We start from the raw sequence: 43,381 nt of genomic DNA, 5'->3' as shown, positions 1-43,381 counted from the left end.
TTAAGATCCGTTTTACCGAAGCATTCACCTGCGCCATTGAAATCTGCTTCTTCGCCAACGCGCGTTTCAATTGTGGAATGCCCTGCTTGTAGTCCGAACTGATCAGCATGTCGTTGCCCGCCTGTACCGCTAACACGTCACGGGAGGCGTGGTGCCGGTTAACGTAGTTGGTCACGGCCCCCATTTGTAGGCTATCGGAGACGATGACGCCCTTGAAGCCCAACGTGTTGCGCAGTAGGTTAATGTCCTTCTTTGATAACGAGGCCGGCTTGGTTGGATCAACCTGCTTGAGGATGATGTGCGTGACCATTACCGAGTCAACGCCAGCTTTGATTCCCGCTTTAAATGGGAGGAAGTCCTGACTTTCAAACTGCTTGAGTGAGCGGTTCACCACCGCCGTTCCGGTATGCGTATCCGCCGCGGCCCCGTAGCCGGGGAAATGCTTCAGAGTAGCGGCCACGTTACACCGTTGCATTGCCGGTACCACTTCCCCAATGTACTTCGCAGTTGCGCTGTAGCCTTGGCCAAATGTCCGAGGGTAAATGAAACTTCCCTTGCTGGCGGAAACATCCGCTACCGGCGCGAAGTCCCAGTTGATGCCTAGTGAGTGGAGTTGCTTGGCTTGGTATTTATAAATCGACACGACCTTCTTCATACCGCCGTGACGGTACGCTTCTTGCGGTGAGTAGTAGTGGCTGTGGCCGGAGATTCTGGTGTTACTGCTCAACCGGGAAACCGTGCCACCCTCTTGATCGGTCGAAATCAGCAATGGCGTCTTGGCGACGTTTTGATACCCCTTCAACCGGTTCTTAAAGCTGGCCTTGGTGCCAACAAAGTTATTGCCCATCAAAATGATGCCGCCCAGATGGTAGTTTTTGATGTCCCGTTTCGTCGCCGCGCTGTCGTTCGAGACACCCGCCACAAACAACTGCCCCAGCTTTTCGTTGGTCGTCATGTGCTTGAGTCGGTAATCGATACGCTTGGTTGACGCCGTCTTAGCATGTGCCTTGATGCTTTGCGTTGTTATGGTCAAAGTCGCCAGTACCAGCAGCCCTAACGATGCTGACCAGATTGCGTGTTGGATTGGATGTCTCATATTAGTCGCTCCTCTACGTTAAAATTACTTATGATTATATATCTTTTACAACATTGGTTAAACGTGGATAACGGGGAAAGCCGGCTAAAATCAATTCGCTATCCCCCGTCGTAATTAACTTCGTTAACCGTTCCTAATCATTACCGCTTAAGACGTTCGCTAACTTTTTACGTAGCCCACTGCGCCACTTATACACTGCCTGCCGAGAAACACCCCACCGTTCAGCAATTTCCGTTGGTGTCATGCGGTCACGAACGCTACCAATCAAGAAGCGTTGCTCATTGGCATTACAGAGCTGGAGCCACTCTATGAGAAGCGCCTCGTCCACGACTTCATTATGGAGAGCATCGACGTGGGTTCCTGCCTCGTTCGTTTCATCCGCCACCGCATGTTTATCCTGCAGTCGCTTCGCCTTTAATCGCTGATTCAACAGTTGGCGATACAGCGCCTTATGGGCGTACGCTAAGAACTGTTTCGGTTCAGTCAGTGGATCTTGTGGGTATTTGCGGAAAATCGTCACGAACACGAGGCGGCCTTCCTGCACTAGGTCATCGTAATCTGGGTGGAGCTTAGACACGCCTAGCTTGCTAATGGCACTGTAGATCAGCTTTTCGTGGTCGCCGGTCATTAGGAACTCGAATGCGGTTTGGGTCGTTTGGTCTGTCATTTTGATGAACCCCTTTTCGTTAAAGTGATTCATAGCGCTATGAATAGCCTTACTGTACCAAGTCCCCGCAGAGAACCAAAATGCCGTTGTAAGCGGTTTAATCTAAACTGGTTATCATTTAACCGATTGCACAAAAAAAAGCCAGCTACTAGTCAAATCTGGCCATTACTGGGATAATGGTCGTCTCACTAGGGCTAGCCGACTTTTCAGTTAGTTGTTAGACCTCATCCGGATCCACCATTTCGTCAAGTTGAAAAAAGTTGCCTTGGTAGAGTTCGTTGGTGATTCGTGGACCGTATCGCCGAATGTCATCTTCGGAAAGTACCTTCCTGAGTACCAGATTCGTTTGAATCCCTGCCACACCTTTTTTATGATACGCCTCAACGTCAAACTTCATCTCTCGCAGATGCGTTGGCACGATGTCATTGTGGGTTTTCGCAAGGGACTCCGCAATTTTGTCACACTTATCCTTCCGATTCTTAATCGCCGTTCGCGTATGTGGTAAGCGCAACGGGATGAAATCTTTGTGCGTTGCAATCGTGTAGTCGCCCCGAAAGTCCCACGGCTCCTCATGATGGTGCCAACGAAACCACGAATAGTTATTGCCGCGTCGTTGATCGACCGGCATCAACCAAAAATCACCACAGATAAACGGAATATGCCGGGTAACGTTCGCGTCTTTAGCGTGCGCTTTGATATCGTAACGGTAATCGATCTTAAACTCCCGCCGTAGTCGGCCCATAAGCTGATTGGGCGTTGGCTTTAACTTAAAAAAGTGGTGCTGATCGGTCAACACAATGGTTTTATACGAGCTCCCCTTATGCTTTACGTTAATAACCAACTCAACACCGCGCCATCTACCAACTTCGGCGGGGTCTGCTGTCCGTATAACGTCATCCGGGTGAATGTCGGTAATATCGAGATACCCTTGTCGCCGAACCTTTGCCGCATATGCTGGGGTTAAATCTAATAGTTCAGGATAATCATTCTGACTCATCTCGTCCTCCAAACTGAATGCCAAGTTACAAGTGTCGTGGTCAAGCCTCCTTTCCCCTAAATTCTAGTTAGCGTACCACATCTCGCTCACATATTCACTAAGTCGCATAAAAGTCGGTGCAGTCACCCTAGGATCGTCCCGTAGCGCGACAGAAAAAAGAACACTCCGTCTAATTTGGACGAGGTGTTCTTTTTAATTTTGTATCTGATTTGTTAACATTTCAGTGATAAGTTGCGATTTCCGCAACCTCGATTGCGCTTTCTAGTCTGTTACCTTAGTCAATTTACTCGTCAACAACCGCCCCAACCGATGCATCCCATCATCGATCTCCGCCGGCGTTAACCCGGTGAAGTTCAACCGCATACCATTGGTGTGGTTCTTGTAGGCGTAGAAGTTCTTCGATGGCACGTAAGCGATGTGCAGGTTTGGCGTGGCTTCGTTGTAGAGTAAGTCGGTGGTGTTAATGAAGTCTGGCACGGTCACCCAGGTGAAGAAGCCACCTTCTGGTTCCGTAGCGGTCACGCCCGCTGGCATCTCCCGCTTAATGGCGGCGACCATGGCCTGTTGGCGCACGCGGTACTCTTGGTTCAGCGCCTTGATATGGTCGTCCAGACTGTTATTAGCCAAGAACTCGTTGACCGCGGAGGCCGTTAAGTTCGGCACTTCTAGGTCAGCGGCTTCCTTCAGCTTCAACAACTGCTTGATGATCATCGGTGACGCCACCAACCAGCCCAACCGCAACGTCGGCATCATCACCTTCGAGAAACTGGAAAGGAAGATGACCCGGTCTTCGGTGTCAAAATGCTTGATGGTTGGTAACGATTCGCCCACGTAGCGTAAATCGCGGTACGGCGTGTCCTCCAGAATCAGGAAGTCGTACTGGTTCGCCAGTTCCACTAACCGTTTACGCTTCGCCACGGACATCGTGACGCCGCCCGGGTTGTGGAAGTCGGCAACCGTATAGAGGAATTTAATTTCTGGATGGGCCTTCAACGTGTCTTCTAACTGGGTGGTGTTCAAGCCATCCGCTTCTAATTCAACTTCGTAGTAGGTTGGTTCGTACATATCGAACGCTGAGAGGGCGCCCACGTAGGTTGGGGCTTCCACCACCATCGCATCGCCGGGGTTTAACAACAACTTGGCCACGAGATCAATCGCCTGTTGTCCGCCAGCCGTCAGCATGATGTTGTCCACGGTCGCCGACTCAATTTGCATCCGGGTCCGCGCGCGTTCTGCTAGACGTTCCCGTAGCTCGGTGGGGCCTTGCACGGTGTGGTACTGGAACGTGTGCGGTCCCTCCTTCGCCATTGCCGCCAGATAGGCCTGCTTCATCGCTTCGGTTGGGAACAGATTCTCCGCCGGGGCGCCAGCAGTAAACTTGATTGCGTCATCAAAAGCCAATTGGGGAAACAAGCCATCTAACCGGGATGGCACGTCAGGTTGAACTCGGGTTGCAAAAAGTCGATTATCCATGGGCGTTACCTCTTTCTACTTATTGGTTTTATGATATACTTTTGGTTAACTTTAGTATACGTCAACTTTTTCACTTTAGAGTGAACAACGCTCATGTAAGCATGATGAAAAATGCAGTCGATGGCGCGTTATTTAGAACACTTATTTAACGGGCTGAAATGATTGTACTGACTGGTTTTCATCGCAGTTTTCATGGTTAAAACTAAAATTTTATTTCTTATTAAATTAGTCATTGGAGATGTTACTTTGATTCCATTTGCTTATCAGGTCTTCAGTACCGTGATTCAGGAAGGTACGTTTCAAAAGGCGGCCCTTAAATTAAACGTGACGCCTAGCGCTGTGAGCCACTCGATCACTCAGTTGGAGAACGAGTTGGGCTTCCCGGTCTTTATTCGCTCGCGTTCTGGGGCCGAATTGACCCCAAACGGTCACGTCATTCTTCCTATTATTCAGGAGATTTTAAACAGCGAAGCGCGGCTGGAACAAGAAGCCGCCAATATTAACGGGTTGAGTGCTGGGTCGATTCGGATCGGCGCCTTCTCATCGGTGTGCATCAACTGGTTGCCGCCAATCATTCAGTCGTTTAAGAAGCTGTATCCCAACATCAGTATTTCCGTAGCACAAAACGGGTTTAACGACATCGTGCAGTCCGTGAAGAACGGGACGTTGGATATCGGGTTCGTGGTGCTGCCGGTGAATGAGAATCTGATTGTTGATACGCTGATTCAAGATGAAATTTACTGCGTGGCGCCTAAGGGCTTCATTCCGGCGAACCAGACGTCCGTTACCATCGAGGATATGGCAAACCAGGACTTCATCCTGCAACCGGGAGATTACGACCGTGATACCAAGGCCGCACTGGACTACTACGGCATTCAGCCGAACTTGATTCATTTCTCGATTGATGACCAGTCGATTGTCGCGATGGTGGAAGCTGGCTTGGGACTAGGTATTTTACCCGAGTTGGCCCTGCAGAAAGTTACCGGTGACGTTGCGGTTTACCCATTTGAACACCCCTTCTACCGGTCCATCGGCTTAGCCACCTCAGCCGTGCAAGCCAAGGCGCCGTCAACGCAGCGCATGTTGGCACAAATCCGCCACTACATCCAAACCATGTATCCGGAAGCCCTGTTGGTGCGCAACTAACCGACATGGTTTTGTAACGTTACGGGTTTGGTTGCAATGCTATAATTGAAAGCAATCAATAACCGAGCTTAAGGAGTTTAACATGGACTGGATTATCTTTAGATACTTAATTGTGGTCGCCGTCGCATTCCTAATCGTTACCGGCGTCTTCATCTATAAAAAAGCAGCCAAGTGGGAAATTGGCGTGTTTGCGCTGTGCTCGCTGGCAGCGTTTGGGATTGCTGGATTGCAGGTTGGGTTGAGGATTGTGGAGAAGTTTTTGTAGAGCGCGGAGCAAGGCGGTTAGAGACCGGAGCATAAGCTGCTTCTGCCAGAAACCCCGGTTTTTGGGGTTTGTGGTAGAAGTTGCTTATGTGCAGGTCTCTGCCTTGCGCAGCGCATTTCGGCGCGGTAGCCAGAACGTGCTGGCAGATGCAAGCTTCACTAGATAGTTGACCTGCGGAACAGCGAAGCCCCAGTGGCGCCGAAACCTATGTAATCGCAATGCTCGTCGCCTCAACCACTCTATAAATAATAAAAAAAGTACCCCCGAACGACCGCCAACCAGCAGCCATTCAGGGGTATTTTTCACTTGAGCCTAAGCCAACTCCTCATCCTCCATCCGCACCACAATCTCCAGCGCGTCCCGATACATGTTGTAATCCTCCAAACTGATCACCGCATACTTGCCATTCCCAGCCTCAGTCAAAAACACGGGCTGATTACTGCCAACCCGATTTAATAAATCATCAGGATCCGCCAACTCACTAACCGGCCGAATAATAACTTCCTGCGATTCAAACAAATGCCGGTAAGTTCGCAGATTCACATCAACCAACAACGCCAACTGCCCAGGATCAGCTTGTGGCACAAAATACTCCGACTCAGGCAACGGCCGCTGACTGATCAGGTTCTCCAACGCCGCCATTCCAATGAAATCTCGGGCACGTTCAAGCGCATCCGCAATGGTTCCGCCTCGTGCGTAACCGTCATAGGCTGGCACGTAGACTAGGTAAGGTAGGTCGTCATTGCGACCATCACGAGTGACGGTGATACCGTAGATGAGTTTTTCTGATTGTAGGTTTTGCATAGTAGCTTCCTCGCTTTGCTTTTTAGTTTTACGGGGATAACTACGTTGTGATATTGAGGAAGTTTTTTATTTTGGAATTGGGAGTGTTTGGTGAATGTGTAGTACTGAGTATGTGATTACTTTCTACGACAAACGTTGCGTACTGCTTCACCTTTTTTGGAATCGTTGACCGTGAATCATTTTCCATGATAGAATACCTATGTAAGCGGATGGCTTGCTAAACCATCCTCGCAGTGCCGTTAAAGACGGCTGGTAGTCGTTTAGATCAAAAAAGACCGTTTAAACTCGACCAAAAGTTTTAGGGACGGTCTTTTTTGATGTCTTCTTTTAGGTGCTGCCATGCTAGATATATCACGTCCACAACCATAATCACCTGAACCAGGATCCGTCCAAGCCACAACAGCGCAGTCGCTACGGCGCAGGCAAACAAAATCGCACCAATTACGAACAACTTCAAGATAGTTCCTTTCGTCAGGCTTCGTGGTGTTACAACGATTTTCCATTGTTACCATCCCCTTTGGATTAGTACTACCAACCGTTATTAACTTTCTGCTGGATTAATTATATCAAATATCCAGATAATGGTCTGTACCATTATACGAATTCTAATAATTAACAACTTAACTGCTATATAGCAAAAGCCACCGAAATTCGCGTAAATTTCGGCGGCTTTTTGAATTTATGTTTCTAGATTTTTGTCATTAAATCGTTACGCTTACTTACTATGATCCATAATCAATAGTTGCTTGTTACCCGTGATATAGCGACCATTATTAAGTTGGAACCGCGTTGTGCGTCCCTGTTTCACAATTCGTTTCACTTTTAATTTGGTGCCCTTCTTGTAGCTGCGAACTTGTTGTGACTTGGACAGTTTGGCGTTCTTATAGCTGTTCACCTTGTTGCCGATTACCCGGACTTGTTTTACTTTACTGCTCCGGAAGTGGCTGTCCGCAACGTATTTTGTGCTAGCCGTAATGTAGCCACCCTTAACCTTGTAGCGCTTCTTGCCGTTATTGTCATATGAAACGCCCTGAATTCGGAAGCTAGCCGCCTTCGCCCGACTTTGTTTCTTGTATGATTTGGTTGGGTTCGTCAGTGAAACGTTTGAGTGTAACCGCATTGCCCGTTTGGCGTAGACCGTGTGCGGGCGGTTTACGTCTGGGTCAGGGGAGATGGCGATTGGGGATTCGTTGTTGCCGGTGCCAGGGAGATTTGTATCTGGGGTGTTAGTTTCTGGTGTAGTGTCAGGAGTTGTGGAAGTATTACTATCACCGGTGTTGTTACCACCGCCCCCGATTGATGGCATAGGATCAATCTTAAGTTGCATACTAGCAAGCGAATACCCTCCTCGAGAATACTCACTATCGATATCCATGCCTAACCCTACCGTTAATGATTCATTTGTCTCTTTTACATTTGAGATTTCTAACTGTTCTTCACCGCCTATTTTAAGAGATGGCAATAACTCACTAAGCGGTACCGCGCCTTGACCATCTGCAGTCTTAGCTAGGTCGAGTTTTTGACCTGCGAATGCACCGATATACGGAGCTACATGGCCTGTAGAGAATTCTACTCTTCCACTTAATTCAATTTTACGAATTGCATTGTTTGCAAATGCGGCTTCTGATATTTCAAGCACCTTGGGAAGTGTCACTTCCGTTAATTCATTACCGTTAAATGCGGACGCATATACATCTTCAACATTAGGTAAGTTAATTGTTTTAATGTTATTTCTAGAAAATGCAGCCTCCCCAATATACGTAACTTCTGGTAAATCAACCTCAGTTAACTTGTTTTGACCAAATGCACCGTTATCAATCCAGTCCGCATTCGGTAAATACAATCTACCGGAGATGGCATTTCCAGTAAATGCTCCTTCACCAATATAGTTAATATTTCCCGGCGTTTTAAAAGTTAATTTAGCAATCCCGGATATATTATTTATTCCAGGAACCATATTTGCATAATTTTTATTAAAAGCAAAGCTACCAACGCCTCTAATAGTCTTTCCTCTAAGTTTTGCTGGAATAACAAGTTCTCCACCATCAAAAAGTTTAACGAGTTTGGGAATATCATTAAGAGTAGGTGCCGTAATAATTCCCTCATCATTCACAAAAACATCGTCATCTTCCAGCGTCACTTGATTCGACACATCCCGCTGCGCCGATTCTGTCTGCGCATGCGCCGTATACGCCGGTGTCACCGCCGAATGCACACTCCCAAGTAACATCCCTGAAGCTAATAAAAGACTCGCAATTTTAACTGATTTCATTATTGGTTCCTCCTGTTGGGGGCTTTAGTGAGGTCAGCTCGTTTGTTTCTGATATCAGGATAACAATGATGCTATCGGTTTTGCCAGCAATCCACTATGACTTCACGGAAGTTTCCGATTGTGCGCATAGTTTCTTCGTATTTTGCCGATTAATCGCGAAATTTTTATCTTTAATTAGTTGATACTTAAAAAGAGGAGACCGCTTTCGCAGTCTCCTCTCACTCGCTTATGTTGGCATATTTGTCACTCTTATATAGCCAATCATTGGTGCCGCAACCTAACGCCTTTCTCTTGGTATAAGATAAACCGGCACCATCGATGCCCTCACGTTCTCAATATACCTCGGCGTTCGCTGTCGTACGATTGGTGCCTTAAAACTTTCCAACGGTACAATATCCACGTTCTTTTTTAATACTCGTTCTAAGTCGATCTTGAAACCCGACATCTTCAACAATCCGTGTACAAGTGACCCCTCACGTTGATAAACCAAATCAATATCACTGCTCTCAGTGGCCTCTCCACGGGCGTAAGAACCGTACAAATACAATGCAGAAATTTGATACTTTTCAGCAATTGGTTTGATGAGTTGTGAGATTTCTTCGATTGGATAGATCATGTAATTCTCCTTTAGCCTCATTATTTCCGAAGATCATCATGTATCTTCGCGTTTTTCTCATTGCTTCAAATCGTTCTCTGCATCTCTAAGATTTTGTTCATTCAAAGCTAACGTCTTGATTTGCGTTAATAATGCTTCTTTGGAATAGTGCATAATGATCGTTTCAAGTTCAGTTAAGTCACCCGTCTGACGAGCATGTTCTAGTGCGTCCATATAGGTGTTTCTAGAAACTTTATCTGGCTGAATATTAATCACCGGATACCCCGCTTCAGTTAACGCGAGGTTCATTAACAATCGAGCCGTTCGACCATTACCATCGGCAAACGGATGAATCGAAACAAACTTCTGATGCAGATCAGCAGCGTAAATAACTGGATGAAGTTGATTATGTGCCGTATTAGACCAATCAATAAGTTCCGCCATTTGCGGCCGAATATCAAATGGATCAACGTACGGGTGATTTTTTAACCCATTGGGCCAGACGTTGATCGCTCGATATTCACCCGCTGTTCCTAAATCAGCTGCCGTTTTAGTGGTAACAAATCGGTTTAGATTACGAATTATCTGCTGTGTCAGCGGTTGTTTATGTGCAGCTAAATCTTGCATATAATTATAAGCGACGTTTAAATCAAGCGTTTCAAGCACATCTTTAATCGGTTTACCATGCACAGTCAGTCCGGTCTCTAAAATTGAAGTTGTTTCGTATTCATTTAACGTGTTACCCTCAATCGCATTTGAAGACCACACGTGTTCGTAACGAATATTAGCTTCCAATTGTCTGACCTGAATTTTTGACAATGGCCGGTACTCATTCATTTGTTTTTTTAGCCGGGTCAGTTCGTCAAGATTGCTTTTTTCAATTGGCATGGTCAGACCTACTTTCTCAGAGTTATTGTATTTCACTGTTTTATAGTATCACGCTTTGACCTTGAACAACGTTAAATACATCCATTCAAATCAAACAAAAAAATCACTACCTCCAAATGAGATAGTGACCTATGTGAATACTGCTTCGGAAAGCTCAATCCGACGCTGAGCCTTCACAAGTTCGTCATGACCGAGAATAGTGCCACCTATTCGGTAATGATGCTGAGCAACCGGCTTCCGAGTCGACACACTGCCGACCCCGGTTGTCTGAATGGTTGTCATGTCATTCTCCAATCTTGACGCCCTATGCTTGATGAATAAGGCTTGATGAATATAGTGATTTAAAAAGAGTGGGGCAACTCACTGCTCCGCTCCAATTGTTTGGGGACTACTATCGGGATCTCTTACAGGGGAAGGGTCCCGACACGCAATGAAAATTCGCATTACAACGATTCATCGTTATAACTGTAATCATTTTAACCCAAAATTAGAATTAAAGCTATTAATGTTGTTGTTTTTTTGGAAGAGCGTTAAAACGCGCGCCTAGACCCCAGAATATAAGCAACCCTATCATAAATTCCCGGGTCTGGAATTTGTGATAGGGTTGCTTATATGGCCGGGGTCTGCGCTTTTTAACGCGTTTAGGCTATATAACAGTATAGAACCCGTAACCTCTTCCTCGATGTCGAGTTAAGAATCTAGTTCAATCCTTGCCAATAGAACTAGTCACACCACGTATACCAAGATAAACTCAGCCGTTAACCCAGCATTAAGCAACTTCCTCAGACCCAAAAGGCTCACGTAAAATACCTACATAATCAAGTCTGATATCTAGCATCCAAAATAGGCTGCAATAACTAGCTCGATATCTAGTAACCCACCTAAACCACCCGCACATCCACCGAAGTCGCCACCCGCCGAAACCCTCGGTTCACCTGAACAGTATAGGTCCCACCATGCTGCGCATCACACCCACGCACCAGCAGGGTCTCCCCCACCGCACCTTGAATCGGTTCATCTTCAAACAGCCACTGATACCCCACATCCTGCGCAGTTTTGCCAACTACGGATAAGCGCAAAGTACTCCCAGCAGCGACTTGATGCAACGGCTGAGACGCCACGATGTTCGGTAACTGTGGCGCAATTTGAAGCGTTGTTTCGGCAGTAATCTTCAACGTCCCCTGTTCACCGGGGCGCATCACCATGCATTTGATCGTCATGCCGTCCAATGACAGTGGCACGTCCATGAGGTGCAGTTTATTCTGCGGTTGCAACGCCAGCGCCCGGTCGTCTAAGTACCAGCGAAACAGGTCTTCGGGGTGGCTTGGTGTCACTTCGGCGGTAATGACTGCGGTCTGGTTCTCTTGCGCGGTATCGCCACCCACCAGTTCCACGTTTTCAATGGGCAAAATCGCCAACTGGGTGGTCAATTGGTCAATGATCAGCGGTGAAGTAATCACAAATTCACGAGGCGTCACCGCTGTTGGTCGGGTCGTCTGCTTCTTTTTCATGCTGATCACTCCTTCGTCTGGGGTTACCTTAATTGTAACAAGTTCGGCCAATGTTGCGGGCGGGTTCACAGTTTCTTCAAGGAAGTTTCAAACCTGACCAAAAAAGCCGCCACCATCCGTTCAGACAGTAACGACCACGATTATTCGAATTCAGTTTCAATAAAATCCGCAGCAATCGGCAACACGTGCGGGCGGCCAAAGTAATACCCCTGGACGGCATTTGGTTTATACAGTTGAATCAACCGCGTGTCTTGAGGACCTTCAAAGCCTTCGATCGTAAAATGCTTCCCATGTTCCTTCGCCAACGTCCGCCAGAAATCGACCTGCGTCTTGATTTCCGCCATTGGTTCACTATCCCGAACGTTTTGCAGGGCGAATTTATACTCCGTTACATAGGGATCCAGCGCATCAACCAGATTGGTTTGGTTCTCGCCGGTTCCCACGTCGTCTAAGATGACCGGGATACCCGCATCGTAATAAGCTTTCGCAGCCTTCTTCAAGCCCGCCATGCTGAGCGGTTTATCACCGTTGCCCAAACGTTCCGTCAATTCAACACTGATTGATACTTCCGATTGTTTTTCAATTCCAGAGAGTACCTGACAATACGCTTCATCCACGAACTGTTCTTGATCTAAGTTGAACGACACATCCAGCGGCCCACTAGGCATTGCGGCCACCGTTTTGCGCAAGAGCGTTGTCACTTGATCCACACCGAAAACGCTAAAATCCTTCGGCACGACCCAGTTACCAGTTGTTTCATCGTGTTGACGAATAAAGAGCTCGAAACCGCTCATCGTACACGTTTCCATTGAAAAACGGGGCTGTCCCCAAAAACGAATCATCTAATCACTCCCAGAACCATTATCGTTGGTTATGTATTTTATACTACTGGCTTGTTGCGGATACTATTGTGTCGATTTTAACACAATTTTGGTGGCGGTAACAATTTTCGGGTGGATTGGTATAGTTTGGGGGTGTTTGTGGGGGGGAAGGCTTGGGATTGATGTGTTTTTAGATTTAGTTTTGAATGAGTGCTTTGGGCGATGTGCAATGTTGCTACTTTGATTTCGACTAAGTGCTTCCGGCGATGCTCATTGCTGTTACTTTGGTTTCGGCGCCGCTTGACCTTCACTGTTCCGCAGGTCAACTACCTAGTGAAGTTTGCCTTCGTTACTTCGTTCTGGCTTCCGCGCCGAAACGTGTGAAAAAAAGCAGAGCGTTGCATATAAGGGCGTCCCCCTATTACTGGCCAAAAACCGGCCAATAATAGGGGGACGCCCTTATACTCCACGCTCTAAACGCTTTTTTTCACACTCTATAACTTTGCAATCAACTTCAAACTCTCCGCCACACCGCTCTCATCGTCCTTATCCGCAAGTTTTTGCTGGATATTTTCCTCCACGATCAAGCTCATGACCCGCTTCACGCTGGACTCCACCGCTGATAGTTGGGTGATGACGTCCGCGCAATCGCGCCCGTCCTTCATCATCGTTTGGATACCGCGCAGCTGGCCCTCGGCCCGGCGCAGGCGGTTAATTAACTTGGGGTCACATGTCATGACTTCGACCTCCTCTAATGGCTCATTTTTCACTTTTTTAAGTGTACACTAATTTCGGTAAATACAGTATACCGGCATAGGTATGATACCACAAATCGGTAATCTCGCCTAATGTAAGCGTTCATCTTTTAGGTTGCATTTAGATACCGCCTAGGGGTATACTCTAAACAACTTAGAAAAGGACGTGAGCATATGTCAAAACGTGTTGTTATTATTGGCGGTGTCGCCGGTGGCGCATCCGTCGCTACCCGGTTACGCCGGTTAGACGAATCAGCCGAAATCGTGATCTACGAGGCCGGTCCCTATATCTCCTTCGCCAACTGTGGGTTGCCCTACTACGTTGGTGGCAAAATCTCAGAACGCGACAACCTCTTAGTCGAATCCGTCGACGACATGCAACAAGATTTCAACATTGACGTTCACGTCAACAGTACCGTGACAGCCATCGATGCTGATCAGCAACAACTTACCATTCAAGGACCAACTGGTTCAGTAACTGACCACTATGATGAATTGGTACTTTCAATCGGCGCAACCCCGGTAGTCCCAAAGCTCCCCGGTTTAGCAGATGCCAACAACGTCTTCACCGTCCGCACCGTACCCGATGTTGACCAAATCACCGCCTACATCGACGACCACCACGCCAAGCGCGCAACGGTCGTTGGTGGTGGGTTTATCGGGATTGAAATGGTGGAAAACTTACGTCGCCGGGGCTTAGACGTCACCCTCGTTGAAGCCGCTAATCAAGTGATGCCTAACTTTGATACCGAAATGGCGCAAGAACTTCACGAACACCTTCAACTCAACGAGGTTCGCCTCCTGCTTAACACCAAATTGACCGGTTTCAGTGACCACGGCCAACAAGTGTTAGTCGACCATGGCGACCCAATTGCCAGCGATCTGGTGATTCTTGCCATTGGGGTTAAACCAAACTCACAACTAGCTAAAAAAGCCGGCATCGAAACCGACCAACGCGGTTTCATCAACGTCAACGAGCACTTCGAAACTAACTTAGCTCACATCTACGCACTGGGTGACGTCATCAACGTCACCGATGCTATTACCGGTCAAAAGCGTGCGATCCCACTCGCTGGTCCAGCTAACCGCCAAGGTCGCTACTTAGCTGACCAACTGAGCGGTATTTCGCGGGAAAACCCTGCCGTACTCGGCACCTCAGTTGCGAAGATTTTTGCGCTGACTGCCGCTAGCACCGGCGCCAATGAACGGTCGTTAAAGGCGGCTGGAATCGACTATCAAGCGCTGCATTTACACCCGCAATCATCCGCCAGCTACTATCCCGGTGCGGCGCCACTTAGCTTGAAGGTGCTCTACGCACCAGACGGCCGCATCTTAGGCGCTCAGGCAATTGGAACGGACAAGGTTACGAAGCGCATCGACATCATCGCCACGGCCATTCGCTTCCACGCCAAGGTCAACGAACTGGCTGACGTAGAAGTCGCCTACGCACCGCCATACGCCTCTGCCAAAGACCCGGTTAACTTTGCCGGCTACATTGCGGACGACTTGCAACACGGCCTCGTCAAAACGATTCAGTGGCATCAAGTCGATGACCTCCTCGCTAGTGGCGCGACCTTCTTGGATGTCCGCAACCCCGACGAATTATTGGCCAATCCCAAATTACCGGGTGCCATCAACATTCCGCGAAACCAGATTCGGGACCGGTTAGGCGAACTGCCAACTGACAAACCAATCTACGTGTACTGCGCGGTTGGCCTGCGGGGGTATAACGTGAGCCGAATCCTCACCCAAAACGGCCTTGATGCCTACAACTTAGACGGTGGGCTGAAAACTTACCGAACGTCGCAGTATGACCCCAGCGATCAGCAACCAATCTTAGTTGAAGAAGTCACCGAACCAATCGCTGACACACCAACGCCAGCGACCCCTTCAGCAAATGCAGATACGCCTCACGTTGATCTCGACGCCTGTGGTCTCCAATGCCCCGGCCCAATCGTGAAGGTCAAGAATCAAATGGCCGATATGCCTGCAGGAAGTACGGTCACGGTCACCGCGTCAGACTTCGGTTTCCACAAGGATATCGTGGCGTGGGCCCAAGCAACCGGCAATCAGGTTATGACTAACGAGATTCAGGGCAACCAAGTTGTCGCTACTCTGCAAAAAGGTGCAGCAGCCCCAGCGGCTCAGGCGGCCGGTAATACGATTACGACCACCAAGGAAGGTACGACCATCGTGGTATTTGACGGTGACTTCGACAAAGCCATCGCCAGTCTGATCATCGCGCAAGGGGCGGCCGCAATGGGCCAACCGGTCACGATGTTCTTCACCTTCTGGGGACTGAGCGTCATCAAGAAGCCGGGCGTGAAGGTTCACAAGACGGGCCTAGCTAAGGCGTTTGATATCGCATTGCCAAAGGGCGCCAAGAAACTGCCACTTTCAAAGATGAACGTCTTCGGCGCTGGCCGGGCCATGATGAAGCAACTCATGCACAGCAACAACGTCGACCAACTGGAAACAATGCTCCAAAAGGCGCAGGACGCCGGCGTAAAGATGGTCGCCTGCACGATGAGCATGGGCTTGATGGGCATTGAAGAGGAAGAGTTGATCGACGGCGTTGAGTTCGGCGGCGTGGCAACTTATCTTGGGGATGCTCGGCAGCGGGGGACTAATTTGTTTATCTAGAGCGTGGAACGAAACGTTTTGGGAGCGGCGTGTAAGCCGACTTCAGTGAAAGCGCCTGGGCTTTGGGCGGTTTTACTGAAGTTGGCTTACACATAGCTCCCAGTTTCGTGGAACGCATTTCGGCGCGGTAGCCAGAACGCCCCAACGCAGACAAGCCTCCCCATCGAAATTGACCTGCGGAAACTCCAGCTCCAATGGCGCCGAAAACAACATAACAGCAAAAACACGTCGCCCCAACCACTCACCAAATAAATGCACTACAAAAACAGCGGCGTTGCCAAGCAAAAGCGAAGGCAACCAGCCACCAAAGCAAAAAAAACGCCCGCCAACCACCTCTACCGAGATGCCTTGACGGGCGTTTTCTTTCCCCAAACCTTCTTCAAAACCGCTCAACCAAAATCTTTCTCCCCACCCACCCCAAACTCTGCTAAACTAAACCTAACAAGTCTAAACCTCGAAAGGAAGCGATCCCATGACCAGTTTGGAACGGCGGTCACGAATCCAAGCAATACTCTCTGAAAGCGATCATCCGATTAGTGCAAGTACCCTAGCGAAGCAGTTTGGCGTTAGTCGTCAAACCATTGTGGGCGATGTGTCGCTATTAAGAGCATCCGGCGACCCAATCATCGCCACGTTACGTGGTTACGAATACGATAAGGGCAACGGCAACGAAGCCATCCTCGTCTGCCGGCATTTTCCAAGCGACACCGCTAAGGAAATGAAACTAATCGTCGACAACGGTGGCGTCATCAAGGACGTCATCGTGGATCACCCGCTATACGGTCACCTCAAGGGCGAGCTCCAAATCAGCACGGTAGGCGACATCAACCTCTTCATGGGTAAGCTCAAACAGCAAGAAGGCCACCTACTTTCCGAATTGACCGGCGGCGTGCATATGCATACGATTGGCTATGAGACGCCGGCGCAATTGAAGGCGATTCGGAAGGCGTTGAAGGGCGCTGGCTTTTTGTATGAGTAGCGCAGAGCGCGGAACGAAACGCTTTGGGAGCGGCGTGTAAGCCGACTTTAGTGAAAGCGCCTGGGCTTTGGGCGGTTTTACTAAAGTTGGCTTACACATAGCTCCCAGTTTCGTGGAGCGCGTTTCGGCGCAGAAGCCAGAACGCCCCAACGCCGACAAACTTCACCAACGAGGTTGAGCCGCAGAAATACCAGCCCTGGCGGCGCCGAAAACTAAGTAACAGCAACGCACGTCGCCACAACCACTCATCAACATTAAACCAAAAAAACAGGTACGACCAAAAAACGGCCGTACCTGTTTCACATTACTTAGTATTCTAAAACCTAATCAAGCTTACTCTCGCTCTGCGGCCATAATCCAGCCGCCAAAATCACCAATTCCAAACTCTTCATATGCACGGCAACCACTAACATCATGGCTACCAATAACCGTTGTTGCATGTGCCTCGCCCCCTTGACCGTTCAGTGCCATCGACGAAAATGAACGGGGGCAGACCGGGTTACGCGACGAAGACGGTGCGGTGGCTGGTCGTCACGTACTCGGCGCCGACCGGTTCATTGTAGATTTCTACCCCATTGCGACTAAATAATTTCAATTCGATGATTTCGGTCATTGCTCGCTCAACCGTCTGTTGATCCAAATTTGGCGCAGCTTTGACCAAACCAAAACTGTGAACCTTATCATCAGTACCTTTGAAGCGTAGTTGTAACGTTGTCTTTGTTGTATCCATCATGTCCTCCTATGGCCTTAAACGGCTGCCTTGATCTTGATCACGTCATCGGTGGTTGTCAGTACCGCGGCTTCAAACGTCAGCCCGGTCAACGTTGCGATGATTTGGCCCATGCCTTGAACCATCTGATCCGTTGGGCGTTGAACGATGTTACTGAAGCTTTGGCGAACGATAACACCATCCGCATTTTTCATTAATAGGGTCAGGGTCGTTTTCTTCCAAATGTTGTTCATGTGTGAGTCTCCTCTTAAGGTATTTTGTAAGGTTGGCCAACTGCTTACACGTCTACAAACAAAATAGCGACCAAAAGTGTCAACCAATCTCGAAAAATTCTTTTGGATTGGTTAACATTCCGTTGTGGGAGTGTACTTTTGACGCTAAATTCGATATGATGATAGGTAGATTGTTTTATCGGGCATCCTGGGCACCGCGTTCATGGCGCAACCTGGTGATGTTAAACTAGTCGAACCCGTTTCCGCTAACGCATCGTTGGCTCGAAACGCTACTTCAAGGAGGCTTTTCCATGCAACGCGTTGTCTATCCAGCAATTTTTGATCCAACAGCGGTCATCAACCATATTCAAGTCACAGTTCCAGACGTCCCAAGCGTCAAGGTATTAGGCACCAACAATGCCGACGCCGTCTCAAAGGCGTCAGACGCCATCGGCAAGGCACTGGCTAAAACGACTGAGGTCCCAGTACCAAGCGCCCCATTCGAATTAACGGTTGAAGCCGGCCAATCAATTAACTTTATTGTGTTGGATTTGGATGAATATCGGGAGAGTGCTAACTAACTCGGTTAGATCCCAGAATATAAGCTGAAAAAGTCATGAATTCCCGAATCTGGAATTCATGGCTTTTTTAGCTTATATGGCCGGGATCTGAGTTAGTTAGCACGTTTAGGCTAGATAACAGTTGTGCTGTTGCGTCACCATTACCATAATCCCAAGTCAAGAAGTCCCTTCAATCCTTACAACACCAAACCTGCCCTAACGCTAACCTAACTATCTTTCCCCTTACCCCAACAATACCCACCACCCAACTCCCACCCCATTTAAGCTATAATAGAATCAATCTATTCTATCCAAAAAGGGGGAACCGCCACCATGCCCGCTATCTTCAACATCCAAAACCTAAGCTACCACCCAGACAACAAACCAATCCTCACCGACATCAACTTAACCATCCCAACCGGTGCCAACCTCACCATCGTTGGCCCATCCGGCTCCGGAAAAAGTACCCTATTGCGCTTACTAGCCACTTTACTCACACCAACAGCCGGCAAGATTCTGTTTCAAGGCCAACCCCAATCCAGTTACCCGAAGCAAACCTACCGTCAACAAGTCTCCTACTGCTTCCAACAACCCACCCTCTTCGGCGACACCGTTCAGGATAACCTTAGCTTTCCATTCGAAATCCGCAACCAAGCATTTGACGAAAAACAGGCGCAACAAGCGTTAGCCAACGTTGACCTTGCACCGGAAATGCTGACGCAGCCCATCACCGAACTCTCCGGTGGTGAAAAACAACGCGTGGCGCTAATCCGCAACCTGATGTTTACGCCGGAAGTCCTGCTGTTGGACGAAGTTACCGCCGGCCTCGATGCCGATACCAAAGCCGTCGTTCACCGGTTGATCAACCAATACCGAGATCAAGGCGTGACCGTCATTGCCGTCACTCACGACGAAACAGAGATTACGGCCGCTGAGCAACTGATCACCATCAAAGCTGGCCGATTGGAGGACGCTCATGAATAATTTAATTGTTAGCCCCACCGCGCTAGGTTTCGCAATCGTGCTCGTCATCATCGCGCTAGCCATTAACTTAAAGGAAAAAATCGGCCTCGAACGCGACATGGTCATCGGCGTGATTCGCGCCGTTATCCAGCTGACTGTCGTTGGTTACGTATTGACCTACATCATCCGGGTCGACCGTGTGTGGCTCACCGCCCTCATGGTGGCCATCATCATCTTCAACGCCGCGCAAAATGCCAAGAAGCGCGCCAACGGGATTCCCCATGCCTTTCCCATCAGCTTACTGGCCATCGGCACCGCAACGCTGCTGACCATCGTGCTCCTCGTGTTGGCTGGGGCGGTTAAATTCACGCCGAGCCAAATCGTCCCAATTTCCGGGATGATCAGCAGTAACGTCATGGTCGCCATTGGGCTGGCCTACCGCAGCATGAACACCAGCTTCCACGACCAGCGGCAAGGCGTCTTGGAGCGACTGGCCCTTGGCGCTAACTTAAAGCAGGCCTCGTCCCACATTGTCCGCATGGCGATTCGTACCGGGATGTCGCCAACCATCGACTCCGCTAAAACGGTGGGCATCGTCAGTCTCCCCGGCATGATGTCCGGCTTGATTTTCGCCGGCGTTGACCCCACCAAGGCCATCATGTACCAGATCATGGTGACGTTTATGTTGCTGGCGTCGACGAGTATCGGGAGCGTCATCGCGTGTTATTTGACGTACACCCAGTTTTATAATTCGGATATGCAATTGCGCGTATAAGTAAAACGGCGCCGATAACCAACTTTTTCGTTGGTCATCGGCGCCGTTTTTGACTGCCCATCATTCACCTAATTACTATTCTTTATTTAAACGGTAACGCCAAACCATCATTCCAATTAGCACCATCAGCAACAGCCACCCCAGGACTGCTACCCAATGATTTCTGAGGAACTCACCAGTTTGTGGCAAAATACCTTTGCTGCTACCGCTCGTGTAAGCCTGTGGTGTCACCGAACCTGATGTGCCTGTGCCACCAGTGCCGGTATGCGCTTGTGGATTGGCATCCGTCATACCAGTTGTGCCGCTACCATCATCCGTTGCTGGGCCAACGAGTTCTGGCATCGCTTGGTCATCCTCAGTATCCGTATGCGCTAATTCATCATCCGGATCCGTGGTGTCCGCGCGGTTGTAGTAAACCACCAGCGCCGTGCTTGGATCAACTTGGTGCGCAATGCCGGTTACCGTTAAGCCCGTCCGTTCAGGATTGCCACCCTGACTGGTCGTTGTTACGTAGCCGTCCGCACTGTAATCCGTTTCAGCAATCTGGTAGTGGGCGCCATTTGGCACTTCCAGTTTGACGGTTTCGTTGTGTTGTAACGTTACCGTTGCTGTGCCGTGATCGTCAAACAGCATTTCGCCACTGACATACGTGCCGGTTGCCATTGTCTTCACCACTTTGACGATGCCCGTGATTGGTTGTTGGAGGTGGTCGACTAGTTGAACCGTGAAGTCGAACCCGCGGTCAGTTTCGCCCGCACTGCCTAGCACCGACTTCGTCAATGAGAGCCAAGCCACTTCTGGCGTTGCTGGCTTGTCGTTGATGAAGGTCACGTGCTTCGTCACATCATCGCCAATCGTGATCTGGTGCGTTTCGTTGCCAGCTGTCACGGCTTCAGTGCCGATTCGGTGAGTCGTGATGAAGTCCGCTAACGGCGTTTCCGTCACGGTCACTACCCGGTTTTCATCGAGGTTATGAATCGTCAACCGTTCACCCGCTTTAAGTGAAACGGCTAATTCGCCCTTCTTGAAATCCAGTCGAATCGTTGTTGCTGCACCATTAGCAGCCGTTAAGGTCGCTGCGTGTTGCTGGTTGTAGTCGGTATCCACTTCAACCTCGCCATCCACAACTTCCCGGTAAGCCGTCACCGTGAAGTCGTAAGCTTGTTGTTCATCCGCTTCCGTCACCGCACCCGTCACCTGCTTTTCAATCGACAGGTCGCCAGTATTTACTACATTGTTGAACAACACCGTCATCACACCATCAGCTGTCAGTTCATGCGCATCCGCTTGAAGGCCAGCCGTCAACTTACCGCCATTTACTGACCAGCTTGTTGACATGTTGGTAACTTCCGGATCAACTTCACGCACTTGGTAAGTGTGCAATGGTAAGCCATTGACTACCGCATACTGATCAGCCTTAAGTGCCAAGGTTGCCTGACCCTTATCGAACTCAACCGTGTCCTTGTGGAGCAGTTTATCCGTGCCGCTTTGGTAAATCAGCACTGAGTAGCTGCCATTAAGGTTGAGGAGGTTGATTGCGTCTGGGGTCGGTGTTTCAGTTTCAGTGTCCATCGAAGTTTCATCACCAACTGGTTGTTCCGTTGCGTCCCCATCGCCATCCTCAGTTTCGGTTGGCTGTTCAGTCGTGTCGCCATCACCATCACCCGGTGTTGTTTCGCCAGTGGTGGTATCGAGGGTTTCGATGATGAAGTCGTAACTTGCATCTTCATCGGCGACTGCACCTGTGACTTGCTTTTCGATTTGAAGTTGGCCTTCAGGGTCACGGGTGTTCTTGTAGGACACTACTTGCGTATGCGTGTCATCGATCGTGATTGTTGGTTGGGCATCATCCGTTAACTCAACGTAATCACCAGCGTTGTTCACGCGCCATGTGGCAACAAAGTCTTTGATTGTCGTTTCCGTTACCGTTAATTCAACGCCAACTGGTAAGCCGTTGATGGTCACTGGTGTATCGTGAGTCATCGTTAATTCGGCTTTTCCGTTTTCGTCGAATTTCACGTGTGTCGTTTCGCCGTGACCTTTAACTTCGTATTCCTTATCAGCCACTTTGACGATATCATCATCACTCGCTGCTAACGTAAACTTGTATTCCGCCTTGAGGTCATCTTCGTGTTGGCTGGCTACCCATTTGTTGAGGGTGAGGCTGCCGACATCGATTCGGTTGGTGAAGGTTACGCTGGCGGTGTGGTTTTCCTTGGTTGTTACCCAAGCGGCGCGCCGCCCAGCACCCGTTTGCGTATCCGTTTCCCAAGTTGTGACCACATCGTCAGCTTGCCGTTCTTCCGTTACTTGATAACGTTGGGTTGGCAAGCCGCTAATCAGCAGGTACTGACCAGGTTTTAGGCTCACGCTTGCCCGACCACGACGATTAAATTCAACCGATACCTTGCCGATTTCTTTAGCAGAATCAGCTTGGTAAAGCACACCGTTGTATTTGCCCGTCAAACGGCCTCTTGCTTGAATCGTAAACTCAATTTTATCAGTTGTGCTGTACGTCCCTTCAGCAATCTTTTCAAGTCTTAAATCGCCTTCTGGTACTTCATTGGTGAAAGTCACCGTCTGCATACCATCTTCAGTTAAGGCATTTTCGAGAGTTGCCGTTCTACCAGTTGTTGCGTTACCTTCGTGGTTCAGCGTCCAGGTCGTCACCATGTGAGCAATACCTGCACGACTTTCGTGCACTTGGTACGTCTTCAATGGTAAGCCCGAGATAATCGCTGAGTGACCACCCGTTAACTTGATGTTAATGTCGCCACTGTCAGCTTCGATGTCCCTAGTTTGAACGATATTCCCATTTTGGTCGTAAGTCCGAACTTGGTACTTTTTATCTAACGGTGCATTATCATCTGTAGACCGAACTGCGAAGTTGAACTGTTTATCGGCATCGATGTTACCTTTGATGACTTTTTCAACCTTCAGTTGACCATCGGGATCTCGGGTGTTCTTGTAGGACACCACGCCATCCTTGTCAGCTTGGATTTCAACTTCTGGATAGTCATCATCAGCTAGTACTTCGTAATCGCCGTCAATACCAACTAACCAACTCGCCGCCAAGTCATCATCCTCAACACGTTCTTTAACCGCTACTGTAATACCAGTTGGTAATCCGTCTACGACTACGCTGCCACTACCCTGAATCTTAAGAACCGCTTTGCCGTCCTCAAACGTCAGGTCTGGTTGTTTGTCATTGCTGGTAACCTTGTAGGTATTCCCATTAACGCGGTCTGCGTCATTTTCTTCTACTTGTAAGTCAAACGTGTAGGTTGCGTTTAAGTCCTTGTCTAAGTGACTGGCAACGTACTTGTTAACTTGTAATTTGCCAGTTTCTAGTAAGTTAGTAAATGCAACTACCTGCCGACCATTTACAGTTAACGGTTTCGTTAACGTTGCAATCCGATCATCATTAGTCTGTTCTTCACTACTGTTAATCGTCCAAGTTGTCTGCATACCAGCAACTTCTGGATCAACTTCTTCTACTTGGTATTTGGCAAGTGGCAGACCTGTAATAACTGCCCATTGACCACCCTGTAAATTAAATGTGATTTGATCATTTTCGACCGGTACTGAGTCATTTGTTAGCAATTCATCTTGATCATAAATTCGAACTTGATACTCGCCACTCAAATGTGTCATTTCTTCAGCCGTCAACTGAACATTGAACTTGAACGACTGGTTCTTCTTAACGCTGCCCTCAATGGTCTTCTTCACCATGAGTTCACCATCCGGTGTCCGCGTATTTTTGTAGGATACCGCGCTGGTCTTACTGTCGTTGATTGTCACTTCTGGTACATTATCGTCAGCCAATTCGTGATAATCAGTACCTTCGTTTCCAATCAACCAGGTTGCAACTAGCTCACTATCCTCATCAAGAATCTCCTTCACCGCAAGTTCAACGCCAACCGGAAGGCCATTAACGAGTGCCGTTTCACCATGTTTTAAGGTGAGTTTAGCAGTATCACCACTAAATGACAGTGTCTTTTGCTCGTTATTGATGATCATTTCGTAGCTGTTATTACGTACCTTATCCGCATTCTTTGTTGCTGTAATTTCAAAGTCGTACTTAGCATTTAAATCCGCTTCTTCATGACTTGCAACACGTTTGTTTACTTCGAGTTTACCCGTAACCACACTGTTCGTATAAACCACTTGTGGCGTTGTCTTTTCTGTCACCGTTGCTGGTTTCGCTTGATAGTAACCGTCATCGGTTGCAGGCGTTTCGTCTGAGTTAGACCCATCCTGTGCGGTGACCGTCCAGCTAGCAGCAAACCCATCAGTCGCTTTTTCGCTAACCACGTAGCGACCAAGTGGTAAGTCTTGGATAACGAGGTACTGACCAGCTTTCAGATCAGTGTTCGCTTCACCGGCTTTAAACTCAACTTCGTGGTTCGTTCCTTCGTCATCGCCGCGTTGCTTTAAGACGCCCTCGTAAGTGCCAGTTAACTTAGTATCGTCTAGAGCGACAATTTTGAACTTGAAGTTTTGGTCAGCAGGTAAGTTATTACCCGCTTTTTCGATGTGCAGTTTGCCAGTTACTGGCCGAGCGTTTTCATAGCTGACCGTAATCGCCTTACCATCCGGAATGGTCACGGTCGGGCCATCTTCATCCTGGCTTTCTTGATCACCGTTGTTAACTTGGTAAGTTGTGCTGAAACCGTCGTGGGTCTTTTCGGTGATGGTCACCTTAACACCCTTTGGCAATCCAACAATCGTTGCGCGATCATTGTGTTTTAACTTCAGCGTTGCAAGGTGTTGCTTCTGATCTTCGTCATACTTGAATTGAACATCATCTTGCTTGCTTAAGCCCGTTACTTCGAAGAATTCTTGACCACGCAGTGCATCTTCACCATCGATCGTCAGTGTAAATTCGAAGTCGAGGTTGTCGTCGCCTGTTTTTTGGTTTAACACGTCTTTATTGAGTCTTAAGTTGCCAACCGGTAACGCATTGGCCACGGTAATGGTGGTATTTAAACTCACCGTCTTATCCGGCACGACCACCGCTTCTGTGACATAGTTGCCCTCATCTAACTGTCCAGCCGGTTGACTCGTCACGTGATAGTGCCCCGGCGTTAACTCGGTTACTTTCAGCGAGAGGCCCTCTGGCAGATCCTTTACCATATATTGTTCATTAGCCTTGAGGGTAATCACATCCACTTCATCCGAATCAGAAACCCGCATCAACTGACCATCTATAAATTTAACCAGTTCCTTTGACCCAAAGTTGCCGTTCGCATTGATTCGGTAAGCTTCAAATGAATTCTCGTCCGACGTGTAGTCTTGACCGTCCAGAGTTGCAGCGATCTTAAATTTAAAGGCGGCAGTCGGATCAGTCTGTCCATCCGCTTCATTGACTTGTTTAGATAAGATGAAGTTACCGGTCGTTAAGCTATTGTGGAAAAATACCGCCGTATGCTTATCGCCGTCATCTTCTAACCCAATTTCACCCGTCGTCGTCCCTGCTACGGGTTTCTTGTTATCAACGCTAACCTGAGTTTCGAAGTTGTCAGTTTCGGCTTTAACTTCTTCAATCTCGTATTGGCGTTTTTCTAAGTCTTTTCCTGGCAGATAAACCGGTAATTGCGTAATTTTAATGGTTTGATCCTTAGAAAGATTAAATGTCGCAATCCCGTTTTCAAAAGTCACCGTTTCGTTACTTTGCGCAATCGGGTAAGTTCCGTTGAAACTCGTATCGAGCTTACCATCAATTTTCGCACTCACTTTAAATTCAAATGACTGGTTGGTAAGTCCGGTAACTTCCTTACTGATCGATAAAGCAGTTCGTTTCGTTACCGGCCAGTTTTTAACGTAGTACTTCGTTTCCAACCAGTCGCTATCCTCAACAGCCGCTTTATTAAACGTAATCGGTTCGATGTGGTGATCGTACCCTTCCGCTGAAGCCGTTTCAATTAATCTGAAATCTGAATACGTCTTTAAATCACGGATTACAAAATTACCACTTTCAGGAGACGTGATTTCGCCAATCGCGTTACCACGAATATCAGTGGCATCCCGCCAAGCATCCGGATCATCATCAGCAGCGGTATACTCTTTTTCTTGAAGTTTAAACGTTGCGCCGCCTAATGGGCGATCCTTATCGTCGCCGATAATTTTCTTAAAGCGTGCATCAAAGCCCCAAATTTCACCGGAGGCAGAGATTGTTTCTTCAGCATCGGCTTCGATCAAGACCTCGTTCGAACTTAGCTTAACCTTGTTCGTATACGTTTGCGAACTTGTGCTCGTTCGAGTCGTTGTATATTCTATTAGCAACGCCGTTGTCAGCGGCTGTTTAAGCTTGATCAAAAAGGTATGTGGGTCGTCGAGATCACCTTCAATCGTGTAATCAGCCGGATCAATCGCTTTTTTACCAACGACTTCGACCATTAACTTATCATCATCGACACGGTGCCGGACATCCGCCGTATAAAGCTTGATGTCTTCTTTATTCTGATATTCATGGTTCTCAGATAACTTATCAGTAATCGTCACGTTGGTCAGCCGTTTACCGTCTGCATTCAGGATTGCTTCCCAGCTGATCTCACGACTGTCTTTAACGGCCGTCCCATTTTTAGAACCGTAGACGCCGTTTTTATCAAGGGAAGTTTGCCCGGTGACTTCTACTGGTTTAAAGCCGTCATAGCTGACCTCCGCAGCATTTTTAAATTCATACCCCTTCATTTCAGAAGGTTCATCAGCATCTTCATCAAACCATGCGTCTAAGTCGATTGGTGTTGCGAAGACTAACATGAGTTGTTTGTATGCTTTATCGCTTCCTGTAAACGTAATTTCAATGGTCATTTTGTTTTGATCTTTTTGATCTGGCGTTAATTTTACTTCGTATTCCTTTTGATCTATCTCGTTGCCCTTTACACTACTATTGTCACTTTCGCCGACTGATTTAATTTCATAAAGCCGGTAATCCGTTTCTTTTGTCGGGAACGAAAGATAGTTATGACTACCACCATTTAACGTTTCTTCAATGGTCACCGTGTTGATATCGCCGTCTTTTCCACTGAAGTTATCATCAAGTCGTGTACCAAAGCCAACGCGCCACTGAACATGGTTCTTTCCAGCTTCAATTGAGTTGGCTAACTGGTTTTTACCGTCCTTGAAGACGTTACCGGCGATTCGTTTTTTAATAGTAACTGTTTTGTCGGTAGTTTCGGTATAGCCTTCACTGGTAGTCGCCTTTACCTTATTAGTTAACTTCTTAGCCTCGCCACCATTCCAAGCGTGGGTGGTGGTGAACTTAACGTCATAGGCTTGTTTGATGTTCTCAAACGTTAACTTAATTTCGTTAAACTCGCCTTTATCGTTGGTAGTACCAGATGTTACTTTCACCATAGTACCGTCCTCAAGTTCAACTTCTTCACCAATGTTAATCGTCTTATTACCAATTTTAATTTCACTGAGGTCATCTTTACTAATATATTCTGGGAGTTCATCCGTTACCGTGAGTTGAGACCACTTTCGCCCTGACTGGTTCACTTTAAGTGTCCAATTTACGACGGCACCCGTTTTAGTTTCATCGTACGCGCCATCTTTAGTAATGAGCTTACCCTTACCATCAGTGCCTTGGTTACCAGTCTCGGCTTTCATACCGTTAATGCTAACCTCAGCACTATTCTCCGCGTTAGTAATATCGCTCTTTGTTTGAACGGTACGGTAAACAAAGTAGAGCTGCTTACTAGATCCGATTTCACTAACTAGTTCTTCCACTCGATCAGAATCTACGGTCACTTTAAATTGAACATCGCTCATCCGCGTCACTTTAAAGTAATTCTTTAAATTAGTACCAGTTTGATCCTTATCCGAGTACACTGCTAAATTCAATTTATCTTCGTCAAATTTATGATTACCCGTTAAGGTATCTAAAATTTCTAGATCCTTTAAACTTTCTGCCGAAACAATACTGTTCCCTAAATCCACTTCAAGCTTCCATTCATAGAGCAAATCGGCATCAACTGCGTCATCCTTTACAATTGTTCCTGATGTCTTCTTTGTTGTAAAAATCGAAGCCTCTGCCTCAATTGATTTAGTTTTCTGTTTACCAACAACTGCAGAAACCGCGTTCTTAAACGTCGTCTCCTTCACACCATCATCCGGTTTAGTTCGGAATGTGATGACTAAATCATCTTCCAACTCTGTCGCTATTTTGCCTTTAAAAACGCCTGAATTGGTCGCAGTGAATTGATCCGTAACGGGTTTGCCACCATGCGTAATCGTCCAGCCGCTAAGCTGGCCATCCTCAGTAACGTAGTGATGTCCCGACCCTAAAACATCCGTAATTGTGATTTCATCAAATGTAACCGGCTTTGAGAATAACTCTGCCTTCAAAGTAACCGTCCATTCAATTTGATCACCAACGAATTTTCCGGATTTATCAATTGAGTTTAAAACCTGATCCGGCACACCCGTCACAATCGCTTCTTCGTTATACTCAAAAATCACTGGGTCGCCGCCAATTAATTCCTGCTTAATGGTCAGATTGAATTTGGCCGATGTTTGCAACGCAATGGCCTTATCGAACGTGATTGTGACTTCTTGATGGTCATATTTGCCATCCACGGTTACATTTTTATAGGAATAGGTTGCAAGTTCTGTGTTACCAGACTTGATGACGCCACCGCCATTTGAACCCAATTCTTTCAACCCATAAATCTTAAACGTATAAAAGTCACCCAATTCGATTTTAGTCGTACCGAGTTTCTTCTTAAGCTCGTCCATATCCCAACTGTAAATTAACTCGAATTCTTCGTTGGCATAGACGTCCATGTTAATTTCACTATTGTTGGCGGAAACATCCTGTTCCCGATTACCGTTTTTTAACGTAATCGTGTTAAAGAAACTTTCAGGTATGCCATCATTAGCAGCTTGCCGTAACTTTTGGCCCAAGTCCGTTCCCTTAGTTTCAGCTTTATCGTCAGCTTCTTTTTCCTTACTTTTCGCCGACTCTTCAGTAGCCTTCGCCGACCGCGCCTTCAAAGTTGCCTTTGCCTTCGCAGTCTCTTTTCCCTCATCCGCTTCCTGCTGTTCCTTTTCCTTCTTAGCAGCTGCATCCTTTTCAGCCTGCTCCTTAGCTTCCGCTTCCTGTTTAGCCTTGTCTTCAGCCGCTTTCTTTTCTGCTGCCTTCTTTTCCGCTGCTTCAGCTTCAGCCTTCGCCGCAGCATCCGCCTTAGCTTGTTCTTCAGCTTCCTTTTGCGCTGCCGCATCCGCTTCCTGCTTGGCAGCCGCAGCTTCGGCTTCTTCTTGGGCTTGTTGGGCAGTTAAATACTGATCGAGGTTCGCCAAAATATTACCCGGCAAGCCCGGATCACCCGTAATTTCAGACACAGCATCATCCGTTGCATCTTCGTTCAATACCGTCAACGGTTGCAGGTAGTCGGTTGCGCTCCCCACCGCAATGGGTAACTGCATTTCCGTCATCGCGTGGTTGACACGAACCGGCAATTCAACCTTGAACGTTGCGGTATTTGCCACCTTCTGCCAGCTTAATTGCAGCTGATTGTTCGATAATTTTTCATAAACTAAACGGGCGTTATCTGCCGCTGTTTCTGGCTCAAACGTCACTTTCCTTTCCAATAGTGTTAATTGTTGCTCCGGCACCCAGAGTTGGGTCGTCCCAGACTCGTGGTCGCCGTCCTTATTATTGATGGTCAAGTTGACCACCAACTCGTGCTCACTTCCCGCCTTCACCGTTGCGGGGGCCGTGTTATCCTTGTCGATTAGCCTCGCGGACTGAATCTCGATCCGTTTGGTATTGCTGGCTAATGCTTGCACACTTTGATAGCACGTGCCGAATACTAACGTGACTACCGATATGACTTGAATCAGCATTTTAGTCACCATGGTCGTTCGCTCCTTTTCAGTTTGATATAAACACGGTCTTATTCCATGCATTAAGCGTAACAAATACATATGCCCGAATTATTACCAAAATTTGAAATAACTATGAAGCGCAAATGAGTTGCATTTTGGGGCAGATTCTGGTTTTTGAGTTGATGGGTGTGGGGTTAGGTTGGTAAGCATTGCGTGATTTTCTTACTTTAGGATTTGAGTGTAAGCCAGTGTTACTTCGGGACTGTTATGTGGTTTGAACGTGAATTCGATTCGGTATTTTGATGAATTCTGTTACAGGTATTGGTCTCAGTTGGCTACGTCAAGAGCGGCATTAACGCCTTAAAGTTGTCGTTAGTGCCGTTTTTCATAATTTTATGTTGGTAAAGATTGAACTTGCTGCTTAACTTAGCGTTGATTAATTTGCCGACGTTACCGCTAGGCTGTTATGTAGCCTAAACGTGTTCCGAGAGGCAGGGACTTGCACCTAAGGGACTTCCACCACAATCCCCCAAAAACGGGGATTCTGGCGAAAGTCCCTTAGGTGCAAGTCCCTAACCGCCTCCCTCCACACTCTCGCAAAAAAAAGACGCCTATCCACATCTCTGTGAAACGGCGCCTTTCCCCTAACTCGCTACCTGATTCTGGTCGACGATCTTCCAGCCATCAAGCAACTTGTCACTATTAATATATTGTTCTACGACCCACTTAGGTCGCTTAGTAATTTGGGTAACCGTTTGAAGGCTATCCGTCCGGTGCACAATGTGCTCGTTTGGTCTGGTGACAACGTAACGTTTTGCCACACCCAAGACCCCCTTTTCAAAGCCAAGGAAGTTACACAACTCGATTTCTTACTCGATCACGTACCGGTCATACGTTGTAGTTTAACACTTCCAATTGAAAATTACAGGCGAACAGATCAAATTAATTTTTAGTCGTGAACGCATTTTCAACCGTTTTCATTGACCTGACGCCGTTTCGTAAGATGTCAAATAGATTACTTTTTAACCAAATTTTCCGAATTATTTCATGTTATCGTCGTTTCGCTGTATAATGGCCGTATACGCTAGTGGCAACGTGGTGATAGTTTCATGCTTTTAACGCATCACCGGACCACTCGACTAAGGAGGCCTCCACATGGATGCACAAACGGGAAAAATTGAACAAACCCCTGATGGTGATTACATCGTTAAACTGCCCGCCGAACTCATTGCACAACTGCAGGTTGCTGACGGTGATGCGGTCGACCTCATCCCAACTGCAATGGGCGTTGAGGTCCGCAAAGTAGGCCAAGTCACGCCCCAGTTCTGGGATCCCTTCTCTGAAACCGTCAACGAATATCAACGCGCACTGGCGATGATCAAGGCTGGCGAACTCGAAGCAACTGACGATTCAACCGAAAAGTAACGGCGTTTACCAAAATAATTCAAATTAATGCACCATCGCGTAGTTAACTATGCTATAATAGTTATTGCGCTGTGATGGCGGTATTGGTGAAGTTTGGTTAACACACCGGATTGTGGTTCCGGCACGCGTGGGTTCGAGTCCCACATACCGCCCTAATGATTACGCAAACAGGTTACTCAATTGAGTGACCTGTTTTTTTGTGCTGTATTTTGTCCCACCCGCCCTCATGGTATAATTGAGACAGCAATCATTAGCGTTAAATACCGCAAAGGTGGGATCAAGATGACTTCAATTCGAAAGACCAGTTTTCTCATACTCGCACTTCTCAGCCTCGTGATTGGCTTTGGCCTGATAACGGCAACTTCAACGGCCTCAGCTAAAACGACTCCGGCTAAAACAACCACGCTTAACTGGCACAAACCTTCCCAAAAGAAGGCTTATCCAAACTTCAAGCGCTACAAATCCGCTTGGATCTACGTCAGCAAAAAGCGCCAACGGGTCTACTTCCACAGTAGCACCAATCCGAAAACCGACCGGATCTTGTACGTCATGTACTGTTCAACTGGTCGAGCCGGCGCGGCAACCCCATCTGGCACCTATCACATCCAAAAAGAACGCGGTCCGGTCTTCATGGGACCACTCGGCGGCGCTCGCTACTACGTTTCTTGGAAGGGTCACGGGGTCTACCTGTTCCACAGTGTGCCGATCAACACCCGCGGTGCCTACATTCCGTCCGCTGGCGCCATGTTAGGCCATCGCGCTTCTCACGGCTGTATCCGGTTAACGGTGGCGGATGCGTACTGGTTGTATAAGCACGTGCCGTTTGGAATGAAGGTTGTGATTCGGTAGTCCCTGATATATTCAATCTAACTAAACTAATAGGCACGCTCAGGAGTATCACCTTCTGAGCGTGCCTTTCTTATTTTGACTTATTTTTCGACCGATCCGGCCGCCGAATCGCCGCACTCACCGCTTGATCCTTTCGCCGCATAGGTTTAGGTTTATTCGCCTCTCCTTGATTAACTTGGGTAGTTTACCACTAATGAATGCGCTATAAAAATTGTTTATTTTACTAGGAATTAAGCAAAGCCCATCATATCAGCGTTGGTGGCTGATTTATGACCACTAACTAATCTTAATCATCCCAACAGCTGTTGACAACGCAACAATCCTCTGTTATTCTGCTTATCGTTAAAACATAATTAGAATTTACATAGAAGAAGGTTAATACATATGAGAAAATACGCCATTATCGGTGTGGGCCACGTTGGCTCCACCATCGCTTACACCCTTGTCTGTCAAGGCATCGCGGATGAATTGATTTTAATCGACAAAAATGAGAAAAAGGCTCGTGCTGAGCAACTTGATTTACAAGATGCCCAAGCGCGTTTGGATTCTCATACGACCATCAAGATGAACGATTACAGCGAATTAGCTGATACGGACATCTTATTTGTGACGTCCGGCAACATTCACGCCCTCGACCATGCGAGTGGTAACCGCTGGGCTGAATTTGAATACACTCGTGAAATCGTTCAAGACATCGCGCCTAAGATCAAGAACTCCGGCTTTAACGGGGTGATCATCGACGTTATGAACCCTTGCGACTGCATCACCTACTATCTCCAACAAGCGACCGGCTTGCCTGCCAACCAAGTGCTGGGCACTGGGACCTTCTTGGACACCGCGCGGATGCAAAAGGTGGTTGGCGAAAACTTCAACGTTGATCCTAAGAACGTGACTGGCTACACCCTTGGCGAACACGGTGAATCTCAATTCGTCGCTTGGTCAACCGTTTCCGTTAACGGCTTGCCAATCGAACAACTCGCTGAAGAACGCGGTCTCGACTTGACGGAACTTGAAAGCCAAGCTCGTGGCGGCGGCTGGGCCGTTCACTCCGGCAAAGGTTACACCAGCTACGCCATCGCAACCTGCGCCGTTAAGCTGAGCCGCGCCGTGCTGGACGATGCCAACCTGGCTTGCCCATGTTCATGTTATAGTGACAAATACAACACGTATGTTGGCCACCCTGCCATCATTGGCAAGACTGGGATCGTTGAGGCGCTTCGCCTACCAATCACTGACGAAGAAGAGGAAAAGTTGGCCCAATCAGCTGGCTTTATCCGCGAGAAGTTTGAGACGTTGCCAACGGTTGCGGCTGCTGAAGCTTAATCTGGCCTTTGGCGTTATCGTCAATTAAATTAGTTAAACAGTATGCACAAGGAAAAGAGCGCTGACCGCGGGATTGCGGGAGCGCTCTTTTTTTGTCGGAGTATTTATTATTCCCCCGTATTCACGATAATCTTTTGATTTAATCCGCTCACTAGGTACCGATAATGATACCATTAGAGCAGTATGACTCGAACTAATTTAAAAATGAAGGTGACCTAAGTGAATAACGACATCACATACAGCATCGGCGACGTTGCCAAAAAACTCAACTTAACCGTTCAGGCCATTCGCTACTACGATGCAGAGGGGTTGCTGCCCCTCCTCAAGCGCGATTCAGGTGGCCGACGCCAATTTACCGAAGATGACATCCGAACGCTTCAAATGATATTAGACCTTCGCGACGCTGGCGTTTCGATCAAGGATAGCGCCACGTTCGAAGGCTGGCGACTCCAAGGCGATGGGACGCTCCAAGCCCGATACGATTTCTTAAAACAGCACGAGCACGAATTACAGTCCCGAATTGACAGCCTTAACGCCTCCATGGCCCACCTACACTTCAAACAATGGTATTACGAAACGGCCTTAGACGCCGGAACTGAGCGCATTCACTTAGTTGATGATACGAACGAAATTGCGCAATCAACTTTTGACCAGTATGATCAGCTTGTCAATGACCACGATTCAAATCGTTGACCTCTAGTTAACTTGAGGTTGTATCCTTTGACATAAAGGAGGCCATCAGCATGAAATTAATGATTATCGGCGTATTTGGCCATGCCGGTCGGGCAATTTTTAAAGAGGCACAACGTCGCGGACATACCGTTACTGGTGTTGCCCATCGAAAACACGCTCATCCCCTTGTTGCCAACCTTCTTATCAAGGACCGACGTTCTCGGGATGGATGCCGTTATCGATGCCGTTGGGGCGTGGGCCCCTAAAACTGAATCCGTCCATAGTGAAGGACTGGCGCACGTGACCGCGTTGCTTAAAGGGTCTCAAACCCGTTATCTCAAAGTTGGTGGGGCAAATACGCTCTACACTGACGAAAAACACCGCCGCCAGTTGCAGGACTGGCACAACTACTACCCACGGTTTATGCAGGACCTGTGTCAGGCCCATAACCTTGGCCTGCAGATTCTCAAATCAAGCCACGGTGTCAATTGGACTTATGTCACCCCACCCTATAATTTTGATCCGGATGGCACGATGACTCGTCACTACCACGTTGGCGGTGATCTGTATTTACCAACTGACGACCCAAATGATGGCACCAACGACTACATTAGTTACGCGGATTACGCTAAAGGGATGATTGATATCGTCGAGAATCATCAATATCCTAATCAGCAGATCACCCTCTACTCAGGGAATAATCCCGTTCCAACTCGCCGTTACTAACGACACTAAGAAGACCACCACAGGACGCTCAGTCGACTCCTGCGGTGGCCTTTTTTAGTTCCTGCTAATTTTCGTCAAGCTTTCGCCTTGACCTCAAGTGCACTATAGGTTGTAATCTACTAATTGCACTGCCAAGTGTAATTCAACTATATTGGAGGGATAGCGTGTTAATTTTAGCGCTGATACCCGTTTTAATGGGTGCTGGGTTAGCAACCCAAACTGCAATCAATTCAAAACTGCGTCACTTCGTAGGATCGCCCTACGTTGCCTCTGGCATTTCATTTGCGATTGGGATGCTTTTCCTGATTATCCTATGCGTATTGACTGGTCAATCGCTCACCGTTACTTCAACCTTTATCGCCACTCAGCCTTGGTGGATCTGGTTGGGTGGGCTATTAGGCGTGATCGGTCTTACCGGCAACATCATCCTATTTAACGTTCTCGGGAGCATTCAGGCCTCGGTACTCCCCATTTTGGGGCAAATCATCATGGGTGTGATCATTGATCAATTTGGTTTATTCAACTCGCCAACGCAACCCATGACGCTGATCAAGCTCATGGGGATCATCCTCGTCATCGTTGGCGTCTGCATTACAATTGGGGTGTTCAATCCACCGAATCCAATGGGCCAAGCCACTCAATCGCAGAACCGACCGCAACATCAATTTCTGTATCAACTATTCGGCGTCATTGCGGGCATGTTAACGGCCACTCAAACGGCGATCAATGGCCACTTAGGCGTTGCGCTTAACTCGTCGATGCAGGCGGCTGCGATTTCGTTTACGATTGGCACGCTAGTTTTGTTGGTTGTCATCATCCTTACTCGTGCCGATTTAACCACCATTAAGGCCGCAATTAGTGGTACTGCAACTTATCACTGGCTCTGGTTTGGTGGCTTCATTGGTGGCGCCTATATTCTCTGCAGCTCCTGGTTAGTGCCTAAAATTGGCACGGGGCAGGTCGTTGTTCTAGCGTTATTTGGCCAACTACTCTTCAGCGCCATTATCGAACACGCTGGGTTATTCGATTCCTTCTCCGTTCGCATTGACCGTGAAAAAATTATCGGTTTGATTTTAATGTTTATTAGTGTTCTTGGCATTCATTTTTTATAAAAAAGGAGCGATTTAATATGTCGAAAAATATCTTAGTTCTTGGTGCAAGTGGGTCTATTGCTCGGCTAGTTGTTCAAAACTTACTGCCACAAGTTGGTCATCAGCTCGACAACCTCACCCTACTGGTTCGCCATCCAGAAAAGCTGAATGACTTACCCCTAACTAACGACCACGTGCACGTCGTCAAAGCAGACGTTACGAACACCGCTAAGTTGACGACGATTATGCAAGATCAATCCTTGATCTACGCCAACCTGTACGGATCAAATCTCGCCCAACAGGCCAAATCAGTGGTCACCGCCATGCACAAGGCGAACGTTAAACGCCTGATTTGGATTTCCGCCAATGGGGTTTATAACGAAATCCCTGGCAAATACGGTCAGTGGAATCAAATGATGCTGGGGTCGACGTTAACGGCCTACGCAGATGCGACACATGTCGTTGAGAAGAGTAAGACCGACTACACGCTCATCCGGCCAGCTTGGTTCCAAGATGAAAACACCGTTGATTACGAACTGACTGTTAAAGGTCAGCCGTTTAAAGGCACCGAAGTTTCACGGAAAAGCGTTGCTCAGCTGGTGACTCAGATCATTGATGAGCCTAGTCAGATGATTCGGGAATCGGTTGGGATTAGTAAGCCTGGTACGGATGGGGATAAGCCTGCTTGGTATTAGTATTTGGAAATTAGATGAAGAAACCGCCGTGGATTGGGGAATCTGCGGCGGTTTTGTTTTTTATTCTACAGAGTGGTGCTGGTGATGTGCATTAAGGTTACCTTGTTTTCGGCGCCTCTTTAGATTCGACTTTCCGCTTACTACTTTTATAGTGAGATTACCTACTCTAGTGCCTTCTGGCCACCGCGCCGAAATGTGCTCCGAAAAGCAGAGAGTTGCATATAAGGGCGTCCAAGCAATACTGGCCAAAACCCGGCCAGTATTGCTTGGACGCCCTTATATTTCACTCTCTAACCGCTTTTCTCCGCACTCTATTCTATTGCCCAATCCCCGTCTTCCTAAAATCACTCAGTAACCGCCGGGTATGTTTCTCCATCGGGTTCTTCAACAGATACCCCAACAGAATCATGCCACCGGTCATGAGGCTTAGGATGAACATATCAATGAAGACCGTTTCTGGGTTTGGTCCACCCACCGCTTCCCGGAAGCCGCCGATGGCGTACGTGAATGGGAATAGTGGTTGGAAGACCCGGAAGATCCACGGGTTCAATTGGACTGGGTACATGGCGCCGCTTCCGGCTAGCTGCATGGCGACCAGAATCACCGCGAAGGCTTTTCCTAGGTTCCCGAACAGCGACGCACTGGTGTAAACAATGCTGGTAAATGCCATCGAGGTCAGCACCCCGAAAACCAACATCACGAAGAAGTTTTCCACGTGGGCGTGCAACAGCAGCACCGACGAGAAGATGATGATCGCCGTTTGCACCAATGACAACGTGCCAAAAGTCAGCATTTTACCCAAATACTCCTGGTGTGGCGTAGCGTTTCTAAAGCGCCGCTCCTCCCTTGGAACCGTGGTGTGTAGCACCATGATCAGCATCGTACAGCCGACCCAGATGGAAATCGTCACGTAACTTGGCAGGAAGGCTTCCCCGAAGGTCTTCACTCGGTAAATACTTTCGTCCTTCACGTTGAACAACTTCACTAAGGTGTTGCCCATCATATTCGGATTGTTCTGCAACACCGTAATGATGCTGACGATATCGTTATCATCCGTTAACTTCAACTGATCACTCATCTTCTTCACGTCACTCTGATAAGCCAACAACTTCGTTTCCAGATTACCGCTGGTTGACGCAATCAATTTATTACTCTGAATGGCATTATCCAGATAGTCTTCATCAATCCCCTTGGCAGCTTTCAACTGCTTCAGGATCGATTGCGACTTTTGAGTGGCTGAAATCAAGTTGGAACTGATGCCACTCAAATGTCCCTGAACGCTGGTGTTATACTGCGTCAGCGCCGACGTTAAGTTACCGTTGATCTGCCGCGCCGTTCGCAAGGCACTCGCCCGGTCAGCCGCACTGGTATTACCAGCCGCCGTTACCGTTCGCTTCAACTGGCTCAGTTGACTCTTTTCAGTGGTCAGCAACTGCTTTGTCCCACTCAATGTCGTCGTTAAACTGGTAATGGCACTCAGGTGGGCCTGCTGGTTCAAACTCTTCAGGAACGTTTCCAGTGGCGTAATTTGATTTTTCAACAGATCGACCTGCTGAATCGCTCTGTTAAGCTGTGAATTCACTTGCCCCTTTGTCGTCGAGTTCGTGGTCTTGTTCAGCTGACTCACCAAACTGTTCAGTTGCTTACCACTGGCATCCGCCGCCTTCAAGTTGGTATTTAAACTACTAAATGCCTTATTGACCGTTCCCTGCACCGAGTTTAGAGACGTAATCATCGCCGAGTTACTCTGCTGCAGGACATCAATGTTTTGCGAGGCCGAAATCACTGGTTTCAAGCCCGTTAACACCGTCGCCATGTTGGTCGAGGCACTGTTCACGTCGCCCAGAACGTTGGTGGCGAGGTTCATACTGTCGCCCAGCGTGACGATCCAGTCTTTCAAGGCCAGAATCTCTGCCTGTTGGCTGCCAGCCTTATTGCCGACCATGTTTAACACCGAGAAGATTTGTCGGTTAACCTGTTTCAGGAAGGTTTGTTGCACCTGATTGACCAGCGTATTAGCAGCCGTTTCGGTGATCTTGCCACCCATAGGACTGTCGCGAGCGTTACTCTTGTAGATGATCTTCGCCTTTTTCGGGTTATCCGAGGCGATGCTGGCGAGGTGCTTGGAGAAGTTCTTCGGGATGATGATCTCCGCGTAGTATTTACCACTCTTCAACCGCTCCCTGGCCGTTTTGGCAGACGTAAACTGCCAATCAAGCTGTTTATCCTTCTTCAGGGTGCTGATCATCTGGTCCCCCACCGCCAGCTGTTTGCCCTGCAGCGTGGCGCCTTGGTCTTGGTTGACCACCGCCACTGGAATGTTTTTAATTTCGGTTGTATCATATGGGTTCCACAGTGCCCGCACGTTGATCAGCGTGTACAAACTAGGCAGCACCACCAAGGCGAGGACGGTGACGATTGTGAACCGGTATTTAAAAATCGCCTTTAGATCTCGTAAGTAAATTGCGCGTATCGTTGACATGAATTGCTCCTTTTATGTGTTGCTCGAAAAATACGACCAATTTTGGTCCGATTAACTAGTATACCAGTTGTGTCGATGTCGAGCCATTGACACTCGTCAAGTTGTTGTTCAAGAAAGTGATTATAATGGGACGAGAACACCGTTTAGCGACCACCCATTATAGCTGTGGCGTTTCCAGACCACTTTCAATTTTGGTCAAAATCATTTACACTGTATTCTAATGCAATTAAGTTGAATTCTCAATGCGTTTCCAACGATATGCTTGATAATTCAAATAAAAACAAACTTTTCAAGGAGGTTTTTTACCATGAAAAAACCAGCACTCTTTCTCGCATTACTCGTGGTCTTCGCTATCTTTGCGACAACCACTGCCCCAACCACTGCTTCAGCTAAGGCCACGACCAAGGTCCTCTCATCAAAAACGATGACCAAGACCGCCTACCGCGCCGTGACCGGCTACATGTACACCACCGCTAAGCTCACCAAGAAGGCCCACAACGCGGATAACTACCCGTTGACCACCTTCTACACCTACAAAACGGCTACGGTGCGCAAAGCCAACGGCAACAAGGCCGTTTACTACTACGTTAAAAACGGCAACGGTAAGGTGAAGGGCTGGATCTGGCGTGGCCACCTTGTCCGTTACATCAACGGCCAAAAACAGTTATCTCAGTTTAACGAACTCGTGGGCGCTATTGATAAGCTATCCACCCAAACCCACAACAACGTGATGACGATCCTCGAAAAAGTCACTAGCGCAACTACCATGACCAACCTCACTAACCAGTTAACGGCGCTGGCCAGCACGGTTAACAACAGCAATGACTTGAAACAGTTAACCACGATCATCAGCTCGTTGAAGACTAACGCCTCAGCTTTAGGCACTGCTCTCAACACTACCGGCAGTAACCTCGTCACAACGTTGAACAACGCCAACCAAGCATTGACCATTGCCAACGGCTTGTTGAGCAAACTCAAGACTGCGGCTTAATTTATATAGGAAGACTTTTAAATAACCCTGGAAAACCAATGCCCGGTTTTCTCAGGGTTATTGCTTACATAGCTTTAGTTAGGTAGAATAGCAAGGAAGTCACCACCCGAATCATTACACAAAGGAGCAACCATGCAGCATTTTCGTAACTTACGCAGTTTAATTAAAGAAGATTACCGGCGCATTTTTCACACCAAAACCATTTGGATCACGTTATTAGCGGTAGCGCTCATTCCCATGATCTACGCCGTCTTAAACATTGCGGTATCCTGGAACCCGTACTCGGCCAGCAACACCAGCCGACTACCGATTGCGGTCGTTAACAACGACGAAGGTAGCGCACTCAAGGGCAAGCAGTTCAACATTGGTAAGCAGATCACCAAACAGATGAAGACCAACCACGCGATCAACTGGATCATCACCAACGACTGGCAAGCCAACGATGGTCTGGATCGTGGTAAATACTACGCGTTGATTGAAATTCCCAGCGATTTTTCTGCTAAAATTGCGACCTTCGCCACGGAAAACCCACAAAAACCAAGCGTCATCTACAAATCCAACGAAAAACTAAACCCGGCGGCAACCAAAATCACCGGGCAAGCCAAGGATACGTTGACGGCAACCATCCGTTCGAATTTCATCAAAATCGGGAGTAAGCAGGCCTTAACGATGATGAACTCGGCGGGCGAAACCCTGAGCCAAAAGGAACCGGAGATTCTCCAATTGCGGTCTTCCTTAAACGATGCCATCAAGACCATCGATAAGACGCAGGCTAACCTCGCCAGCATCAACAAAACGTCCAAAGAAACCGCAGTAACCTTGCAGACCGTTAAAACCGACGTGCCGAAGATTTCCAGTCAAATCGATGACCTTCAAGCTGTCTTGGACAACGGTAAGGCCATCAACGAATCAACCCGGCAACTGAACACGGCGCTTCAAAATAATTTGTCCACGGGCATCACGTCGTTGCAGACCCAAAACAACAAACTGCAACGCCAACTGGGGAGCCTGCCAACGGACGGAAGTGCCTCAAACAGCTTGATCAAGGCGCAAACCGCCACCTCGGCAACCTTGATCAACGGCATTATCGACACGATCAACGGCAACTTACGCGTTTTGAACGTGATTAACAACTTCGTGCCAACCAACAAAACAACTGCCATGATCAAATCACTGGCAACCACCAAGCAAAAGTTAAACAAGCAAAAGTCCCAAATCGCCAGTTTGCGGACTGTGGCCAACAGTAACGGCTCTGCCTCTAAGCGTAAGCAGCTGATCAATCAGATCAACGCTACCGGCGATAGTCTGCAAACCTCGATCAACAACGCCTACACGAACTTTAACGGTATCACGAGTCCGGCGTTGGACAGCCTTAATTCAACAATTAACACCAACCTGACTGCCAACAGTTCCGTTGTGCAGTCGATGAAGTCACTGCTTCCTGGCTTAAAGGCACTATCCAGTGCCGGCAACCTCTCGACTTCTCAGGTCACCCGAATCAGCCAACGTCTGGACGGTATCAAGTCACAGTTAAAGGCACTCAACAACCAGATGTCGTTCATTAACAAGAAGAATCTGAACGCCCTCGTCAAACTGTTGGGGACTGATCCAAAGCTGTCCTCGTTGCTCTCAGCGCCAATCAAGCTCCAAACCGAGGATATCTATAAGATGAAGTCCTTCGGTGAACAGGTTACGCCATTCTACACCAGCCTTGCGCTGTGGATCGGCGACCTCTTGCTGACAACGTTGCTGTCGTGGGAGTACATCCTCCCCGACCGTCGCAACGGCCTGCACCGACCGAACCACTTAGAGTCTTACTTAGGTAAGTTGACGCTCTTCTTAGGTGTTTCAGCGGTTCAAGCCACCTTCACATTGGTGGGTGAATGGCTGTTGGGCGTCCGGCCACCGCACGTATTTGCGTTCTTCATGACCTTCTACCTGGTGTCCTTCGTCTTCCTGGTCATCATGTTCAACCTGGTCTTCATGCTGGGGAATGCCGGGAAGGTGGTGAGCGTCCTGCTGATGCTGGTCCAGCTGTTTGGGACTGGTGGGGTCTACCCACTCCAAGTCGTTCCAGCGGACCTGGCCGCACTGGCACCGTTCCTCCCGTTCACCTACTCGATCCAAATGTTTAGGGAGGCTCTCACCATCCCAGACTGGGGCATCTACTGGCACGATATGCTGATTCTGCTCTATATCGCCCTGTTCTTCACGGTCATCATGCCGCTCAGACGGCTGTTGTCGCCGATTGTTTACCGGATGGAGGATGAGATGGAAAGGTCGAAGTTGTAGAGCAGAGCGTGAGGAGAAGCGGTTAGAAGGTGGCGTGTAATGTGTCTCGGGTGAGACTGCCTGGGTTTTAGGCAGTTTCACCCGAGACGCATTACACATAACCTTCTGCTTCTCCGAACGCGTTTCGGCGCGGTGAAGGGAACCAGTTCCAAAATCAGACATTCATAGTCGCCAAATCCCGGAACATCCAAGCCCCAATGACGCCGAAAACAACGCCGCCTCAACGCACGTCGCCAATACCACATACTACTCAACTAAAAACGACCTCACAGAATCCTAAAAATAGGACTTCGTGAGGTCGTTTATCTATCCATATCAACCTAAAATCGAAATGTTTCTCAATAGGAAATAAACACTTATTACTAATAATTTCCTTTGTAATTAGCAGCCGCTTTATCCCACGCTTTTCGCAAAGGTTCAGCTTTTTCCATCAAATACTCATTAAAAGTTTTGCCTTTCAAATCGGCCTTGAGTTGAGGATCAGCATCCGGTGAGTCTTCAATTTCTTGAACCATCTTGGCTAAAGCATCCTCGTCATTTAGAAAGTCTAGTGCTCGCTGATGTTCTTCTTCAAACGACATCTTTCTGTTTCTGGCCATATTTATCAGCCCTTTCTAATTCATATTCGCTTGTCATGTTGAAAACAGTATAGAAGTTATTTAACTGGATCTTTTTTTCTAAAATCGTTAACAATTCGTTTACACCATCGTGTTGAATCAGCATTTCATAATCATAACTGATGAGACTAAGTAATTGCTTTTCGTTAGTTTTATCATAATCCTGAATTATTCATACCTTTCAAAAAAGTCGTCAGTTTTCATGTTTTTCAAAAACTGACGGCTTTTGATC

The 43,381-nt window shown here is 47.9% G+C and carries 35 protein-coding genes, 1 tRNA gene and 1 pseudogene; 18 read left to right on the top strand and 19 right to left on the bottom strand.

Annotated features, from left to right (window positions below):
- The 4 genes from ACYVR3_RS11600 to ACYVR3_RS11585 form a co-directional block, all read right to left on the bottom strand.
- Positions 1-1,096 (bottom strand): glycoside hydrolase family 3 N-terminal domain-containing protein (locus ACYVR3_RS11600; protein WP_461244373.1); only part of this gene is annotated, 1,096 nt, incomplete at its 3' end.
- A gap of 133 nt (positions 1,097-1,229) precedes the next feature.
- Complete coding sequence (locus ACYVR3_RS11595) at positions 1,230-1,763, bottom strand: sigma-70 family RNA polymerase sigma factor (protein ID WP_461244372.1); 534 nt, start codon at positions 1,761-1,763, stop codon at positions 1,230-1,232.
- A gap of 217 nt (positions 1,764-1,980) precedes the next feature.
- Complete coding sequence (locus ACYVR3_RS11590) at positions 1,981-2,760, bottom strand: hypothetical protein (RefSeq protein WP_461244371.1); 780 nt, start codon at positions 2,758-2,760, stop codon at positions 1,981-1,983.
- Positions 2,761-3,021: 261 nt separating this feature from the next.
- Entirely contained in the window at positions 3,022-4,233 is a 1,212-nt protein-coding gene (locus ACYVR3_RS11585; protein ID WP_461244370.1) for an aminotransferase-like domain-containing protein, read from the bottom strand.
- Positions 4,234-4,479: 246 nt separating this feature from the next.
- On the opposite strand from ACYVR3_RS11585, the gene ACYVR3_RS11580 reads away from it, so the two are divergent.
- Positions 4,480-5,379, top strand: a complete 900-nt coding sequence (locus ACYVR3_RS11580) for a LysR family transcriptional regulator (protein WP_461244369.1) — start codon at positions 4,480-4,482, stop codon at positions 5,377-5,379.
- A gap of 82 nt (positions 5,380-5,461) precedes the next feature.
- Positions 5,462-5,644 carry a hypothetical protein gene (locus tag ACYVR3_RS11575; RefSeq protein WP_054736605.1) on the top strand — a complete coding sequence of 61 codons (183 nt, stop codon included), beginning with the start codon at positions 5,462-5,464 and terminating at the stop codon, positions 5,642-5,644.
- A gap of 312 nt (positions 5,645-5,956) precedes the next feature.
- On the opposite strand, the gene ACYVR3_RS11570 is transcribed toward ACYVR3_RS11575, so the two are convergent.
- The 8 genes from ACYVR3_RS11570 to ACYVR3_RS11535 all read right to left on the bottom strand — a co-directional run bounded on the left by ACYVR3_RS11570 (position 5,957) and on the right by ACYVR3_RS11535 (position 13,272).
- Positions 5,957-6,448: a type II toxin-antitoxin system HicB family antitoxin gene (locus tag ACYVR3_RS11570; protein WP_461244368.1), complete on the bottom strand. Its 492-nt coding sequence runs from the start codon at positions 6,446-6,448 to the stop codon at positions 5,957-5,959.
- Between the two features lie 715 nt (positions 6,449-7,163).
- Entirely contained in the window at positions 7,164-8,720 is a 1,557-nt protein-coding gene (locus ACYVR3_RS11565) for a DUF5776 domain-containing protein (RefSeq protein ID WP_461244367.1), read from the bottom strand.
- 277 nt (positions 8,721-8,997) lie between these two features.
- Positions 8,998-9,336 (bottom strand): nucleotidyltransferase family protein, encoded by a 339-nt coding sequence (locus ACYVR3_RS11560; protein WP_461244366.1) that lies wholly within the window; start codon positions 9,334-9,336, stop codon positions 8,998-9,000.
- Positions 9,337-9,393: 57 nt separating this feature from the next.
- Positions 9,394-10,203: a Fic family protein gene (locus tag ACYVR3_RS11555; RefSeq protein WP_461244365.1), complete on the bottom strand. Its 810-nt coding sequence runs from the start codon at positions 10,201-10,203 to the stop codon at positions 9,394-9,396.
- 129 nt (positions 10,204-10,332) lie between these two features.
- Positions 10,333-10,485 (bottom strand): hypothetical protein, encoded by a 153-nt coding sequence (locus ACYVR3_RS11550; RefSeq protein WP_156301766.1) that lies wholly within the window; start codon positions 10,483-10,485, stop codon positions 10,333-10,335.
- 599 nt (positions 10,486-11,084) lie between these two features.
- Positions 11,085-11,714, bottom strand: coding sequence for a hypothetical protein (locus tag ACYVR3_RS11545; RefSeq protein WP_461244364.1), 630 nt, complete (start codon positions 11,712-11,714; stop codon positions 11,085-11,087).
- Between the two features lie 140 nt (positions 11,715-11,854).
- On the bottom strand, positions 11,855-12,556 hold the full coding sequence (locus ACYVR3_RS11540; protein WP_461244363.1) for an EAL domain-containing protein: 702 nt from the start codon (positions 12,554-12,556) through the stop codon (positions 11,855-11,857).
- A gap of 473 nt (positions 12,557-13,029) precedes the next feature.
- On the bottom strand, positions 13,030-13,272 hold the full coding sequence (locus tag ACYVR3_RS11535) for a metal-sensing transcriptional repressor (RefSeq protein WP_461244362.1): 243 nt from the start codon (positions 13,270-13,272) through the stop codon (positions 13,030-13,032).
- Positions 13,273-13,464: 192 nt separating this feature from the next.
- Between ACYVR3_RS11535 and ACYVR3_RS11530 the strand changes: the two genes are divergently transcribed.
- Positions 13,465-15,933 carry an FAD-dependent oxidoreductase gene (locus tag ACYVR3_RS11530; RefSeq protein ID WP_461244361.1) on the top strand — a complete coding sequence of 823 codons (2,469 nt, stop codon included), beginning with the start codon at positions 13,465-13,467 and terminating at the stop codon, positions 15,931-15,933.
- A gap of 72 nt (positions 15,934-16,005) precedes the next feature.
- Here ACYVR3_RS11530 and ACYVR3_RS11525 read toward each other — a convergent pair whose 3' ends face one another.
- Entirely contained in the window at positions 16,006-16,326 is a 321-nt protein-coding gene (locus ACYVR3_RS11525; protein WP_461244360.1) for a hypothetical protein, read from the bottom strand.
- 79 nt (positions 16,327-16,405) lie between these two features.
- Between ACYVR3_RS11525 and ACYVR3_RS11520 the strand changes: the two genes are divergently transcribed.
- The gene (locus ACYVR3_RS11520; protein ID WP_461244359.1) at positions 16,406-16,912 is read left to right on the top strand and encodes a 3H domain-containing protein; all 507 of its coding nucleotides are present in this window, start codon (positions 16,406-16,408) and stop codon (positions 16,910-16,912) included.
- A gap of 499 nt (positions 16,913-17,411) precedes the next feature.
- Here ACYVR3_RS11520 and ACYVR3_RS11515 read toward each other — a convergent pair whose 3' ends face one another.
- Together ACYVR3_RS11515 and ACYVR3_RS11510 are read right to left on the bottom strand one after the other, a co-directional pair.
- Positions 17,412-17,642, bottom strand: a complete 231-nt coding sequence (locus ACYVR3_RS11515; protein WP_461244358.1) for a DUF2922 domain-containing protein — start codon at positions 17,640-17,642, stop codon at positions 17,412-17,414.
- Positions 17,643-17,659: 17 nt separating this feature from the next.
- Positions 17,660-17,875, bottom strand: coding sequence for a DUF1659 domain-containing protein (locus ACYVR3_RS11510; RefSeq protein ID WP_057152077.1), 216 nt, complete (start codon positions 17,873-17,875; stop codon positions 17,660-17,662).
- Positions 17,876-18,165: 290 nt separating this feature from the next.
- Here ACYVR3_RS11510 and ACYVR3_RS11505 point away from each other — a divergent pair, with 290 nt between their 5' ends.
- From ACYVR3_RS11505 to ACYVR3_RS11495, 3 genes are all read left to right on the top strand, one after another.
- Complete coding sequence (locus ACYVR3_RS11505; RefSeq protein ID WP_054736583.1) at positions 18,166-18,435, top strand: hypothetical protein; 270 nt, start codon at positions 18,166-18,168, stop codon at positions 18,433-18,435.
- A 312-nt stretch (positions 18,436-18,747) separates the two neighbouring features.
- The gene (locus tag ACYVR3_RS11500; RefSeq protein WP_461244357.1) at positions 18,748-19,398 is read left to right on the top strand and encodes an ABC transporter ATP-binding protein; all 651 of its coding nucleotides are present in this window, start codon (positions 18,748-18,750) and stop codon (positions 19,396-19,398) included.
- Positions 19,391-20,152 (top strand): ABC transporter permease, encoded by a 762-nt coding sequence (locus ACYVR3_RS11495; RefSeq protein WP_461244356.1) that lies wholly within the window; start codon positions 19,391-19,393, stop codon positions 20,150-20,152. Before ACYVR3_RS11500 ends, ACYVR3_RS11495 begins: the two co-directional genes overlap by 8 nt.
- 75 nt (positions 20,153-20,227) lie before the next feature.
- On the opposite strand, the gene ACYVR3_RS11490 is transcribed toward ACYVR3_RS11495, so the two are convergent.
- Both ACYVR3_RS11490 and ACYVR3_RS11485 read right to left on the bottom strand, forming a co-directional pair.
- Positions 20,228-30,016 (bottom strand): DUF7601 domain-containing protein, encoded by a 9,789-nt coding sequence (locus ACYVR3_RS11490; protein ID WP_461244355.1) that lies wholly within the window; start codon positions 30,014-30,016, stop codon positions 20,228-20,230.
- A gap of 614 nt (positions 30,017-30,630) precedes the next feature.
- Complete coding sequence (locus ACYVR3_RS11485) at positions 30,631-30,807, bottom strand: hypothetical protein (RefSeq protein ID WP_156301649.1); 177 nt, start codon at positions 30,805-30,807, stop codon at positions 30,631-30,633.
- A gap of 334 nt (positions 30,808-31,141) precedes the next feature.
- Between ACYVR3_RS11485 and ACYVR3_RS11480 the strand changes: the two genes are divergently transcribed.
- The 9 genes and pseudogenes from ACYVR3_RS11480 to ACYVR3_RS11440 all read left to right on the top strand — a co-directional run bounded on the left by ACYVR3_RS11480 (position 31,142) and on the right by ACYVR3_RS11440 (position 36,767).
- Positions 31,142-31,411, top strand: coding sequence for a hypothetical protein (locus ACYVR3_RS11480; RefSeq protein WP_461244354.1), 270 nt, complete (start codon positions 31,142-31,144; stop codon positions 31,409-31,411).
- A 77-nt stretch (positions 31,412-31,488) separates the two neighbouring features.
- A tRNA-His gene (locus ACYVR3_RS11475) sits at positions 31,489-31,563 on the top strand.
- A gap of 130 nt (positions 31,564-31,693) precedes the next feature.
- The gene (locus tag ACYVR3_RS11470; RefSeq protein ID WP_461244353.1) at positions 31,694-32,260 is read left to right on the top strand and encodes a L,D-transpeptidase; all 567 of its coding nucleotides are present in this window, start codon (positions 31,694-31,696) and stop codon (positions 32,258-32,260) included.
- Positions 32,261-32,644: 384 nt separating this feature from the next.
- The gene (locus ACYVR3_RS11465; protein ID WP_461244352.1) at positions 32,645-33,583 is read left to right on the top strand and encodes an L-lactate dehydrogenase; all 939 of its coding nucleotides are present in this window, start codon (positions 32,645-32,647) and stop codon (positions 33,581-33,583) included.
- A 219-nt stretch (positions 33,584-33,802) separates the two neighbouring features.
- Complete coding sequence (locus ACYVR3_RS11460) at positions 33,803-34,276, top strand: MerR family transcriptional regulator (protein WP_461244351.1); 474 nt, start codon at positions 33,803-33,805, stop codon at positions 34,274-34,276.
- A gap of 50 nt (positions 34,277-34,326) precedes the next feature.
- Positions 34,327-34,417: pseudogene (locus tag ACYVR3_RS11455) on the top strand (NAD(P)-dependent oxidoreductase); the annotation flags it as partial.
- A 63-nt stretch (positions 34,418-34,480) separates the two neighbouring features.
- Positions 34,481-34,981 carry an NAD(P)-dependent oxidoreductase gene (locus ACYVR3_RS11450; RefSeq protein ID WP_461244350.1) on the top strand — a complete coding sequence of 167 codons (501 nt, stop codon included), beginning with the start codon at positions 34,481-34,483 and terminating at the stop codon, positions 34,979-34,981.
- Between the two features lie 164 nt (positions 34,982-35,145).
- Positions 35,146-36,093 carry a DMT family transporter gene (locus ACYVR3_RS11445; RefSeq protein ID WP_461244349.1) on the top strand — a complete coding sequence of 316 codons (948 nt, stop codon included), beginning with the start codon at positions 35,146-35,148 and terminating at the stop codon, positions 36,091-36,093.
- A 17-nt stretch (positions 36,094-36,110) separates the two neighbouring features.
- Positions 36,111-36,767 carry an NAD(P)H-binding protein gene (locus tag ACYVR3_RS11440; RefSeq protein WP_461244348.1) on the top strand — a complete coding sequence of 219 codons (657 nt, stop codon included), beginning with the start codon at positions 36,111-36,113 and terminating at the stop codon, positions 36,765-36,767.
- A gap of 316 nt (positions 36,768-37,083) precedes the next feature.
- Here ACYVR3_RS11440 and ACYVR3_RS11435 read toward each other — a convergent pair whose 3' ends face one another.
- The gene (locus ACYVR3_RS11435) at positions 37,084-39,249 is read right to left on the bottom strand and encodes a YhgE/Pip domain-containing protein (RefSeq protein WP_461244347.1); all 2,166 of its coding nucleotides are present in this window, start codon (positions 39,247-39,249) and stop codon (positions 37,084-37,086) included.
- A 307-nt stretch (positions 39,250-39,556) separates the two neighbouring features.
- Here ACYVR3_RS11435 and ACYVR3_RS11430 point away from each other — a divergent pair, with 307 nt between their 5' ends.
- Positions 39,557-40,240, top strand: coding sequence for a D-alanyl-D-alanine carboxypeptidase (locus ACYVR3_RS11430; RefSeq protein ID WP_461244346.1), 684 nt, complete (start codon positions 39,557-39,559; stop codon positions 40,238-40,240).
- A 132-nt stretch (positions 40,241-40,372) separates the two neighbouring features.
- The gene (locus ACYVR3_RS11425) at positions 40,373-42,532 is read left to right on the top strand and encodes a YhgE/Pip family protein (protein WP_461244345.1); all 2,160 of its coding nucleotides are present in this window, start codon (positions 40,373-40,375) and stop codon (positions 42,530-42,532) included.
- Between the two features lie 362 nt (positions 42,533-42,894).
- Here the strand turns inward: ACYVR3_RS11425 and ACYVR3_RS11420 are convergent, their stop codons facing one another.
- Positions 42,895-43,113, bottom strand: coding sequence for a hypothetical protein (locus ACYVR3_RS11420; protein WP_461244344.1), 219 nt, complete (start codon positions 43,111-43,113; stop codon positions 42,895-42,897).
- Positions 43,114-43,381: the final 268 nt, after the last annotated feature.

The sequence above is a fragment of the Secundilactobacillus muriivasis genome, assembly GCF_054785195.1.
The sequence above is the reverse complement of the archived record's forward strand: the minus strand, read 5'-3'. Positions and strand labels throughout refer to the sequence as shown.

Excerpts from the sequence above, each read along its gene's own strand:
- ACYVR3_RS11595 (WP_461244372.1), bottom strand. The coding sequence starts at position 1,763 with ATGACAGACCAAACGACCCAAACCGCATTCGAGTTCCTAATGACCGGC.
- ACYVR3_RS11590 (WP_461244371.1), bottom strand. The coding sequence starts at position 2,760 with ATGAGTCAGAATGATTATCCTGAACTATTAGATTTAACCCCAGCATAT.
- ACYVR3_RS11585 (WP_461244370.1), bottom strand. The coding sequence starts at position 4,233 with ATGGATAATCGACTTTTTGCAACCCGAGTTCAACCTGACGTGCCATCC.
- ACYVR3_RS11575 (WP_054736605.1), top strand. The coding sequence starts at position 5,462 with ATGGACTGGATTATCTTTAGATACTTAATTGTGGTCGCCGTCGCATTC.
- ACYVR3_RS11570 (WP_461244368.1), bottom strand. The coding sequence starts at position 6,448 with ATGCAAAACCTACAATCAGAAAAACTCATCTACGGTATCACCGTCACT.
- ACYVR3_RS11565 (WP_461244367.1), bottom strand. The coding sequence starts at position 8,720 with ATGAAATCAGTTAAAATTGCGAGTCTTTTATTAGCTTCAGGGATGTTA.
- ACYVR3_RS11560 (WP_461244366.1), bottom strand. The coding sequence starts at position 9,336 with ATGATCTATCCAATCGAAGAAATCTCACAACTCATCAAACCAATTGCT.
- ACYVR3_RS11555 (WP_461244365.1), bottom strand. The coding sequence starts at position 10,203 with ATGCCAATTGAAAAAAGCAATCTTGACGAACTGACCCGGCTAAAAAAA.
- ACYVR3_RS11550 (WP_156301766.1), bottom strand. The coding sequence starts at position 10,485 with ATGACAACCATTCAGACAACCGGGGTCGGCAGTGTGTCGACTCGGAAG.
- ACYVR3_RS11545 (WP_461244364.1), bottom strand. The coding sequence starts at position 11,714 with ATGAAAAAGAAGCAGACGACCCGACCAACAGCGGTGACGCCTCGTGAA.
- ACYVR3_RS11540 (WP_461244363.1), bottom strand. The coding sequence starts at position 12,556 with ATGATTCGTTTTTGGGGACAGCCCCGTTTTTCAATGGAAACGTGTACG.
- ACYVR3_RS11535 (WP_461244362.1), bottom strand. The coding sequence starts at position 13,272 with ATGACATGTGACCCCAAGTTAATTAACCGCCTGCGCCGGGCCGAGGGC.
- ACYVR3_RS11530 (WP_461244361.1), top strand. The coding sequence starts at position 13,465 with ATGTCAAAACGTGTTGTTATTATTGGCGGTGTCGCCGGTGGCGCATCC.
- ACYVR3_RS11520 (WP_461244359.1), top strand. The coding sequence starts at position 16,406 with ATGACCAGTTTGGAACGGCGGTCACGAATCCAAGCAATACTCTCTGAA.
- ACYVR3_RS11515 (WP_461244358.1), bottom strand. The coding sequence starts at position 17,642 with ATGGATACAACAAAGACAACGTTACAACTACGCTTCAAAGGTACTGAT.
- ACYVR3_RS11510 (WP_057152077.1), bottom strand. The coding sequence starts at position 17,875 with ATGAACAACATTTGGAAGAAAACGACCCTGACCCTATTAATGAAAAAT.
- ACYVR3_RS11505 (WP_054736583.1), top strand. The coding sequence starts at position 18,166 with ATGCAACGCGTTGTCTATCCAGCAATTTTTGATCCAACAGCGGTCATC.
- ACYVR3_RS11500 (WP_461244357.1), top strand. The coding sequence starts at position 18,748 with ATGCCCGCTATCTTCAACATCCAAAACCTAAGCTACCACCCAGACAAC.
- ACYVR3_RS11495 (WP_461244356.1), top strand. The coding sequence starts at position 19,391 with ATGAATAATTTAATTGTTAGCCCCACCGCGCTAGGTTTCGCAATCGTG.
- ACYVR3_RS11490 (WP_461244355.1), bottom strand. The coding sequence starts at position 30,016 with ATGGTGACTAAAATGCTGATTCAAGTCATATCGGTAGTCACGTTAGTA.
- ACYVR3_RS11480 (WP_461244354.1), top strand. The coding sequence starts at position 31,142 with ATGGATGCACAAACGGGAAAAATTGAACAAACCCCTGATGGTGATTAC.
- ACYVR3_RS11470 (WP_461244353.1), top strand. The coding sequence starts at position 31,694 with ATGACTTCAATTCGAAAGACCAGTTTTCTCATACTCGCACTTCTCAGC.
- ACYVR3_RS11465 (WP_461244352.1), top strand. The coding sequence starts at position 32,645 with ATGAGAAAATACGCCATTATCGGTGTGGGCCACGTTGGCTCCACCATC.
- ACYVR3_RS11450 (WP_461244350.1), top strand. The coding sequence starts at position 34,481 with ATGGATGCCGTTATCGATGCCGTTGGGGCGTGGGCCCCTAAAACTGAA.
- ACYVR3_RS11440 (WP_461244348.1), top strand. The coding sequence starts at position 36,111 with ATGTCGAAAAATATCTTAGTTCTTGGTGCAAGTGGGTCTATTGCTCGG.
- ACYVR3_RS11435 (WP_461244347.1), bottom strand. The coding sequence starts at position 39,249 with ATGTCAACGATACGCGCAATTTACTTACGAGATCTAAAGGCGATTTTT.
- ACYVR3_RS11430 (WP_461244346.1), top strand. The coding sequence starts at position 39,557 with ATGAAAAAACCAGCACTCTTTCTCGCATTACTCGTGGTCTTCGCTATC.
- ACYVR3_RS11425 (WP_461244345.1), top strand. The coding sequence starts at position 40,373 with ATGCAGCATTTTCGTAACTTACGCAGTTTAATTAAAGAAGATTACCGG.
- ACYVR3_RS11420 (WP_461244344.1), bottom strand. The coding sequence starts at position 43,113 with ATGTCGTTTGAAGAAGAACATCAGCGAGCACTAGACTTTCTAAATGAC.